Annotated in this window: 55 protein-coding genes and 5 pseudogenes (1 of these 60 only partly in view); 32 read left to right on the top strand and 28 right to left on the bottom strand. The window is 69.4% G+C overall.

Annotation, left to right across the window (positions count from 1 at the left end; translation table 11 throughout):
* The 7 genes from ACZ4MF_RS40290 to ACZ4MF_RS40260 form a co-directional block, all read right to left on the bottom strand.
* Window positions 1-416, bottom strand: partial view of a hypothetical protein gene (locus tag ACZ4MF_RS40290; RefSeq protein WP_467498164.1) — the 5' portion only. 46 nt of this gene lie to the left of the window's left edge; the window shows 416 of its 462 coding nt (coding positions 1-416); the start codon lies at window positions 414-416; its stop codon lies off the left edge, out of view.
* Window positions 417-554: 138 nt separating this feature from the next.
* Entirely contained in the window at window positions 555-989 is a 435-nt protein-coding gene (locus tag ACZ4MF_RS40285; protein ID WP_467498162.1) for a peptidase inhibitor family I36 protein, read from the bottom strand.
* 184 nt (window positions 990-1,173) lie between these two features.
* Window positions 1,174-1,575 carry a peptidase inhibitor family I36 protein gene (locus tag ACZ4MF_RS40280; RefSeq protein WP_467498160.1) on the bottom strand — a complete coding sequence of 134 codons (402 nt, stop codon included), beginning with the start codon at window positions 1,573-1,575 and terminating at the stop codon, window positions 1,174-1,176.
* Between the two features lie 309 nt (window positions 1,576-1,884).
* A complete protein-coding gene (locus ACZ4MF_RS40275) occupies window positions 1,885-2,259 on the bottom strand; it encodes a peptidase inhibitor family I36 protein (protein WP_467498158.1) in 375 nt (124 codons plus the stop codon).
* A 345-nt stretch (window positions 2,260-2,604) separates the two neighbouring features.
* Entirely contained in the window at window positions 2,605-3,072 is a 468-nt protein-coding gene (locus ACZ4MF_RS40270) for a hypothetical protein (RefSeq protein ID WP_467498157.1), read from the bottom strand.
* A gap of 359 nt (window positions 3,073-3,431) precedes the next feature.
* Window positions 3,432-3,746 (bottom strand): peptidase inhibitor family I36 protein, encoded by a 315-nt coding sequence (locus ACZ4MF_RS40265; protein ID WP_467498155.1) that lies wholly within the window; start codon window positions 3,744-3,746, stop codon window positions 3,432-3,434.
* A 70-nt stretch (window positions 3,747-3,816) separates the two neighbouring features.
* A complete protein-coding gene (locus tag ACZ4MF_RS40260; protein ID WP_467498154.1) occupies window positions 3,817-4,248 on the bottom strand; it encodes a hypothetical protein in 432 nt (143 codons plus the stop codon).
* Between the two features lie 437 nt (window positions 4,249-4,685).
* Here ACZ4MF_RS40260 and ACZ4MF_RS40255 point away from each other — a divergent pair, with 437 nt between their 5' ends.
* Window positions 4,686-7,097 carry a tetratricopeptide repeat protein gene (locus tag ACZ4MF_RS40255; RefSeq protein ID WP_467498152.1) on the top strand — a complete coding sequence of 804 codons (2,412 nt, stop codon included), beginning with the start codon at window positions 4,686-4,688 and terminating at the stop codon, window positions 7,095-7,097.
* A gap of 380 nt (window positions 7,098-7,477) precedes the next feature.
* Here ACZ4MF_RS40255 and ACZ4MF_RS40250 read toward each other — a convergent pair whose 3' ends face one another.
* Complete coding sequence (locus tag ACZ4MF_RS40250) at window positions 7,478-8,056, bottom strand: TetR/AcrR family transcriptional regulator (RefSeq protein WP_467498150.1); 579 nt, start codon at window positions 8,054-8,056, stop codon at window positions 7,478-7,480.
* Between the two features lie 92 nt (window positions 8,057-8,148).
* Between ACZ4MF_RS40250 and ACZ4MF_RS40245 the strand changes: the two genes are divergently transcribed.
* From ACZ4MF_RS40245 to ACZ4MF_RS40215, 7 genes and pseudogenes are all read left to right on the top strand, one after another.
* Entirely contained in the window at window positions 8,149-8,595 is a 447-nt protein-coding gene (locus ACZ4MF_RS40245) for an anthrone oxygenase family protein (protein ID WP_467498148.1), read from the top strand.
* Window positions 8,596-8,675: 80 nt separating this feature from the next.
* Window positions 8,676-9,026, top strand: a complete 351-nt coding sequence (locus tag ACZ4MF_RS40240; protein ID WP_467498146.1) for an antibiotic biosynthesis monooxygenase family protein — start codon at window positions 8,676-8,678, stop codon at window positions 9,024-9,026.
* A gap of 132 nt (window positions 9,027-9,158) precedes the next feature.
* Window positions 9,159-9,545: a VOC family protein gene (locus ACZ4MF_RS40235; protein ID WP_467498144.1), complete on the top strand. Its 387-nt coding sequence runs from the start codon at window positions 9,159-9,161 to the stop codon at window positions 9,543-9,545.
* 64 nt (window positions 9,546-9,609) lie between these two features.
* A pseudogene (locus tag ACZ4MF_RS40230) lies at window positions 9,610-9,848 on the top strand (transposase); the annotation flags it as partial.
* A 398-nt stretch (window positions 9,849-10,246) separates the two neighbouring features.
* Complete coding sequence (locus ACZ4MF_RS40225) at window positions 10,247-11,911, top strand: alkaline phosphatase family protein (RefSeq protein ID WP_467498142.1); 1,665 nt, start codon at window positions 10,247-10,249, stop codon at window positions 11,909-11,911.
* Between the two features lie 710 nt (window positions 11,912-12,621).
* Complete coding sequence (locus ACZ4MF_RS40220; protein WP_467498140.1) at window positions 12,622-13,857, top strand: hypothetical protein; 1,236 nt, start codon at window positions 12,622-12,624, stop codon at window positions 13,855-13,857.
* Window positions 13,858-13,876: 19 nt separating this feature from the next.
* Window positions 13,877-14,752, top strand: a pseudogene (locus ACZ4MF_RS40215) (IS5 family transposase).
* Window positions 14,753-14,833: 81 nt separating this feature from the next.
* Here ACZ4MF_RS40215 and ACZ4MF_RS40210 read toward each other — a convergent pair.
* Together ACZ4MF_RS40210 and ACZ4MF_RS40205 are read right to left on the bottom strand one after the other, a co-directional pair.
* Window positions 14,834-15,283: a MarR family winged helix-turn-helix transcriptional regulator gene (locus ACZ4MF_RS40210; protein WP_467498139.1), complete on the bottom strand. Its 450-nt coding sequence runs from the start codon at window positions 15,281-15,283 to the stop codon at window positions 14,834-14,836.
* A gap of 166 nt (window positions 15,284-15,449) precedes the next feature.
* A complete protein-coding gene (locus ACZ4MF_RS40205; RefSeq protein WP_467498137.1) occupies window positions 15,450-16,385 on the bottom strand; it encodes a helix-turn-helix transcriptional regulator in 936 nt (311 codons plus the stop codon).
* Between the two features lie 304 nt (window positions 16,386-16,689).
* Between ACZ4MF_RS40205 and ACZ4MF_RS40200 the strand changes: the two genes are divergently transcribed.
* On the top strand, window positions 16,690-17,115 hold the full coding sequence (locus tag ACZ4MF_RS40200; RefSeq protein ID WP_467498135.1) for an organic hydroperoxide resistance protein: 426 nt from the start codon (window positions 16,690-16,692) through the stop codon (window positions 17,113-17,115).
* A 442-nt stretch (window positions 17,116-17,557) separates the two neighbouring features.
* Here the strand turns inward: ACZ4MF_RS40200 and ACZ4MF_RS40195 are convergent, their stop codons facing one another.
* A complete protein-coding gene (locus tag ACZ4MF_RS40195; RefSeq protein ID WP_467498133.1) occupies window positions 17,558-19,903 on the bottom strand; it encodes an ABC transporter permease in 2,346 nt (781 codons plus the stop codon).
* A gap of 145 nt (window positions 19,904-20,048) precedes the next feature.
* Window positions 20,049-20,801, bottom strand: a complete 753-nt coding sequence (locus ACZ4MF_RS40190; RefSeq protein ID WP_467498172.1) for an ABC transporter ATP-binding protein — start codon at window positions 20,799-20,801, stop codon at window positions 20,049-20,051.
* Window positions 20,802-20,937: 136 nt separating this feature from the next.
* On the opposite strand from ACZ4MF_RS40190, the gene ACZ4MF_RS40185 reads away from it, so the two are divergent.
* Genes ACZ4MF_RS40185 through ACZ4MF_RS40175 form a run of 3 tightly spaced genes read left to right on the top strand, consistent with a single transcriptional unit; the run spans window position 20,938 to window position 22,809 of the window.
* On the top strand, window positions 20,938-21,435 hold the full coding sequence (locus ACZ4MF_RS40185; RefSeq protein ID WP_467498131.1) for a hypothetical protein: 498 nt from the start codon (window positions 20,938-20,940) through the stop codon (window positions 21,433-21,435).
* Window positions 21,416-22,129 (top strand): sensor histidine kinase, encoded by a 714-nt coding sequence (locus ACZ4MF_RS40180; protein WP_467498129.1) that lies wholly within the window; start codon window positions 21,416-21,418, stop codon window positions 22,127-22,129. The genes ACZ4MF_RS40185 and ACZ4MF_RS40180 overlap by 20 nt, the downstream gene beginning before the upstream one ends.
* Entirely contained in the window at window positions 22,126-22,809 is a 684-nt protein-coding gene (locus tag ACZ4MF_RS40175) for a response regulator (protein ID WP_467498127.1), read from the top strand. The genes ACZ4MF_RS40180 and ACZ4MF_RS40175 overlap by 4 nt, the downstream gene beginning before the upstream one ends.
* Before the next feature lie 178 nt (window positions 22,810-22,987).
* Here ACZ4MF_RS40175 and ACZ4MF_RS40170 read toward each other — a convergent pair whose 3' ends face one another.
* Entirely contained in the window at window positions 22,988-23,365 is a 378-nt protein-coding gene (locus ACZ4MF_RS40170; protein ID WP_467498125.1) for a winged helix-turn-helix transcriptional regulator, read from the bottom strand.
* 154 nt (window positions 23,366-23,519) lie between these two features.
* On the opposite strand from ACZ4MF_RS40170, the gene ACZ4MF_RS40165 reads away from it, so the two are divergent.
* Genes ACZ4MF_RS40165 through ACZ4MF_RS40155 form a run of 3 tightly spaced genes read left to right on the top strand, consistent with a single transcriptional unit; the run spans window position 23,520 to window position 25,341 of the window.
* Window positions 23,520-24,488, top strand: a complete 969-nt coding sequence (locus tag ACZ4MF_RS40165; protein ID WP_467498123.1) for an NADP-dependent oxidoreductase — start codon at window positions 23,520-23,522, stop codon at window positions 24,486-24,488.
* Window positions 24,489-24,518: 30 nt separating this feature from the next.
* Window positions 24,519-24,839 carry an NIPSNAP family protein gene (locus ACZ4MF_RS40160; RefSeq protein ID WP_467498121.1) on the top strand — a complete coding sequence of 107 codons (321 nt, stop codon included), beginning with the start codon at window positions 24,519-24,521 and terminating at the stop codon, window positions 24,837-24,839.
* 55 nt (window positions 24,840-24,894) lie between these two features.
* Window positions 24,895-25,341 carry a GlcG/HbpS family heme-binding protein gene (locus ACZ4MF_RS40155; protein ID WP_467498119.1) on the top strand — a complete coding sequence of 149 codons (447 nt, stop codon included), beginning with the start codon at window positions 24,895-24,897 and terminating at the stop codon, window positions 25,339-25,341.
* On the opposite strand, the gene ACZ4MF_RS40150 is transcribed toward ACZ4MF_RS40155, so the two are convergent.
* The 3 genes from ACZ4MF_RS40150 to ACZ4MF_RS40140 all read right to left on the bottom strand — a co-directional run bounded on the left by ACZ4MF_RS40150 (window position 25,272) and on the right by ACZ4MF_RS40140 (window position 30,800).
* Window positions 25,272-26,033, bottom strand: a complete 762-nt coding sequence (locus ACZ4MF_RS40150; RefSeq protein ID WP_467498117.1) for a COG4705 family protein — start codon at window positions 26,031-26,033, stop codon at window positions 25,272-25,274. The genes ACZ4MF_RS40155 and ACZ4MF_RS40150 overlap by 70 nt on opposite strands.
* 327 nt (window positions 26,034-26,360) lie before the next feature.
* On the bottom strand, window positions 26,361-29,330 hold the full coding sequence (locus ACZ4MF_RS40145) for an FG-GAP repeat domain-containing protein (RefSeq protein ID WP_467498115.1): 2,970 nt from the start codon (window positions 29,328-29,330) through the stop codon (window positions 26,361-26,363).
* Window positions 29,331-29,882: 552 nt separating this feature from the next.
* On the bottom strand, window positions 29,883-30,800 hold the full coding sequence (locus tag ACZ4MF_RS40140) for an NADP-dependent oxidoreductase (RefSeq protein ID WP_467498113.1): 918 nt from the start codon (window positions 30,798-30,800) through the stop codon (window positions 29,883-29,885).
* Between the two features lie 163 nt (window positions 30,801-30,963).
* Here ACZ4MF_RS40140 and ACZ4MF_RS40135 point away from each other — a divergent pair, with 163 nt between their 5' ends.
* Entirely contained in the window at window positions 30,964-31,563 is a 600-nt protein-coding gene (locus tag ACZ4MF_RS40135) for a TetR/AcrR family transcriptional regulator (RefSeq protein ID WP_467498111.1), read from the top strand.
* 198 nt (window positions 31,564-31,761) lie between these two features.
* Here ACZ4MF_RS40135 and ACZ4MF_RS40130 read toward each other — a convergent pair whose 3' ends face one another.
* Window positions 31,762-32,094: an IS3 family transposase gene (locus ACZ4MF_RS40130; RefSeq protein WP_467498109.1), complete on the bottom strand. Its 333-nt coding sequence runs from the start codon at window positions 32,092-32,094 to the stop codon at window positions 31,762-31,764.
* Window positions 32,095-32,214: 120 nt separating this feature from the next.
* Window positions 32,215-32,484, bottom strand: a complete 270-nt coding sequence (locus ACZ4MF_RS40125) for a transposase (protein ID WP_467498107.1) — start codon at window positions 32,482-32,484, stop codon at window positions 32,215-32,217.
* 550 nt (window positions 32,485-33,034) lie between these two features.
* Here ACZ4MF_RS40125 and ACZ4MF_RS40120 point away from each other — a divergent pair.
* From ACZ4MF_RS40120 to ACZ4MF_RS40095, 6 genes and pseudogenes are all read left to right on the top strand, one after another.
* A complete protein-coding gene (locus ACZ4MF_RS40120) occupies window positions 33,035-34,567 on the top strand; it encodes a hypothetical protein (protein WP_467498105.1) in 1,533 nt (510 codons plus the stop codon).
* 808 nt (window positions 34,568-35,375) lie between these two features.
* Window positions 35,376-35,984, top strand: a complete 609-nt coding sequence (locus tag ACZ4MF_RS40115; RefSeq protein WP_467498170.1) for a mycothiol-dependent nitroreductase Rv2466c family protein — start codon at window positions 35,376-35,378, stop codon at window positions 35,982-35,984.
* A gap of 109 nt (window positions 35,985-36,093) precedes the next feature.
* The gene (locus ACZ4MF_RS40110; protein WP_467498103.1) at window positions 36,094-36,459 is read left to right on the top strand and encodes a GNAT family N-acetyltransferase; all 366 of its coding nucleotides are present in this window, start codon (window positions 36,094-36,096) and stop codon (window positions 36,457-36,459) included.
* Window positions 36,460-36,700: 241 nt separating this feature from the next.
* Window positions 36,701-37,354 carry a quinone oxidoreductase family protein gene (locus ACZ4MF_RS40105; protein WP_467498102.1) on the top strand — a complete coding sequence of 218 codons (654 nt, stop codon included), beginning with the start codon at window positions 36,701-36,703 and terminating at the stop codon, window positions 37,352-37,354.
* Between the two features lie 264 nt (window positions 37,355-37,618).
* Entirely contained in the window at window positions 37,619-37,900 is a 282-nt protein-coding gene (locus ACZ4MF_RS40100) for a hypothetical protein (protein WP_467498101.1), read from the top strand.
* A 247-nt stretch (window positions 37,901-38,147) separates the two neighbouring features.
* Window positions 38,148-38,426 (top strand): annotated as a pseudogene (locus tag ACZ4MF_RS40095) (hypothetical protein); the annotation flags it as partial.
* On the opposite strand, the gene ACZ4MF_RS40090 reads toward ACZ4MF_RS40095, so the two are convergent.
* Complete coding sequence (locus ACZ4MF_RS40090) at window positions 38,383-39,174, bottom strand: IS5 family transposase (RefSeq protein WP_467498100.1); 792 nt, start codon at window positions 39,172-39,174, stop codon at window positions 38,383-38,385. The pseudogene ACZ4MF_RS40095 and the gene ACZ4MF_RS40090 overlap by 44 nt on opposite strands.
* Before the next feature lie 305 nt (window positions 39,175-39,479).
* The gene (locus ACZ4MF_RS40085) at window positions 39,480-40,772 is read right to left on the bottom strand and encodes an MFS transporter (protein WP_467498099.1); all 1,293 of its coding nucleotides are present in this window, start codon (window positions 40,770-40,772) and stop codon (window positions 39,480-39,482) included.
* A 68-nt stretch (window positions 40,773-40,840) separates the two neighbouring features.
* Here ACZ4MF_RS40085 and ACZ4MF_RS40080 point away from each other — a divergent pair, with 68 nt between their 5' ends.
* Window positions 40,841-41,380, top strand: coding sequence for a MarR family winged helix-turn-helix transcriptional regulator (locus ACZ4MF_RS40080; protein WP_467498098.1), 540 nt, complete (start codon window positions 40,841-40,843; stop codon window positions 41,378-41,380).
* 502 nt (window positions 41,381-41,882) lie between these two features.
* On the opposite strand, the gene ACZ4MF_RS40075 is transcribed toward ACZ4MF_RS40080, so the two are convergent.
* On the bottom strand, window positions 41,883-42,845 hold the full coding sequence (locus ACZ4MF_RS40075) for a GlxA family transcriptional regulator (RefSeq protein ID WP_467498097.1): 963 nt from the start codon (window positions 42,843-42,845) through the stop codon (window positions 41,883-41,885).
* A 71-nt stretch (window positions 42,846-42,916) separates the two neighbouring features.
* On the opposite strand from ACZ4MF_RS40075, the gene ACZ4MF_RS40070 reads away from it, so the two are divergent.
* The 3 genes from ACZ4MF_RS40070 to ACZ4MF_RS40060 all read left to right on the top strand — a co-directional run bounded on the left by ACZ4MF_RS40070 (window position 42,917) and on the right by ACZ4MF_RS40060 (window position 44,409).
* Entirely contained in the window at window positions 42,917-43,591 is a 675-nt protein-coding gene (locus tag ACZ4MF_RS40070; protein ID WP_467498095.1) for an HD domain-containing protein, read from the top strand.
* A 47-nt stretch (window positions 43,592-43,638) separates the two neighbouring features.
* Window positions 43,639-44,061 carry a Rid family hydrolase gene (locus ACZ4MF_RS40065; RefSeq protein ID WP_467498093.1) on the top strand — a complete coding sequence of 141 codons (423 nt, stop codon included), beginning with the start codon at window positions 43,639-43,641 and terminating at the stop codon, window positions 44,059-44,061.
* Window positions 44,062-44,178: 117 nt separating this feature from the next.
* Window positions 44,179-44,409 carry a DUF6233 domain-containing protein gene (locus ACZ4MF_RS40060; RefSeq protein ID WP_467498091.1) on the top strand — a complete coding sequence of 77 codons (231 nt, stop codon included), beginning with the start codon at window positions 44,179-44,181 and terminating at the stop codon, window positions 44,407-44,409.
* Between the two features lie 19 nt (window positions 44,410-44,428).
* Here ACZ4MF_RS40060 and ACZ4MF_RS40055 read toward each other — a convergent pair.
* Window positions 44,429-44,811 (bottom strand): annotated as a pseudogene (locus tag ACZ4MF_RS40055) (MFS transporter); the annotation flags it as partial.
* A gap of 547 nt (window positions 44,812-45,358) precedes the next feature.
* Here ACZ4MF_RS40055 and ACZ4MF_RS40050 point away from each other — a divergent pair.
* From ACZ4MF_RS40050 to ACZ4MF_RS40040, 3 genes are all read left to right on the top strand, one after another.
* On the top strand, window positions 45,359-46,570 hold the full coding sequence (locus ACZ4MF_RS40050; RefSeq protein ID WP_467498090.1) for a sensor histidine kinase: 1,212 nt from the start codon (window positions 45,359-45,361) through the stop codon (window positions 46,568-46,570).
* Entirely contained in the window at window positions 46,567-47,259 is a 693-nt protein-coding gene (locus ACZ4MF_RS40045; RefSeq protein ID WP_467498088.1) for a response regulator, read from the top strand. Before ACZ4MF_RS40050 ends, ACZ4MF_RS40045 begins: the two co-directional genes overlap by 4 nt.
* 487 nt (window positions 47,260-47,746) lie before the next feature.
* Window positions 47,747-49,354 (top strand): alpha/beta hydrolase, encoded by a 1,608-nt coding sequence (locus tag ACZ4MF_RS40040; RefSeq protein ID WP_467498086.1) that lies wholly within the window; start codon window positions 47,747-47,749, stop codon window positions 49,352-49,354.
* A 95-nt stretch (window positions 49,355-49,449) separates the two neighbouring features.
* On the opposite strand, the gene ACZ4MF_RS40035 is transcribed toward ACZ4MF_RS40040, so the two are convergent.
* The 3 genes from ACZ4MF_RS40035 to ACZ4MF_RS40025 form a co-directional block, all read right to left on the bottom strand.
* The gene (locus ACZ4MF_RS40035) at window positions 49,450-49,632 is read right to left on the bottom strand and encodes a hypothetical protein (RefSeq protein ID WP_467498084.1); all 183 of its coding nucleotides are present in this window, start codon (window positions 49,630-49,632) and stop codon (window positions 49,450-49,452) included.
* A gap of 279 nt (window positions 49,633-49,911) precedes the next feature.
* Window positions 49,912-50,079, bottom strand: a complete 168-nt coding sequence (locus tag ACZ4MF_RS40030) for a hypothetical protein (RefSeq protein ID WP_467498082.1) — start codon at window positions 50,077-50,079, stop codon at window positions 49,912-49,914.
* Between the two features lie 144 nt (window positions 50,080-50,223).
* Window positions 50,224-51,543, bottom strand: a complete 1,320-nt coding sequence (locus tag ACZ4MF_RS40025) for an MFS transporter (RefSeq protein ID WP_467498080.1) — start codon at window positions 51,541-51,543, stop codon at window positions 50,224-50,226.
* Between the two features lie 168 nt (window positions 51,544-51,711).
* Here ACZ4MF_RS40025 and ACZ4MF_RS40020 point away from each other — a divergent pair, with 168 nt between their 5' ends.
* Together ACZ4MF_RS40020 and ACZ4MF_RS40015 are read left to right on the top strand one after the other, a co-directional pair.
* On the top strand, window positions 51,712-52,254 hold the full coding sequence (locus ACZ4MF_RS40020; RefSeq protein WP_467498078.1) for a CGNR zinc finger domain-containing protein: 543 nt from the start codon (window positions 51,712-51,714) through the stop codon (window positions 52,252-52,254).
* 72 nt (window positions 52,255-52,326) lie between these two features.
* Window positions 52,327-52,701, top strand: a pseudogene (locus ACZ4MF_RS40015) (DUF6233 domain-containing protein); the annotation flags it as partial.
* Between the two features lie 303 nt (window positions 52,702-53,004).
* Here the strand turns inward: ACZ4MF_RS40015 and ACZ4MF_RS40010 are convergent.
* Window positions 53,005-53,403: a PIN domain-containing protein gene (locus tag ACZ4MF_RS40010; RefSeq protein WP_467498076.1), complete on the bottom strand. Its 399-nt coding sequence runs from the start codon at window positions 53,401-53,403 to the stop codon at window positions 53,005-53,007.
* Window positions 53,403-53,669, bottom strand: a complete 267-nt coding sequence (locus ACZ4MF_RS40005) for a hypothetical protein (RefSeq protein WP_467498074.1) — start codon at window positions 53,667-53,669, stop codon at window positions 53,403-53,405. Before ACZ4MF_RS40005 ends, ACZ4MF_RS40010 begins: the two co-directional genes overlap by 1 nt.
* A gap of 224 nt (window positions 53,670-53,893) precedes the next feature.
* Here ACZ4MF_RS40005 and ACZ4MF_RS40000 point away from each other — a divergent pair, with 224 nt between their 5' ends.
* Window positions 53,894-54,754, top strand: coding sequence for an AbiTii domain-containing protein (locus ACZ4MF_RS40000; RefSeq protein ID WP_467498072.1), 861 nt, complete (start codon window positions 53,894-53,896; stop codon window positions 54,752-54,754).
* A gap of 341 nt (window positions 54,755-55,095) precedes the next feature.
* On the opposite strand, the gene ACZ4MF_RS39995 is transcribed toward ACZ4MF_RS40000, so the two are convergent.
* On the bottom strand, window positions 55,096-55,404 hold a 309-nt coding region (locus tag ACZ4MF_RS39995), incomplete at its 5' end, for a winged helix-turn-helix transcriptional regulator (protein WP_467498070.1).

The following is a 55,404-nucleotide window of genomic DNA, read 5'->3' as shown; positions in this document are numbered from 1 at the left end:
TAGACGAGCGCGCAGATCTTGTGGCCCGGTCCGTCGTACCACCAGCCGGAGCCGGCGCCGTTGGAACGCCAGATCTCCGCGCCGTTGTCCGTCAGAATGAACGTGCACTGGCCGTTGTCGGTAGCAGTCGGGTTGAGCTCCTGCTCGTCATGCCACGCGCCATTCACGTACTGCAGTTGGATCTCCTGATCGGCGGCGCAGTTCGGCGTGTTGATCCAGTGGTCGCCCTCGTCGGCTGCGAAGGCGGGCGTGGACGGGAAGCTCAGAGCGATCGCGGCGCCGACGCCGAAGACGGCGAGAGCGGATCGCAGGGACGTGCGGCGAGTCATCATGAAGCGGACGCCTTTCGAAGCAGACGCATCCTGACGGCTGGCGTCGAGCGTGAGCTGGACCGCCGCCGTCAGCGGCGCGGTCACATCCGTCGGGATGAACGCCAGGGCATGGGGGATCGATAGCCCGTCACGAACAGAGCGGTCGAAATCGACACGTACTCGTCTACCCCCCCCGGGCGAGGTGGTGTGCCGATGCGGGGCGGGGTTCCGTGAGGGTTCCTGTTAGTTGATGAACATCGCGATGTCGTTGTTGTAGGCGGCGCTGGGCAGACTTCCGGCGTATCGCGGAGCAATGGGTATTCCGCAGTTCATGTTGTTGGGCGGAGCGGCGGGGACGCAGATGTTCCAGGAGTAGGAGGTGTTGTTCACCACCGAGGCCGCGTTCTTGTAGACGCTCTGGCCGTAACCCGAGCCGTTGCCCCAGTTGCTGAAGGTGAACTGGCTCAGGTCGCTGTACGAGCCGGGACTCCAGTGCTCGAACGACCCCCAGCCCGCGCCGGGTGAGTTGTAGTACAGGCAGAAGGAGCCACTGGGGCAGGTCTCGGCGCCGCCCGGGCCGGCGGCGTACGCGGGAGTGGTCGCGCCAAGCAGCGTGACGGCAGCCGCCGCGACTGCGAGGGCCGATGCAAACCTGGTGGTGCGACGGTTCGGCTTCATGCTGCGCATATCTCCTCCGGAGGTGTGGCAAATTGCGCTGGGTGGCTGGTGTCCAATTGGTCGTCAGCTGCTGATCCAATGGGCGATAAAACCGGCGGCGACTTCACCCCTGGCCGCGAAGTTGGTCGCGGCCAGGGCAGCACCCCGCCTCACTCACGCAACGGGCTCCGCGCGTGAAAGCGCGTCAGCCCCACAGGTAGGTATCGTGGTTCGCGACTCCGTCTCCGAGCGGTCCTGCATAGTTCGGGACGAAGCCGACCCACACGTTGGCATCCGTTTTGACCTCCACGTATTGGCCGGTGTTGTTGACGATCGAGGCGGCGTTATCGGCGACCACCAGGCCGTAGCCGGAACCATTGGCCCAGTGAGTGAACCTATTGCCGGACAGGTCGGCGCTCACAGGAAGAGTCCAGTTCTCAAACGAGCCCCAGTTGTTCCCCGGCGAGTTGTAGTACAGGCACACGCTTCCGCTCGGGCAGGTCTCGGCACCGCCCGGACCCGCGGCATAGGCGGAGCCGGTTATCCCGATGAGCGAGGTGGCCGCAGTCGCCACGGAGATCAGGCCATACACGAGCTTGCGTTTCATTGCTCCTCCTGAAACACATTCCATGTGACAAGGCTGCGTTGCCGCCGAGGCGGACACCGCGGCCGGAGCCGTTGCCCCAGCTGCTGAACATGAACCGGCTGAGGTAGGGTGGCCGTCCGGGCTCGGGTGTACGCAGTAACCCCGGGCGTTCTGCGGCGAGTTGTAGTAATGGCAGATGCCGCTTCTAGGGCAGGCTTCCCCCCTTGCGGACAGTGGTGCAGGCCGATTCGGTCATTCCGACGAGCGTGACCGGCGCCGTTGCCATGACAACCCGCATAGAGGCCCGTCCGGGGTGCCGCAGTCGACCTGTCAGTCGCCGCAGAACGACCACGCGCCGTTGTAGAGGCTGCCGGTCAGTTGGCCGGACGTATGGGGAGCGAAGTAGGTCACCGCGGGGTTCGGGTTGTGGGACTGCTCCGTGCTGCAGTTGGTGCCGCTGTAGACAGCGACGGTCTGACCGGTGTTGTTGACTGCAGCGGCGGCGTTACCACCGACGGTCTGTCCGTAGCCGGAGCCGTTCCCCCAGTTGCTGAAGGTGTCCTGGCTGAGATCGCGGTCCGTGGCGGGGCTCCAGTGCTCGAAAGAACCCCAGCCTGCGTTCGGCGAGTTGTAGTACAGACAGAAGCTGTTGCTGGGGCACGCCTCCGAACCCGTGGGGCCGGCGGCGTACGCCGATCCCGTCATCCCGGCAAGCGTGGCCACCAGGGCCACTGCGACAACACCGAGGGATGACGCCCGCTTCCCGGCCTTTCCATTCATGCGCAAGTTCATGTGATTCCCTTCGAGTTGTGCCGATGGTGGCGGTGCGAGTCAGCCCACGAAAGTAAGGACCTCATCGCGGGTGAAGACGGTGGAGGCAGGACTCCGGAATATCCCGGGCATCGGCCGCGTCGCGTGGTGCGTGGCGAGGCGGTAGACGATCACGCGGTTCTGTTCCGCTCGCTGTGGCGTGCCGTATGCTCCTGGCGGGCGCGCACTGCGTCCTTTCGGCAGGAGCAGCCCCGTCCCCCCGCTCCCGGTCGGTCTCTCTCAGCCCGTGGACTCCATCGCCCAGTCGGCATTGTGCAGGAAGTCGGGCAGAGCTCCGGCGAATCCAGGGCCGAACTTCTGACAGTCGTTCAGAGCCGTATCGGAACAGATTATCCAGTCCTGATCGGTATTGTTGACAATGGAGGCGGCATTTCCGCCGACCGTGACTCCGTAACCGGAGCCGTTTCCCCAGTTCTTGAACTGATAATTTCCGAGATTTCCGTAACGGCCGGGAGACCAATGCTCAAATGATCCCCAGCCGTACTGCGGCGAGTTGTAGTAGAGGCAGAGGCTTCCGCTGGGGCACGCCTCGGAACCTCCAGGTCCTGCGACGTACTGTGCGCCCGTCACGTAGTGGACATACTGCCGGTCGGTCATCGGGTTGGTCCCCGTATGGTCCGCCGCGCCGGCCGTCTGCGCCGTCGACAGGCCGACGACGGACGTGGCGATCGCCAGTCCTGCGGACATGAGGAGACTCGAACCCCTCCACCGTATGGACACTTTCGCATTCTCCCTTCGCTCAGGTTGAGTTCGGTCGGAGGACCGGTTGCAGCCGTGCGCAGCCGTTTGCGCGTCAGGCCGATGGCGGGGTTGCAGGGTGGCCATGGCGCTGGGTGGGCTGCCGGTCTGGTGTGAGGCGAAGCTAGCCTCACGAGTCCTGGGCTCGTCCTAGGGTCGTCCTAGGGTCTGTGTGATGTCGTGATCAACCGGCTGCTTGCACAGACGACGTTGTCGGCCAACGCTCCGCCGCAGGAGGCCCGTTGCCGTTCCAGTGCATCGTGCGGGCTCCCCTCGTGGCGTCTGCGATGCGGGCATGCCCTACTGGTTCATGAGCTGTCCATCGACCATTCGGCGTTCGCGATGCCGCCGGGGAAGGCACCCGCGTAGCCCGGAGGAACGGGGTACAGGGATGTTCCGTGGAAGTTGGTGCCGTTGTAGATCGTGACCTGGGTGGCGGTGTTGTTGACGACGGACGCCGCGTTGCGGCCGACCTGGATCCCGTACCCGGATCCATTGCCCCAGTTGCCGAAGGTGAACTGGCCCGGGTCGCTGTGGGAACCAGGTCTCCCGTGCTCAGAACTCGGCCCTGTCGGGTGCTCACGGCTGACGCATCGGGTATGGCCCCCGACACGTTCACCCATGCAGGCGGGAACGCCCCGCAGGTGCCTGTGGCCCCGGCAGAGCCCGCGAACAACGCGGCCGGGAGCCCGGTCAGTCGTAGACGTTGCCGCACTGGACCTGGGACCCGAGGGGCATGTCCTGGACGCAGACCTGGACTTCGAGCAGACCGCCGATGTCCGTCGGCCCATGCCACCACGTAGGGGAACTGGCGCCGGTGTTGGGGGCGTGGGCATCGGCATTGCTGTAGGACGAGCCGGCGCCCGGAGTCCCGTAGGCGTTCCACTGGATGATCGTGATGCGGCAGTCGTCGTAGGCGTGGTCCCAGACATGTCCCGTGACGTGGTTGGCGTCCCACGTTGTCCAGCCGTAGCAGTTCCCCGACCAGGCAGCCCAGTTGGAGCCGGCCGCGTGGGCGCTCGGCGCCACCGTCACCCCGGCGGCCAGCGCCGCCAGCGTGCACAGGGCGCCTGCGGCTACCCGGCGTCCGCCACGTGTCGAACGCCGACGCGGTTGGCGTTGCATGTATTCCTCCCATCAAGGTCTCGCCGCTTTCGGCGAGGGTGTCCTTCAACGAGCTCAACGGTTCGCTGATCACCGCCCAGCCGAACGCGCTGCTTTGACTCCCTTGCGTGGAGCGGCACGATCACAGTGCCCGGGGCACCTGGGTGGAGTCCCGTATCCCGCACGAATCCGCACGCCCCCTCATAGACTCTGGCTGTCAGGAACACGGCTGAATGTGCGCGAGGGGTGTTGTGGTCGAGCAGCGGGGGATGCCGGATCCGAGCGGCGCGACCGATCTGACCGAGTTCATCGGCCTGCTGGGCGAGTTGCGGGCATGGGCAGGGATGCCTTCATACCGGGTGCTGGCCAAGCGGGTCGGAGTGGTGGTACGGCCGGCACGGGTCGTGTCGCCTTCCACGATCGTGGACGCGTTCAAGGTCGGGCGCCGACGCCTCGACGTGGACCTGGTGGTGGCGCTTGTCCGGGCGTTGGGCCTGGACGATGCCGGAACGGCCCGCTGGCGTGAGACCTGCATCAAGGTGCACGGGTTGGCCAAGACCGGTGGACCGGCCGGGGTGTTCGGTCAGCTGCCCGCCGACCTCGCGACGTTCACCGGGCGCCAGGAGGAGCTCGCGCGTCTGATCGCCACAGCGACCCGTGATGACGACGGCGGTGGCGCGAAGACTGTCGTGATCTCCGCGATCGAGGGCATGGCCGGAGTGGGCAAGACCCAACTCGCGGTCCGCGCCGCCCACGAGCTCGTCCGGGCCGGCCATTTCACCGACGTCCAGCTGCACGTGAACCTGCGCGGCTTCGACCCTGAGCTCCCCGCGGCCGATCCGGCGGCGATCCTGGAGGCTTTCCTGCGACAGCTGGGGGTGCCCGCGAACGGGATCCCCGCGAGCCGGGATGAACGCGCGGCGATGTACCGCGACCGCATGCGGGAACGCAGCGCGTTGGTCCTGTTGGACAACGCGGCGGACGAGGATCAGGTCCGCGACCTGATCCCCGCCGGCCCCGATTGTCTGGTGCTGATCACCAGCCGGCGCAGCCTCGCCGGCTTGGACGGTGTCACCCCGTACCTGATCGACGTCTTCACCGAAGCCGAGTCCATCGGCCTCCTCGCCCAGATCGCCGGTCACGAACGCGTGGCAGCAGAACCGGAGGCTGCCGCCCTGATCGCCGAATACTGCGGTCACCTTCCGCTGGCCGTCTCCCTGGCGGCCGCCCGCCTGCGCTCCCGGCCCACCTGGACCCTGCAGCACCTCGCCGACAAACTGCGCGCCGGGCGCCTGACGGCCATCCGCGCCGGCAGCCGCGCCCTGCGCCCGGCGTTCCATCTCTCCTACCAGGAACTCGACGAGCCGCTACGCCGCATCTTCCGCCTCCTCGGTCACCACCCCGGCCCCGATACCACCCCCGGCCAAGTGGCGGCCCTGGCCGACGTCTCCGCCGAGGAGGCCGAGGACGCCCTGGAACAGCTCCAGGACGAGCACCTCGTCACCCAGCCGACCGCAGGCCGCTACGAACTCCACGACCTGCTGCGTCTGCTGGCCCTCGAGCTGGCCACCGCGGAACCCGAACCGGACCCCAGCGCCCCGCTTGCCCGGCTGCTCGGCTACTTCGAAGCCGCTGCGCGGAACGCCGACCAACTGCTGGCCCACCAGAAGCTGCCGTTCCCGGATGCCGCACCGCTGGCGGCGGTTGACATGCCGGACCGGGGCGCGGCCATGTCGTGGATGCGCGCAGAGCGTGAGAACATGCTCGCACTCGCTTCCCACGCTCGCGGTGTCCGGCCCCGACGGTGTTTGTCACTCGCTCTGGCCATGAACTCCTTCCTGCAGCAGGACGGCCCATGGCTGCGCGCCATAGCGCTCCAGCGCGACATGGTCTCACTGGCCCGCGAGCGAGGTGAGCCACTCACCACGGCCAACACTCTGTGGTGCCTGGGCCGCCTGTACTACGCCATCAATGAGTATCAGCAGGCGGTGGAACATTTTCGCGAGGCGGTTGACGTCTACCGGCAGATCGGCGAACGCCGAGGCGAGGCCAACACGCTCTGGGATCTCGGGCGCGCCACGCAGTTCACCACGGGACTGCGTCAATCAGGCGCTCTGTACGAGCAGGCCAAGCCCCTGTACCAGGAGTTGGGCGACCACAACAGCGAATCCAATGTGCTCCACGACTTGGCCCGGGTCCGCCACCTCAGCGGCGACAGGCAATCCGCGCTCGGTCTCCAGCAAGAAGCCCTCGAGGGCTACCGCAGGGCCGCGAATCCTCTCGGCGAGGCAAACGCTCTCGTCGGACTGGCCCGCATCCGTCAGGCCGACAACCAACTCCACACCGCCGCCGCATTATTCGAACAAGCACTCGACATCTATCGCGAAATCAGCAACCCTCTGGGACAGGCCAACGCCATGGCCGGAGTCGCCCGCGTACGCCACCGCCTGGGACAACTCGACAGCGCCACGGAGCTGTACGAGTCGGCACTGGCGCGGTACCGCGACATCAAAGCCCGCCAAGGAGAAGCCAACACCCTCCACGACCTCGGGCGCGTCCAGCAAGACCTCAGCCGTCCGGACGTCGCAGCAGACCTCTACCAGCAGGCCAGAGACCTCTTCGTTCAACTCGGCGACCCGCACGGCACCAGTCAAGTACTCAACAGCACCGGCACACTTCTCACCGACATCGGCAAACCGCACGAAGCCCTGCCCCTCCACCGACAAGCCCTCGACCTCGCACGCATGGCCAACACCCCAGCCGACATGGCCACGGCGCAAGAAGGCATCGCCCGCGCGCTCGACCTCGCCCGGGAGTGTCCAATCAACGGCGGATCTGATGATGAAGGAAGTTGCGTCATCTTGAAGTAGCTGGTCAGGGACCTGGTGTGACCCCGTTCAGGGCGCTCGGACTGGTCGTGGGCGGGTGTCCAACTTGTAGATCGTTTGGCAGCGGTGGCGTCGAGGGTCGTCAGGACGAGCAGGGCCCGCGCGAACCGCACGTGCCCCGGGAAGGAATCAGTGCCAGCGAGGCATCGTTCATGCCTGCATGACGACCTTCGTTGCAGCTAGGGCGCGCACCGAGGCGTGACCAATGAGCAGCGCAGCTTCCGGGGCGGGTGCCTGTCCGGGGTACGGGGCCCGGCGATCTGCGGCTGCGCCGCGCGGTCGTGCGTGACCGGAAGCGATGCCGCGGGCAGGCAGCGGCGGGGGCCCGAGGACCCCGGTTGCGTGCCCGCCGGGATGGTGTGTCAGAGCACGGTGAGGCGGTCCACCAGTAGTTCCACTCTCTGCTCGGTGTACTCCGGCGGGAGCCGTCCCGCCCGGGTCAGGGTGGCGATCCCGTGCAGGGACGCCCAGAACGTCTCGGTGAACAGCCCCTGGTGGACGCCGTCCCCGGCGGCCTGACCGAGGCTTTCCAGCAGGGCGGCGAAGGCGTCCTTCAGCGGCTCGGGGGTGTCCTCCTGCGCGTACGCGAGGCCGCCGTCGAGCTGGAACAGGGCGTCGTAGACCGCCGGGTTGTGTGCGGCGAAGTCGAGGTAGGCGCGGGCGAGGGCGGCGACCCGCTCGCGCGGGCTGTCCGCGGCGGAGGCAGCGGCCCGTACCGCGACGGCCAGCTCGGTGGCGCCTTCGAGGGCGACGGCCCCGATGATCTCGCGTTTGCCGCGGAAGTGGCTGTAGAGGACGGGCTGGCTGTATTCGATGCGCTCGGCGAGCCTGCGGGTGGTGACCGCGTCCCAGCCCTGCTGCTCGGCGAGTTCACGGGCCGTCGCCACGATGAGGCGTTCGCGTTCCACCCGTTCGCGTGCCTTGCGTTCCTGTACCGACATGAGTGCGATCCTAGCACCGCTAGACAATCGAGCGGCAGCAGTACTAGCGTTGCCTCATCATCTAGCAACGCTAGATCCCAGGAGGGGTCGTCATGCTCAATGCACTCGAGGTGTTCACCACCGTGGTCGTCGGCGTGATGGTGGGGGTGGAGTTCTGTGTCGCCGTCGTCATGAAGCGGATCCTCGACGCACTCCCCGGCGACGCCGGCCAGCTCGGCCACGCCCACGGAGGCAGGATGCTCGGCGCCGCGATGCCGGTCTGGTACATCACCTCGCTCGTCCTCGTCGGCATCTGTGCCGTCACCGGACGCCACCACCACGGCACCGGCCTCCTCGTCACCTCCGGCGCACTGCTGATCCTCAGCGTGGTCATGTCGCTCCTGCTGCTCGTCCCGATCAACAACCGGAACAAGACGTGGACCCCCGAGAACCGGCCCGACGACTGGCAGCAGCAGCTGAACCGCTGGCAACGCCTCCACTACGTCCGCGTCGCCGTCCTCGTCGCCGCCTTCGCCTCACTGGCCGCCGCCCTCGTCTGAGCCGGGACCCGGACACCGACACCCGGACACCCACACCCTCGAAGACACCCACTGACCGACAGCGAGAGGAAGTACCGAAAATGGCCAAGCTGCAGAGTCTCGACCCGAATACGTCGATGTTCGCGCAGTTCAAGGAGAAGACCGGGCCCATCGTCCTGGCCAACACCTTCGTCGTCCCGAAGGGGAGGACCGAAGCGTTCCTGGCCCTCTTTCACAGGCAGGCCGAGTTCATGAGGGCTCAGCCGGGATTCGTCTCCCTGCAGATGCACCAGGGAACGGCGGGCAGTCAGCTTCTGATGAACGTCGCGGTCTGGGAATCGACCGAGGCGCTCGCCGCGGCGTTCGCCAGCCCGGAGTTCCAGCGCATGGTGGCCGAATCCCCCGATGACATCGCGTCGTACCCGCACATCTTCGAGCACATCGACGTATGACACGGCAGCCGCAGCCGGGGGAGGACAGCCGGAGAAGCCCCGCCCTCCCCCGGGCGGTCACGCATCCACGCGCCATGCCGGGTCGCCAAGCCCGCCGAGCACCCGTAGCCCCGTCCCTGAAGAGGAGCCACCATGACCGTGGAACTGAATCACACCGTCGTCTCCGCCCGTGACCCGCAAGCCTCGGCGCAGTTCCCGGCCGACATCCTCGGCCCGAGTGTCGATCCGCCGGTGGCACACTTCACGCCGGTCACGCCGGCCAACCACGTCAGCCTGGGCTACGACCAGCGGGAGGACTTCGAGCCACACCACTACGCGTTCATGGTCAGCGAGCAGGAGTTCGACGCCGCCGTCGCCCGCATCCAGCACGGCGGAATCACCTACTACGGCGATCCCGCATGCCAGGAGATCGGGCGGATCTATCACAGCAAGCACACCGAAGGCCGCAGGGGCACCTACTTCCACGACCCTGACGGACACCTCATGGAGATCCCTACCCCAGGCGGCGCCGGGTCGTGAGGCCGATGGCGGCCCAGACGATCATGGCCTCGCTGGTGGCGGGATCGCGTTCGTAGTCGCGACCGACGCGGTGATGTGCGCGGATGGTCCGGCGACGTCACTGGTCGACCTGACGTCGCTGCCCGAACACCGTCGGGGGCACGGCGGGCCGTACGGCGAACTCGACCGAGGCCGCATCGACGTCGACCGACTGCGTGTGCCGCCGGCTGGGCTGCCACTGCCCCGCCATGCGGACGGCCGACTGGTCCTGGACATCAATGTGTCACCGTGGCTGCGCCCGACGCGCCGCGCTCGGCAGAGCGCGCCCGCCAACCACGTAGCAGATGATTTGGCAGCTCCGCCTACGGCGCGTCATGCCTTCTCCTAGATCACGGCGTCCGCCCCGGGCACGCGGTCCCACATCGTCGTCCGAGCGCGCCGACGGCACCGTTGCGCCTGTGCTGACAGGGGCGCCGCCCGCCCTGCTCAACGTCTTCTCAATGTCTTCTCAACGTCTTCGGCCACGTCCTCGTGCAGGCCGGCCGAGGCCAATGCCCGCTTGGCTTCCGTCGCTCCAGCGCCACGGACACACGGCCTTATGTGGAGGGGTAAATACGGCGGGTTTGTCAAATATTCATATTCCAGCCGCTGTTGGGACAGGACCGGCGGCTACTCATGTCCCGCATCGCCGCCCGCGTCATCAGTAGCAACTGGAGTTAGCTGTGACCCGCCGATCCATACGACTGGCCGCCGCCCTCGGTGTCGCCATGACCCTCGCCGGAGGTTCGCTCGCTGCCGCGTCGGAGCTCACCGGCTCCTCCGCCGCGCCGCGGAAGCCCGCAGCCGCCAAGCACGTCCTCCTGCTGTCCGTCGACGGTCTGCACCAGTCGGATCTGGCCTGGTACATCGCCCGCCACCCCGGCTCCGCGCTGGCCCGGCTGGTGAACAGCGGCGTGCACTACACCAACGCGCACACCACCACCCCCTCGGACTCCTTCCCCGGCATGACCGCCCAGGTCACCGGCGGCGGCCCGGGTACCACCGGCATCTACTACGACGACGTGTACAACCACGCCCTGCTCCCGGCCGGCACCACCCACTGCAAGGGCGTCAAGCCCGGCGCCGAGGTGGACATGACCGAGGACATGGACAAGAACAAGGCCGCCCTCGATGCCGGACAGGGCCTGAAGAACCTGCCCGGCAGCATCCTGCAGATGACCGGCCGGCCGCAGAGCCTGCTCGACCCGAGCAAGCTGCCCGTCGATCCCACGACCTGCAAGCCGGTCTACCCGCACTCGTACCTCCAGGTGAACACCGTCTTCAACGTGGCCCGCAAGGCCGGCCTTCGCACCGCTTGGTCGGACAAGCACATCGCCTACGACATCCTCAACGGCCCTTCGGGCACAGGCATCCAGGACCAGTTCTCCCCGGAGATCAACAGCGACGCAGGCGGCTACCCGGCCGGGAACGACTGGACCACCGACAACAAGGCGACCGAGCAGTACGACAGCTACAAGGCCAAGGCCGTCCTCAACGAGATCGACGGCTACGACCACAGCGGCAGTCACAAGGTCGGCGCCCCGGCGATCTTCGGCATGAACTTCCAGTCGGTCTCCACCGCGCAGAAGCTGCCCTCCTCCGACGGCCTCAAGGGCGGCTACGCCTCCAAGGGAGTCCCCGGCCCGCTGCTGCAGAAGAACCTCGACTACGTCAACACCGTGATCGGCGCGATGGTCAAGGAGATCCGGTCCAAGGGCCTGGCCTCCAGCACGGACATCGTTCTGTCCGCCAAGCACGGCCAGTCGCCCACCGACCCCACGGCCCTGACCCGCGTCGACGACGGTCCGCTGCTCGACGGGCTCAACGCCGCCTGGAAGAACAAGCACCCGGGCGCCGGCGACCTCGTCGCGCACTCCGTGGACGACGACGGCATGCTGCTGTGGCTCAACGACCGCTCCGCCGAGGCCACCTCGTTCGCCAAGCAGTACCTGCTGTCACAGAGCGGCAAGGGCACCGACATCAACGGCAAGCCCACCAGGTCCTTCACGAACGGCGGGCTCAGCAGGCTCTACGCGGGCAAGGAGGCAGCCGCCTACTTCGGCGTCAAGCCCGGTGACGCCCGGGTCCCGGACCTGTTCGGCATCGCCAAGTACGGCGTGGTCTACACGGGCGGCACCAAGAAGATCGCCGAACACGGCGGCGCCCACGCCGACGACCTGAACGTCCCGCTCGTCATCTCCGGCGCAGCCACCCCCGCGGGCGTGACCGAGTCCGCTCAGGTCGAGACCACCCAGATCGCCCCGACGATCCTGTCCCTCCTGGGCCTGAACCCCCACAACCTGCAGGCCGTTCAGAAGGACCACACCCAGGTCCTGCCGGTCCGCTGACCCTCGACCTGTGACCCCGGCACGGGTGAACCGCGCGCAGAACAACGCGCGGTCCACCCGTGCTCATTCGCGCCGTCAAGTGCTGGATGTGCCACGGCCTGCCAGCAAGCCGGAGCCCACCGGAAACCCTTCCCTCTGGTGGCACCGCAGGTGAGGGGCTGCTTCGGTACCACTTCCTTCTTCTTGCCCTGGCTACGCCGTGGCAGAGCAGCCTCTGCACCCTGGCGAGATCGGTGGTGGCCGGTACGTCCAGGGCCACCATGCCGAGTTGTTCCATCCCCTCGCCGTCAACGCCGAAGTCGCCGGAAATGCGTTGATCACGCTTTGCCGTGCAGACTCTCGCCGGCCACCTGTCCCTTCCACCCCGGCGACTGACTCGCTCTCCGCACCAACGGCCTGGTCGAAACCCGAACCGAGCCCCTCGACGCCCGCCCGGACAGCCTCCTCCACACGCTCGATGCCACACGTGGCCAGGTCCTGAGCGAGATCTGTGACCGTGTTCCGGAAGTCCTTCGGCTGCCTGGAGGCGAGGGTCAGGGGGCGATGGCAGGTGCTGCAGGTGCCGGTCCAGTCGGCCGGCGCGGAGCGTCCGGCGGCTCAGGTCACAGCAAATCCACACCAACCGATGGGAACCCGACCGGTCGGGAGGAACGTCCTCCCCTCGGGAGCGATCCGCACACAAGCGAACAGCTGAGGGGGAGGTGGGGAACGTGCCGTTGCGAGGCACCTGGCATCGGTGGGCGCTCGGGCTGTGGGCGCTGGTGTGGCTGCTCGCGTACATGCCGGGCGGCGGCTACTCGTGGCACTACTTCGCCCACGGCAGCGCGCTGCTGTTCGACGGTTCCGGCGCGCGCCCGGCGGGCGGCCTGCACCTCTACGCGAACTATCCGGGCCTCCAGATAGGTCCGGTCGCCTTCGTCGGCGCCCAGATGCTGCGCTCGATCGGGTCGGACAACGGGATGGTGGCGGGCCAGCTGGCGATGACAGCCGCCGGCCTGCTGGTGCTGCACACCCTGGAGCGCTGCGCGGTGCTCGCGCGCCCGGACCTGCTGCGACGGCCGACCGCCCTGCGGCGGACCGTGCTCCTGGGCGGGAGCGTGTTCCTCGTCGTGTGGGAGTCACTGGCCGTGCACTACGGCCACCTCGACGACGTGCTGGCGCTGCTCTTCGCCGTGCTCGCGGTCCGGGCCTTGATCGCGGACAGCCCGGCGCTGGCGGGTCTCTGCCTGGGCCTGGCCGCCGACTCCAAGCCCTGGGCACTGGCCTTCCTGCCGCTGGTCCTGGCCGCGCCCCGGATTCGGCGGCGGCACGTCGCCGTCTACGCGGCGGCCACCGTCCTGCTCGCCTGGCTGCCCTTCGTGATCGCCGACGCGGGCACGCTCACCGCCGCGCAGTACACCATCGTCAACGAGCCCTCCTCCGCCCTGCGCGCGCTCGGCGTCGCCACGGCCGGGACGCCTTCGTGGGACCGCATGGCGCAGCTCTGTCTGGGCTGCGGCCTGGGCGTGCTCGCGGTCGTGCGACGCCGCTGGCAGGCGGTGCTGCTGCTGGGGGTCGGCGCCCGGCTCGTGCTGGACCCGGGCGTCTACGACTACTACACCGCCGGCCTGCTCCTCGGCGCTCTGTGCTGGGAGCTCCTGGGCCTGCAGCGCCCCGTCCCGGTGTGGTCTCTGGCCGCCTTCACGGGCCTGCATCTGGCGCCGGGTGTCATCGGCGACGCGTCCCTGCTCGGGACCCTGCGACTGTGGACCGTGGCGCTGCTCACGGCCGGCGTCCTGCTCCTCCCGCGGCGCTGGTGCGCGGAGGAGGAACTGCCAGGGTCCACCGCCGACGCGATCGCCGATCCGGCAATGGTCTCCGGTGACGTCCATCGGCTCCCGAAGCGGTTCGAGACGGTGTCGGCCGGGCGCTCCGACCAGAGAGCGTGTGCCGGAAGTGGATCTTGAGGTGGGATGATCTGGTTCTGTGGCACGTGGAGATCTGACGGATGCGCAGTGGGCCCGCCTGGAGCCACTGTTGCCTCAGGGCAAGAAGCCGGGGCGCCCGCCGATATGGACCATGCGGCAGCTGATCGACGGCATACGGTTTCGCACCCGCACCGGCGTCCCCTGGCGGGACGTACCAGAGCGGCACGGCCCATGGGCCCGGTCGTACGGCCTGTTCCGGCGCCGGCAGCGGGACGGCACCTGGCAGCGGATCTTCGCCGCGTTGCAGGCCCAGACCGACGCCACGGAGCTCATCACCTGGGACCTCACCATCGACTCCACCGTGTGCCGGGCCCACCAGCACGCCGCCGGGGCGCGAAAGAGGCGGACCTGCAGAAGGAGCCGCCCGGTGGCGTCGCCGTCGAGCCGGACGGCCATGGGCTCGGACGCTCGCGCGGTGGCCTGACCACCAAGCTCCACCTGGCCGTCGAGCAGGGGCAGAAGCCCATGTCCATCGTGATCACGGCCGGGCAGCGAGGCGACTTTCCGCAGTTCGAGCCCGTCCTGAACAAGGTCCGCGTCGCCCGCCAGGGGCCGGCCGTCCGCGCACCCGGCCCCGTCGGGTCCGCGCCGACAAGACACCTCCTCCCGCAAGAACCGGGCCTACCTGCGACGTCGCGGTATCCGCTGCGCCATCCCGGACAAGGCTGACCAGGCCCGTAACCGCAAGAAGCTCCGCTCTCGGGGCGGGCGGCCGCCGAAGTTCGACGCGGAGGATTACAAGGCCCGGCACGCGGTTGAGTGCGGCATCAATCGCCTCAAAAGGCACCGTGCCGTGGCCGCGAGGTACGAACTCAAACTCGCGGTCCGCTACGAAGCAACCGTGCTCATCGCAGCGATCATCGAGTGGCTCTGACCGCGGTAAGCCCTTCGGCAGCATCACCTGGCGGGCCTTTCTTGCCCCTGCTCGGGTACGTCGACCTCTACGACGGCACCGTCAGGCGAGGTTGTCGGTGACGTGCTGGAGTACGGAGACCGCCGTCGCGTAGTCCTCCTCCGTGATGTCGCCGAGGAGCTCCGAGCGCACCCGGTCCATGTGTTCCTTCGCCGTCGCCAGGCCCTCGTGGCCCTGTTCCGTGAGGGTCAGCCGGCCGTCCGCGCCGACGCCGAGCCAGCCCCGGTGCACGAGGACGTCGGCGGCGTGGACCATCACCTGGGCGTCCATGCCGTAGGGCACGTCCAGGGCACGGATCTCTTCTTCGGTGAGGCCGTGCTCGGCCCGGACGATGTTGTTGAGCGCCCACCACTGGGGCTGGGTCATGTCGATGCGCGCCAGGGCAGCCTGCGAGTGCCGCAGGATCGCCTCGGTGGCGCCCCAGGCAACCAGGGCGATCGGCCGCTGGTCGAGCGCGGTGGTGTTGTTCCGCGGGGTGCTCATGGTCGTCATGATCGCGAGGCTAGGACCTCAAGCGCAGTTGAGGTCAAGGCCGGTTCAGACCAGCGGCCGTCGCGCAGCCGCCACGAGATGCGACGAACTCGCCGTGCGCCAAGAGGCAACCGCACTGGTCGCAGTCCTCAACAAGTGGCTGTGACCAGCACTTTCGCAGCAGACCCTAGCTCCGGCTGTCCGCCCCGTCCCGTGGGGATCCCGGAGTCTCGGTGCGTCCCGCCTGCCGCGCGGCCGGAAGGGCAGTCGGAACACCGGCCTGGGTGAGGAGGCACAGCGCTGCCGCTGACGTGGTCCCGGCGTCGGCGGTCGCCACGACTATGCGCTGGCCCTCCTCCTGCGGGACGTTCAGGGTCTGGAGGTTGAGCTGCATGCGGCCTACGAGCGGATGGTGCATGCGGTACGTCGCAAGATCCCACTTCCTGACCCGGTGTTCGGACCACATCGTGGTGAACTCCGCGCTCTTCATGGCCAGTTCACCGATCAGCGCGGCCAGCCGCGGGTCGTCCGGATGCTGTCCGACGGCGAGCCGCAGCTTTCCCACCACGTCCCTGGCCTTCTTCGGCCAGTCCACGTCGTAGAGGTCCCGGGTGTGTGCGTCCAGGAAGACCAGCCGGGCCGTGTTCGGGCGCCGGTCGGGTTGATCGGGGATGTGCGGGTCCAGATGCCCGGCGAACAGGGCGTGTCCCGTGCGGTTCCAGGCCAGTACGTCGCTGCGGCGCCCGAGCACGACCGCGGGTGCGTCGCCGAACGCGCCGAGCAGCTGCTGGGTCGTGTCGCCCGCCCGCTCCGGCGCGGGCCTGCGCCGGGTACCGGTGCGGCGCGAGGCGCGGGCCAGGTCGTGCAGATGAGCCCGCTCCACCTCGTCCAGCCCGAGGGCACGAGCCAGCGCGTCCAGCACCTCCGGTGAGGCGTTGAGCGAGAGCCCCTGCTCCAGCCGCGTGTAGTAGGACAGGCCCACCCCGGCGAGCTGTGCCAGCTCGTCGCGGCGCAGACCCGGCACGCGACGGCGTTCTCCGAAATCCGGGAGTCCTACGTCTGCCGGCTGCAACTGCGACCGGCGGGTCTTGAGGAACTCCCCCAACCGCGGCTTCTTGTCCATGCGCCGAGTATCGATCACCAGGACGTCAGCCAGCCTGCCCCTGGCAGGGGCAGGCTGCGAGCAGCCGGCGCCAGCACACTCGGAGCCACGAGCAGGACGCAGGTCCGCCCCGCAACGGAACACGGGCGGGGGGGGGTGGGTGACCGGCGTCACCGGCCCGGAACCCGGTACGGCGACCTCGTCGTCGGCGGGGCCCCGGCTTCGGCTCGGCCCGACTCACTTGGCCACGGCATCCCCGCCCACCACGTCCCGGACGCGATGCCCGGCGTACCGGCCGGAACGCGTCTCACGAAAGGGAAACAACATGTCTACGCTGTACACCACCGAGGCCCTGTCGACCGGTGACGGTCGCAACGGCGAAGTCCGGTCCCTCGACGGCGTCCTGGACGAAGTGCTGGCGGTCCCGAAGGAGATGGGCGGCCCCGGCGGCGACAAGACCAACCCGGAGCAGCTCTTCGCCGCCGGATACGCCGCCTGCTTCCACAACGGACTGCGCCTGCTCGCGCGCGGGCAAGGGGTCGAGCTGTCGGCCTCGACCGTGCAGTCGAAGGTGAGCCTGCTGGCGCGGGAGGCCGGCGGTTTCACCCTGGCCGTTTCGCTGACCGCGCACCTGCCGGGCCTGGAGCAGTCCACCGCCGACCAGTTGATGAAGGCCACCCATGAAGTGTGCCCGTACTCCAACGCCACCCGGGGCAACATCGAGGTGACCCTCACGGCCACGGTCCAGTAAGGGACTTCGGGCGGCTGATGCCCCGAAGAGACTCAGTGGCTGTCGCCACCGCGTGGTGGCGACAGCCGTGCCCACCATGCCCGTTGGCCACAACAGCCGGGGAGCTGTTCGGCCGGTGGGACTCTCCCCGTCGGGCCGCCCGGCACCCCCGGTTACACACTCCTTGCTGTGCTCCTGGCGCCTGCAGCCTGCCTGATCGACGAGGACACGTCGGCGCCGAACAGTCTCACTTCCGCCGGCGAAGCCCTGAACCGCCGCCCCCACTTCCCAGACACCGCGTGCCCGGTGACCAATATCGGACATACCGCGGACGGCGGTACGAACGCGTGAAGTCCAGGATCGATCCGCTGTCCATGGCGGCGATGGCGGCATTGGCGTTCTTGGCGCGCCGTGCAGTGCCCAGCACCGCTTTTGCTGCGGCGACCGGCGGCTCGGCTCGGTCCTACTCGGTCCGCAGCGCGGTGGCGGTCCGGGTCCGTGCCGCCCAGCCGGCCGGGAGCAGTGCCCCGAGCAGGGCGATCACGATCCCGCCGGCCAGCAGGGGGATGAGCAGAGCGGCGGTGTAGGTGTGGGACACGCTCGGCGGCAGGTGCCGGCCGATCGCGTTCCCCATCGGGGTCAGCGTCGCCTTCTCCACCGCGACCCCGAGCGGGACCCCGATCAGCCCGGCGATCAGGCCGGTGAGGGACACCGAGGTCAGAACCATCGCGATGGTCTGCTTGGGTGTCATCCCGAGGGCCTTGAAGATCCCCAGATCATGAACCCGCTCCCGGGTGTCCTGCACCACCATGCTCAGCACCCCGAGCGCGGCGACCGCCACCATCATCAGCGTGAGCGTGGCCACCAGGGTGCCCATGATGATCACCACGATGTTCTTGCCCCCGTCCGAGTTCGGCTGGACCGAGGCGTTCAGCGGGGTCAGCGCGGCGGCGGCTGAGGTGGACCAGTCCGGTCCGCTGACGTTCGGGGCCAGCTCGACGTTGAACTGCTCGATGTGCGGGGCCAGACCGGCGGCGGTGAAGGTGGCCGCATCCGTCATGACCGTGTAGTCGCCCACGTTGGTGTCGAAGTTGATGCCGACGACCTTCAGCGGCAGTTGCTTGTTCTGCTGCACCACGGTGACGTTGTCACCGACGTGGATCCCCACCGTCGTGGCCAGCTTGTCGCCGACCACGGCCTCGCCGGGCGCTGAGAACCAGCGGCCGGACAGCAGCTCCATGTTCGTCCAGGAGAAGTCGCCGGTGACCGTGAACACCTTCGGCGGTTCGCCGCCGGGCGGGGCGCCGACGATGGTCGCGCCGCTCTCGCCCCAGCCGAACGCGGCCCTCGTGCCCGGGGTCTCGGCGAGCGCGGCGGCCACCTCGGCGGCATCCAGGTGCGGCCTGCGCGGGTCGTTGGGGCCGTACAAACCCCAGGTCACGCCTACGTCGGCTGTGGGTTCCACGAACTTCGACGCGACGTTGAAGCCTGCGGTGCTGGTGTCCAGGTACTTGTTGAACCCGGTCTCCAGCCCCACCGCGAACGTGGCACTCACCACGCCGAACAGCACCGCCGCACCGACCAGTACGGCCCGGGCCGGCCGGGCGAACGGCTGGGCCAGCCCCAACGACATGGCCCGGGGCAGCGGCAGCCGCGCGGCCAGACGCTGCGCCGTCTGGCTGCCCCCGGCCTTGGGGGCGCGGCCGACCACCAGAGCGCGCACCGTCGGCATCCGGCCGGCCCGCAGCGCCGGGATCAAAGCCGTGACGCCGACGATCAGCAGGGTGCCCAGCGGCACCACGGCGCTGACCCACAACGGAATCGTGGCACTGGCCGCGCCGAGTTGCTTGGTGGCCCCGCCCAGGATCGGCACAGCCAGGAGGTCGCCGAAAACCGCGCCGAGCACCACGCCGAGTGTCGCCGGGATCATGGCCTGCGCGGTGTAGGCGCGGGCCACCTGTGAGGGGGTGAAGCCCAACGACTTCAGAATCCCGATACGCCGGATTCCCGAGGCCACAGCCCCGCTGACCACGATCGAGATGATCAGCACCGACATGAACAGCCCGAGGATCCCGAAGCCGATCAGGAACGGCACGTAGGCCCTGGCGTTGCCGCCGGCCTGCTGCTTCGCGGTCAGGTACGACTGTCCGCTCTCGACCGCGCCGGCCGGCGCGGCGGCGGCCACCGCCCGCTTGTCGGTGGCGATGTCGGCGTCGGTCCCGGCCTTGGCGAACCGGTAGAGCATCTGCTCGTCGGACTTGGCACCGGCAGCGGTGAGCCGCGCGAAACCGTCGGCGGTGGCGAAGGCGGTCGCGCTGTTGGTCACCGAGTCGGCGAAGCCGACGACCTTGAACGACGGCTTGCCCGGCAGGGAGGAGAACACCACCGAACTGCCGAAGCAGGCGGTGGCATAGTGCTGCCACGGCAGGGCGATCTCGCCCGGGCTGGTCGGCCAGCGCCCCTGGGTCAGCGCCAACTGGTCCATCCCGGAGGTGCTCCCCAGGTCGGGCCGGGTGGTTACGGTGATCGGATGGTTGTCGTGACCGGCGAAATCCTTCTTGGGGCAGTCCGTGCCGACGGTCGTGTCCAGGGCGGCGGCGATCGGGTACGGTCCGGCCGCCTCGGTGACGCCGGCGGCGTGCGCGGTGGCGGTGGCCTGCGCGGCCGTGACCTTCGAACCGTCGAACTGGACCGCCAGGTGCGCCCCGTTCCGAGCACTGAAAGCGTGCTCGAACGGGGCCTGCACGACAGTCAGCAGGCCGAGGGAGAGTACTGAGGACGTCACCGCGGCGAACGTTGTCAGGGTCATGACGAGAGACTGGACCCGACGCCGGCCCACGCCGGAGCGTACGACCTTGCCCAGGGCGCTCACCGGCTCACCGCCAGCAGCAGGCGGGCCATGGCATGGAATCCGACCTCGAAGAGGCGCCGGGGCATCGGCGGCTTGCGCAGTGTCATCCGACCGCTCCCGACCGACGGGTCAGCGGCGTGCGGGCGGCCGGGCCGGCACCGCTGCCGTCGTGGGTGACGTCCCGCTCGACCGCGCCGTCCACCAACTCGATCGTGCGACGCGCGGTGCTCGCGGCCAGCCGCACATCGTGGGTCACCAACAAGATGGTCTGACCCTCGCTGTTCAGGTCCAGCAGCAGCCGGCGCACGTCCTCGGCCGAGTTCGAGTCCAGCGCGCCGGTGGGCTCGTCGGCCAGCAGCAGCGCCGGCTTGTTCATCAGGGACCGGGCCACCGCGACCCGCTGCCGCTGACCGCCGGACAGCCGCTGCGGGTAGGCCTTGGCATGCCGGTCGATGCCCAGCGAGCCGAGCAGCTCGATGGCCCGGCGCTTCGCTTCGCCCTTGCCCATCCCGGCCAGCTGCGCCGGAACCATGACGTTGTCCAGAACTGTCAGATCGTCGAGCAGGTTGAAGAACTGGAAGATCATGCCGATCGAGGCCCGGCGGTACTTCGCCGAATCGGCCTCACCGAGCTGGTCGACGCGGGTGCCGTCGACGGTGACACTGCCGCTGGAAGGCTTGTCCAGACCCGCGACCAGGTTCAGCAGCGTCGACTTGCCACTGCCGGAGTGCCCGAGGATCGCCACGCACTCACCAGCCGCCACGGACAAGGTCACACCGGCCAGCGCGGGCGGGCCGTCATCATATTTCTTTGTCGCGTCTTGGAGATCGATCATCGGTGCATTCGTCATGGCCATGAACCTAGGAACGGATCGTGATCCCTCGCGTCGGCCGGCGGATGTCACCTCCCCCGCGGGCCATCGGCCCGGAGGTGTACCCGCGTACATCCCCGGGGCGACGCGCAGAGCCGACGCCACTGAATACGATCTCCGTGTGGAAGAGCTTCTCCAGCGTCTCTCGACATCGAAGCGCGTGACCTGGCTGATGTCACACGCCGTGGTGCTGGCCATCGCCGGCTTCTACGCGCTGATGCTCGCCCTGACGACGCCGAGCCCTGACGACGGCCTGTTCCGGTTCCCCGACCTCGGGCGCTACCAGACGACGGGTCTCTGCGTCGTGCTCGCCCTTCCGATCCTGCTGGTGCGCCGTCTGCCGGCGGCCGTCTTCGCGGCGGTCCTGGGCGAATCAGCCCTCGGCGACATTTTCGGCGCGCGGCCCTTGGTCGTGTTCATCCTGCTCGTCGCCTTGAGCGGGTACATCGCCGCCCGGCGGCCGAAGGCTGCCGCCGTCGGCTCCGTCGCGGGCGTCGCGGCCGCGTTCGTCAACGACATCCACGTCAGTGTCGGCGACGCGGTCCAGTGGGCCGGGTGGCTCGCGTTGTGGTTCGCGGTCGCGTGGGTCTTCGGGGGGGGTGTATCGCAAACGCCGTGAATACCTCGAATCCCTGCACGAGCAGACCGAGGCCCGCGTCGTCATGGCCGAGCGGCTGCGGATCGCCCGTGAACTGCACGACAGCGTCGCGCACAGCATCGGGATCATCACGGTGCTGTCGGGAGCGGCGGCGCGGGTCGTGGAGACCAAGCCCGAGCAGACGCGGCGGGCGCTGACCGGCATCGAGACCACCAGCCGGGAGACGCTCCTCGGGCTGCAGCGCATGCTCGGGGCGCTACGCCGCGCCGAGATGGACGACGCCATGCCGCGGGCCGCTCCGCTGGCGCCGGCCGGCAGCCTGGCCGACATCCCGCTCCTCGCCGAACGCACGGCCGACGCCGGAGTGCGGGTCCACGTGACCTGGCGGGGCGAGCAGCGTCCACTGCCGCCGGAGATCGAACTGTCGGCGTTCCGGATCATCCAGGAGTCGGTGACGAACGTGGTGCGGCATTCCGGGGCGCGAACGTGCCGGGTCGCGGTCGATTACGAGCCGGAAGGAGTGAGCATCGAGGTGGTGGACGAGGGGGACGACGGTCTCGGCGGGCCGGGCCGACCGAGGTCCTCGGCGGCGACCGGCGGGAGCGGCTTCGGCCTGGTCGGCATGCGCGAGCGGGTGACGTTGCTGTCCGGCCAGTTCAGCGCGGGCCGGCGTCCGGAGGGCGGATTCCGGGTGGCGGCGAGGCTTCCGGCATGAGCGTGCGGGTGCTGCTGGTCGATGACCAGCCACTGATGCTGGTCGGGCTCGGAATCCTGATCGGCGACACCGACGACCTGGAGGTGGCCGGGGAGGCCGGCGACGGCCGCGAGGCGGTGCGCCTGGCGCGTGAGCTGCGGCCGGACGTCGTGGTGATGGACATCCGGATGCCGGGCATGGACGGGATCGCGGCGACCCGGCAGGCGACCGCCGAGCCGGACCCGCCCAAGGTGCTGGTCCTGACGACCTTCGACGACGACGAGTACGTCTACGGCGCACTGCGCGCCGGGGCCAGCGGATTCCTGCTCAAGAGCATGGCCCTGAACGCGATCCTGGACGCGATCCGCGTGGTGGCGGCCGGTGACGCGTTGATCGCGCCGAGCGTGACCCGGCGGCTGATCGCGGACTTCGCCGGAACGTCCGGCCCCGCGGCCCCCGAACCGGACGCCGAGCCCGCCGCGGACTCAAGTCTCATCGCGGGGATCACCGACCGGGAGCGCGAGGTGCTGGCGCTGGTCGGACAGGGACTGTCGAACGCTGAGATAGCCGAGCGGTTGGTGATCAGCGCGGCGACGGCGAAGACGCATGTCGCGCGTCTGTTCGCCAAGCTCGAAGCTCGAGACCGCGTCCACCTGGCGATCACCGCCTTCGAGGCCGGACTCGTGCCGCGTAGACGGTAGGACTCGACATGCCGGTCGCGGTCGGCGATCGCCGGGCTCACCGGCCTCTTCTGCCTCGGTAAGCGTCACGGACCGTTGGCAGTACCGGCCGCATTGCGGTTCATGGTCATCTCGCGGGCGTCTCCGCCCGCCGGGTCAGGCGTTGATGATGCCCTCGCAGGTGCGCATCGCGCCCCGGTTACCGTACGGCCGGCTCAGGGGTGAGGGCGTTGTCGATGTTGTCCTCGACCCAGGCGCGGAGCGCGTTGAGCGGGATGGCGGCGCTCTGGCCGAGCGGGGTGAGGGCGTACTCGACGTGCAGGGGGACGGCAGGGTAGATCGTGCGGTCGAGGATGCCGAAGTCCTCCAGGCGGCGCAGCGTCTGGGTGAGCACTTTGGGGCTGACGCCCTGGAGTGTGCGCTGGAGTTCGCCGAACCGCTTGGGGCCCTCTTCGAGGGCGCCGATGGCCAGCGCGGACCATTTGTTGGCGAGAAGGTCGAGCAGGGCGCGGCAGGGGCACTGGGCGGCGTAGACGTCGTGGTGCGCATGCTGGCCGCTGGGGCAGGTGGTCGTCATGATCACTCTCCTCACCAGGTCACTTCCCAATGGGAAGTACTAGACCTTGTAGGTAACTATATCCATGGGGATAGCGTCATCGACGTCAGCGGGAGGGCCGCCAACGGCCCCCCGCAGGACGCCCTTTTCAGGATGCTTTCTCAGGAGATGACGCATGTCCGCAGACATGATGCGCGCGGTGGTCCAGGACGGTTTCGGCGGTCCGGAGGTGCTGCGGGTCCAGCAGGTGCCGCGCCCGGTGCCGCTGCCCACCGAGGTGCTGGTGCGGGTGCACGCCGCCGGGATCAACCCGGTGGACTGGAAGACCCGCGGTGGCACCGGCATGGCCGGGCTGCTGGGTGAGCCGCCGTTCACCCTCGGCTGGGACGTGTCCGGTGTGGTGGAGGAGGTCGGCTTCGGTGTGACCACGCTGAAGGTGGGCGACGAGGTGTACGGCATGCCGTGGTTCCCGCGCGTCGCGAACGGCTACGCCGAGTATGTGACCGCCCCGGCACGGCAGTTCGCCCGCAAGCCCGCCGCCCTCGACCACGTGCACGCCGCCGCCGTACCGCTGGCCGCGCTGACTGCCTGGCAGGCCGTGGTCGACACCGCCCACGTCCAGGCCGGCCAGCGTGTTCTGGTCACCGCCGCCGCCGGCGGGGTCGGCCACTTCGCGGTCCAGTTCGCCCGGCACCTGGGCGCCCACGTGATCGCCACCGCCAGCGCCGCCCGCCACCCCTGGCTCAAGGAACTCGGCGCCCACGAGACCATCGACTACACCACCGCCCGCTTCGAGGACGCCACCGCCGACGTCGACGTCGTCATCGACCTGGTGGGCGACGCCCACGACCAGACCAGCACCCGCTCGCTGAAGGTCCTGCGCCCCGGTGGCCTGCTGGTCGCGATCCCGGCCGGCGTCTCCCCGGAGCTGGCCCAGGCCGCCGAGGCGGCCGGTGTGCGGGTGACCCCGTTCCTGGTCGAGCCGGACGGCGCGGCCCTGACGACGATCGCCGACCTGATCGACGCCGGCCACGTCGCCGTCGAGGTGGAGGAGACCTTCCCGCTGGAGCAGGCCGACGTGGCCCACGCCCGCGGCGAGGCCGGCCGCACTCGCGGAAAGCTCGTCCTCACCGTCGCCAACTGACCATCCGCACAAGCCGTTTGGAGTACCGCCGTGTACTACGAGATCCGCCGCTACCAGGCCCAGCCCGGACGCCGCGATGAGTGGGTCCGCTACATGGAGGACACCGTCATCCCGTTCCAGACCTCGCTGGGCATGGACGTGACCGCCTCCTTCGTCGACGACCAGGACCAGGACGGCTACGTCTGGATCCGCCGGTTCGAGGACGAGGCCCAGAGCGAGGCCCTGTACAAGGCGGTCTACGACCACGACCGCTGGAAGAACGAGATCGGACCGGCCGTCTACGCCCTGCTGATCCCGGAGAAGACCGTCGTCACCCGCGTGGTCCCCACCCCCGCCTCACCGCTGCGCTGACCCGGCCCCGGCTGCTTCACGCCCCACCGCACAGCGCAGCAACAAAGGAACGTTCATGACTACCGACACGCTCCAGAAGTCGTCCCCCGCCTCCTCGATCACCCAGGCCGCCGCCCACGCCCTCGTCGGGGCAGTGCACACCGCCGCCGCCCGGATCGGCTTCACGGCCGCCGTCGCCGTCACCGACCAGGGCGGACACCTGAAGGCGTTCGACCGGGCCGACGACGCCCCCTTCCTCACCGCCGAGGTCGCCCTCGACAAGGCGTGGACCGCAGCCTCCTTCCACATCCCCACCCACACGTGGAACGACTACCTCGCCGACGCGCGCGTCGCGCCGCTGGCCGGCCACCCGCGTCTGATGGCCGTCGGCGGCGGCTACCCGATCATCGACGACGGTCGATGCGTCGGCGGCCTCGGCATCTCCGGCGGCAGCTACGAACAGGACCAACAGGCCGCCGAGGAGGCCCTGGCCGCCCTCGGGTTCGAGGTACCCGCCCACTGACCGCTGCTCCGCGTCCATCGACCATCAGACTTGCCTTCACCGCCTTGGAGCCGCCTCCGGCCGGCGATCGGCTTGGCCCCCACCTCGGGAAAGAGGATCCATCGTGCGCGTTTGCTCGTGATGAGTGAGCTGCTGGTAACCCACCAGGACAGCCAGCACAGCGAGCAGGGCGCCGGAGGTGAGGGTGGTTCCGACGCCGAGGCCGCCCTGCGCCACGGGCTTTTCCACGGCGTTCTCCGCAACCGCGCCGAGGGGCGGGTCAGCACGTAGGCGGCCCAGAACAGCACGGTGCCCGAGACCGGTGACAAGTAGTGGGCGGCGAGGATCAGCGGCATCGCACCGCCGAGTACCAGGGCACTGTCGCGGAAACCGGTGCCCAGACCGTCGGAGAGGAAGTCACCGCTGGAGGTGCCCAGCGTGTTGGACACGAGAGTCGCGGTCCAGTACAGGATCTCGCCCTTGGTGGTGGCGATCCGCTCCACGTCCATGGTCTGGCCGGTCGCCCGCCACCCGCTCAGTACGAGCACCAGCTGGGTCGTCAGCACGGTGGCGCCGCCGGCACAGCCCAGGCCGGCGGCGCGGTTCATGAAGTCCGACATCGCGGTGCCCACGATGCTGGTCGTCAGGATCACCGACCAGAACACCGCCGGCCGGAACCGGCTGACCCTCAACTGCACGGCCGGCGTTGGCACGAAGGCCGCCGCGATGCGTGAGCGGACTGTCCGGCACGAGGCGACACGCGGGGAATTGACTACGCCGCTCGCATGTTGCTGACCAGGGAAAACAGCATCAGATAGCAGCGTCGGGCACTCCCCGGCAAGGATTCGATCCCACTCCTGAAGAGGGTGTCGCAGGTTCGAATCCTGCCGGTGACACAGGGGGAAAGGCCCCGGACCAATCTTGGTCCGGGGCCTGTGACATGCAGTTATCGGCAAGCGCGAGGTCAGCCGACGGCGTAGGCCTGGTTGGAGTAGTTCTGGGGCCGGAGGGCTGTCCTCCGACCCCGCGCCGTGTGGCCGTCAGTAGAGATTTTGGTAGTTCTGCCAGCCGGCGCCAGCCTTGATTCGTGCGCCGAACGTGCCGTCTCCGCGGCCGGGATTGACCCAGACATCGCCGGCGGAGTCGCGTTCCAGCAGGTCCGCCTTGCCGTCACCGGTCACGTCGCCCACTCCGGTGATCGTGTTGTATGCCTGCCCCCAGTCGGCGAAGACCTCCTTGCGCGCTGCGTAGTTGCTTTTGCCGTTGCCGGCCATGAGCCACAGGTTCCGCTTGGAGTCGTACGCCAGCAGGTCCCCCACCCCGTCACCGGTGACGTCCCCGACCGCGATCAGCTTGGTGTACGCCAGGCCGGTGCGCAGCAGCGTCCGCGCCCCGAACCGGCCCTGGGCGTTGCCCGGGTACAGGTACAGGTTGCCGTTCGACGCGCTCCACGCCAGCAGGTCCGGGTACCCGTCCCCGTTGCCGTCCCCGGCGTAGCCGAGCCACTTGAACTGGTTCCAGCCGGTGCCCAGGTCGGTGTAGGCGCTGTCGTTGGACAGGGTCGAGTACACGCGCAGATCACCGGACGGCGTGCGTACGAGCACGTCGTTGGTCTTTCGGTCGCGCAGAGGACCGAACGGCACCACCGTGGTGCCGGCGGGCCAGGTCGACTTGTCTGTGAGTGGGATGAAGGAGCCGTTTCCGGTGCTGTCCTTGTAGGAGAAGGTGGTCGCCGAGGTGCGGACCAGGATGTCGCCGAAGGTGTCCGGCAGGCCGTTCGCCGACTGGAAGTCGTGGAACGCCGGTGCGCCGCCGGGCAGCAGGGTCGTACCTGTGGCGGTGGCGTCCGGTCCCCGGCCGTCGGCCGGCCGTGCGGTGATCTTCCACGTGTAGGGCCCGATCGAGGGCCGGGTGATGCCCGGCTCGGTGCCGTCCCATTGTGCGGTGAACTGCGCGCGGGCTGGACCGCCAGTGACGGTGTTGACGACCCTGCCGGTGGCCAAGCTCGTTACGGTCAGCGTCCAGGAGGCGATCGGCCGGGAGACCTGCCACGTGCCCCGCCACCCCGTGCTGTCGCTCCTGACGCCGGTCGTCTGGCCGTACAGGGCCACGTGGGACGGCGACACCCCGCTGGGCACCACGTGCACCGTGCCGTCGCTGCCCGCGTACGCGATCCCTCCGCCGTACGGGTCGACGGTCCAGCCTTGTCCCAGCACGGGGTCGGCCAGGTCGGCGACCTTGCGGGTCTGCGCCGCACCACTGGTGACGTCGGTGACGCTGAGCGTGCTGCCGGAGGCGGTCGCCACGAACCCGTCGCCGAGCGCGGTGTCCCCGTCGGCGGTCCACGGCACGGGCACCGACATGCGGGTCACCGTGTTGTAGACCCCGGCGCCTCCGTCGGCCGTGGCACAGGCCCAGTAGAGCCACGGGCCGTTCGCCCGCAGTACCGACAGCGGGCAGCCCGCGACGGTGAACGTGCCGGGCGCGGGGGCGGTGGTGGGCAGGGTGTCCAGGTTGACGCCGGTGACCGTGCCCGGCGCGGTCTGGGTCCACAGGGTGGTCGCGGACAGCGCGAACGTGCTGAACGGCCACTTTTTCGCCTCGACGCCCGTACCGACCTGGATGATCCGGGTCCCTGCCGGTGTCAGGCCGCTGAACGCCTCGGTCGAACCGGCCACCTGGACATCGCGCAGGTCGGACAGGCCGGTGGAGAACTTGGACCCGGCGCCCGAAATGATGTCGCCGTTCGCCGTGTCCACCTCGACCGGTGAGCCATCGACGGACGCGAACAGCGCGTCACCCTGCGGCAGTGGAGTCAGTGAGGTGGTCGCACCCGTGCTCCCCGCGGCATCGACGGGCAGCTCTGTGTGCTCCATCCGGGAACTGTCCGGGGTGTACGGGCTGGTGTAGGCGGCGTCCAGTTCCCCGTTCGCCAGGGCGAGGGCGTCCGGCCGCCAGGTGGCCACTGGGAAGTCCGCGATCGCGGTCGAGACCACGGAGCCGTCGGAGGCGGCGGTCAGCACACGCAGGGTCGTGCCGGACGCCGATGTCTGCGCGACCACGACCTTGCCGTCCGGGGACTCCGGATCGGTGAGCGGCACGGTGGCCGGGTATCCGGTGCCCAGGGACTGGCCGGGCCCCCCGTTCAGCGGGAGCGCCGACAACGTGAGGCCTGAATCCCCCGCCGACGTGACCACGATGAGGTTGTCCCCCACCACGCCGACCGGGCGGGACGGGCCGGGCAGACTCAGGGTGACGGACACCGGGGGCGCCGTGACGTCGCTTGCGTCGAAGACCCGGACGTCGCCGGCGGCGTTCAGAAAAGCGAGCTTGCCGTCACCGACAGCGAACCGTCCCGTCCCCGGCAGCGAGGACGCGTCGATCACGGAGTTGCTGCCGTCGGCGTTGATCCACAGGTAGTACTGGGCGCCATTCTGCTCATAGGGGATCAGCATGTGATCGTTGTCCCCGCCGCCCGAGACCGAGCTGCTGAACACGGCGCCGGTCGGCGCGGCGACCGGGGTGAGGGTGCCGTCCGGCGAGGCGAGTGCCAGCCCCCTGCCCTGGTTGGACACCAGGGCCTTTCCGGCGAAGGCGCCGTACACGTAGCAGTCGCAGGCCGTCTGGCGGCTGCCGTCGGAAAGACTTTGGAACACCAGCGGAGTGCCGCTGGCGCCGTTGGCGTAGAACGCCACCAGCCCGTTGCCGGCGTACCGGGCTTCCCGGGTGCGGGCCGGGAGCGCCAGTTGCGTGGTCGTCCCGGAGGCGAAGTCCGTCCAGGCGTAGCTGTTCCCGTAACTGCCGTGCAGGACGCCGGACGAGGAGACGCCGACGACCCCGCCCGGGTCGACCGAGGCCGGAACGGTCTCGGCCGGCAGAGTGGTCGGCGCGGTGACCGGTCCTGGTGTGGCGGTGTCCGCCCAGGCGACGGGACCAGCGAAGGTTGCCGCGAGCACGGTCGCGGTAGCCGCGGCCAGCAGACGGCCGCGTCTGTGAGGGTGTTGAGCCACCCGTTCCTCCCCATGAAGGGAGCGCACCGGGCGCTCAACGCCGACGGTGGTGGGGGGAGGGGGATGCACGCCGGCGGCCGGTACCCAGTCCGCTCAAGTTACGACAGTGTACGCACCTTCCCCCGCACCACAGCAGGGCCCCCACCCCGCGCCCACACATGATGTCGCGGGCCTGAAGTGCAGGTACGCCCAAGGGTGTTGGCGCGGGCGTTGGACCGGGCGCCATGCGCGGTCTCCCCAGGCAGCGTCTCCATGTGGTTCCACGATCACGGGGAAGCCCCACCAGCTCCAGACCTCAGTGGACGATCGGCCGAGACGCAGGCCCAGTTGGCCAGCGTCCTGCCTGGCGACCGGCTCATCCGGTCGACCATCAAGGATTTGAGTGCTTTCGGGGTTGGCCGGGGGGCCGCAAGGCTCGGTGTCGCCTGCTGTGGTTCAAGCCCTGGGTCCCTGCGGGTTCTGGCAGGGCGTTGAGGGTGCCCATCGGCGCTTCGGCTGCTCGTGGCCTGCGAGGCGCCGATGGGACGTCCTTCGTGCCGACGGGATGCACGGTTACATCGTGACGACGAGCTTGCCCGTGGTGTGCACGCGGAGGAAGTCGGCGCATGCCTGCGGGCCGCGGTCGAGCCGGTACCGGTGTCCGATCGTGGCACGCAGTTCTCCACGCACGGCTGCGTCGCCGACTTCACGCATGCCGCCGAGGTCGCCGTCCATGTCGAGGACAAAGTGCACCTCGACATCGTCACGGCCGATCAGCTCCGGCGTCGGCACCGGATAGGTGATAGTGAGCAGGCGGCCACCGGGACGCAGCGCCGCGGCCAGGCCGGTCAGGCGGTCGCCCTGCAAGACCACGTTGACAGCGACGTCGATGCCGGCGGGGTAGTCCGCCTGCCGATAGCCGATGATCTCGGCTGCACCGAGCTCGCGCAGTACGTCGGCGTCGGTGTCGGTCGCTGTGGCGGTCACGTGGGCATTCGCCGCGGCCAGCAGCGGAATCAAAGCGGTGCCGACGCCGCCGGTCGCCCCGACAACCAGCACGTGCTCGCCCGGTTGGATGTTCGCGGTCGTCGCGATCGCCCGCGCGGTCAGGCCCGCGGTGGCCAGCGCCGCCGCGTCCTCGGCCGGCAACTCGGCCGGGCGGTGCGCGACAAGCGGGGTGTCCGCCTCGACGACGGCGTACTCGGCCAGCGTGCCGGTGCCCACCGACGGGCGCTTGCCGGCCATCGCGCGCAACGCCCGAGGCACGGCCAGGCCGAACACCTCATCACCGACTCGGTAGGCGGTGACGTCGTCGCCGACTTCGGTGACGGTTCCGGCGAAGTCGTTGCCGGGGATGTGCGGGAACTCCAACCGCACGGCGTCGCCGAACTCGCCGCTGGGCAGTCGGACGTCGGCCGGATTGATCGCCGCGGCGGAGATCCGTACCTGGATCTGTCCTGGGCCGGGTCGCGGAACGGGGACCTCGGCCACCGTGTACTGCTCCGGCGGTCCGAAGGCGGTCGCGACGACGGCTTTCATCAATCGGTGCTTGTTCAAAGCCCCTCCAGAAAAACGGACCGGTCGGTCATCTTCTGCCCCGGCGGAAGACGCTAGCGACAACCGGACCGAGCGGTCAACTTGTTAGGCTGCGACCATGACCACGTCCCGCCCGCTACGCGCCGACGCCGCCCGCAACCGCGCACTGCTCCTGGCAGCGGCGGCCGACGAGTTCGCCGAGCACGGACTGGACGCCTCGGTCGCCGATATCGCCCGCCGGGCCGGGATCGGGAAAGGCACCGTCTTCCGCCACTTCCCGACCAAAGACGACCTGATCGCCGCCATCGTCCTGGACCGCATCCAGGCCCTCACCGCCATCGGCGAACGCCTGCTGGACTCCGACGACCCCGGCGCCGCGTTGCTGGAGTTCCTCGCCACCGCCGCACACCAGCGGCAACAACGCGACCTGTCGTTCCTGCAGGAGGCCGGCGACACCCGCCCCGAAGTCGGCAACGCGCGCACGGCCATGTTCCAGACCATCGACACCCTGGTCGACCGGGCCCGTGCAGACGGCGCCATCCGGCCCGACGTCACCGGCACCGACGTCATCCTGCTGATGTGCGCGCCGAACTACGTGACCAGCTCCGTCCCGGACGCCTCACCAGACCTGTGGCAGCGATACCTCGCGATCATCTTCGACGGCCTGCGCCCCGAAGGAGCCCACCCACTGCCTCAACCTCCGCCGGACACACTCTGACGCGAACAGCAGTGTGTCAATCACCGGGTTTCGTAGAGACGTCGGTCATGCGGCCCGGCCTTACTGATCGGTCCGGGCTCATGGCGCCCGCGAGCCCGTCGCGCTGCGCCCCGACCATCCCGAACACTTCGAGGCCGTGCCGCCCCCGACCCCAGGAGCCTGCGCAGCGGCGTGAACCACGACCTCGGCCAACTGCTCCTACTCCTGCTCCTGGCCTGCGTGTGCCTGGTCATCGGCGTGATGTCGCCGCACCACTTCTCGTTCAGCTGCCCGGCGGTGAAGTCGCGTTGGCCGAGGTCCGGGGCGGGCGGTGCGAGCCGTTCGGCGCACGGTAGTGCGCTTGCGCCGACGCAGGTGGCGGCCCTCGATCCGGTGCAGGCGCGTCAACCGCTCGACACGCTTGCGGTTGACGGTGTACCCAAAGCCCCGCAGTTGGGCATGGACGCGCCTCACTCCGTAGGTGCCCTTGTGCGTGGTGTGGACCTCGCGGAACTCCGCGCCCAGGGTGTCGTCGGCGACCTGCCGCTCCATTCGGGCCTTCGCACCGGCGATCCACCGGTAGGAGCCGGAGCGCGAGACATGAAGAACCCGGCATCCGCTGAACACCGAAGGTCTCGGCACGGGCGGAGACGAAGTCCCAGCGGCGGGTCTTCACTTCCTCTCCTGCGCGAAACAGGCCGCCGCCCGCCGCAGGATCTCCCGCTCGAAATCCCATTCCTTCTCGGCCTTGCGCAGCCGGCCGTTCTCCGCCCGCAGCCGGGCCAGTTCCTCATCCCGGCTCTCCCCGGCCTGGTCACTGCGGCTGTGACCGCGGCCCACCTGCTCGTCGGCCTGGCGCACCCAACTGCGCAGGGTCTCCCCGACATCCGCCGCGACCGCCGCGTACGTACGCTTCCCGCCCGCCGCGCGGCACAAGGCCACCGCGTCACTCCTGAACCCCTCCGGATACGGAGACCTACGTCCCACCAGGACACACCTTCCCTTGGATCTGCAAGATCCATTGTCAGAGTGTCCACACCGCCGGGGTCACCCCACTCCAGGCCTGGCCCCGGCCGCCCACCAGGCTCGAAGAACCGCCACCCCGCCGAACGCTACGACGTGGGCCTACTCCTGGTCACCGGCGAACTCCGCCGCCGACCCAACCCACCACAAGACCGGCACCAAACCCCGCCGCACCGGACAAACGACAAGGTGAGAGCTTGTGTTCGATCCAGCCGCTATATTCATCCATCACTTGGTCACGATCCGCACCAACGGTGATGTCGGGCCGGGTACCGGATGGCCCCCTGAGCTGGGGCCATGTGATCCTGTGGGGGGATACACCGTGCGACGCGCTGCTCTGCTTTCGACCGCCACTGCCACAGCGCTGGCGACCTCGATGTTCACCGGCCCTGCCCTGGCCCGTGCCGATGCCGCTCCAGGGACTGGTCCCGTCCTGGATAACGCGAACGCCTGGTACGACCATCCCGGAATGGTCTTCATCACTGCGCACTCGGACAATGCGATCACCCATATCACCGCCCACTTCACCCCCGTCGGCAGCCCGAACGGCGCGCCCGAGGCCGGATCCACTGACGACTTCACCCAGCAGTCCGGCACGGACGGCCGGTCCGGAGTCTGGCGGGCCCCGGTGCACCTCGCGGACCTCGGCGAGTACCGGATCACCGTCGATATGGAGGACTCCTCCGGCGCCACGGTCACCGGCGTCGCCTCACGCTCGACACTGCAGTACCAGACCATTCTCACTGTCCCGGACCTTACGGTGACGCCGACCAAGCCGGACTACTTCCATCAAAAAGTGACCGTCAGCGGTACCGAAGTTGCCGAGGACCCACGGACGCCCGGCACACGGGTTCCGGTCGCCAACGCGCCGGTCGTCATCACCTGCCAGGGCACCTCCCCATACAACAGGTTCAACACGCAGACCGACGCCGACGGGCGCCTCACCTTCTCGTTCGTCCCCGCCGTGTACTGGGCCGACATGACGGTGTGGCCGCAAGACTCCAGCGCCTACCCCGGGGCGATCCTCCTGCGCTCGCCCCAGCAGCCCATGAACCCCGTGCAGGCACCGACCCGGTTCACGGCGAGCACACATGCCCTCAACCTGCGCCAGGGAACGACGGGCACGGTCACCGGCCACGCGGAGATCCAGACGGCCGACGGCTGGCAGCCGCTGCCGCACACGTCACTCAGCCTCATAGGCACAGGCTCTTCGCAGGGGTTCGGGGGGACGACCACCACGGACGACAACGGGTTCTACAGCCTGCGCGTCCCCTCGGACAATCCGTTGCCGACCGGCCAACTCGTCCTCGGCGACACGCCGTTCTTGCAGCCTGCCACTGAGCCTTTCAGCCTCCACGTGGCATACACGACTGACCTCACCATGGACGCCACGCTCGACGAGAACTCCCGACTACACGTCTCGGGAGACATCGAGTACAGCGATCCCCGTGCCCACTGGCCGTCCAACACCGCCGTCACCATCGAATACTCCAAGGACGGCAAGACCGGCTGGAAGTCCGCCTCCACCATCCCGGTGAAGATCCGTTACAACAAGCCCAACTTCCAGGAAGTCTTCGGCGCGTCATTCACCGCGCAGCACAACGCCTACTGGCGTGCCCGCTTCAACGGCAACCCCGACCTCGCGAGCAGCACCACCAAGCCCGTCCACCTACGCCGCTACCCCACACGGATCACCGGGTTCGACGTCACCCCCGAACCGATCAGCAGGAACGGCCTCATCCACCTCAATGGCACACTCCAGTACTACACGGGTACCACCTGGAAGCCGCTCGCCGGCGCCAACCCCGCCCTGTACTTCCGGCCTCGCGGAGCCTCCGCCTACCGCTACATCAGTGACCTGAGCACCGACTCCAAGGGCCGGATCCGCAACATCACCCAAAACGACACCCAGGACGGCACCTGGGCAGTTGCCCTGAACCGCAACATAGGCGACCAATACCTCAAGAGCCCCCTGGTCACGGACTACGTCGACGTGCGATGACCATGCCAGCGCAGCCCGGCACCCGGGACTGCGACTGGACCCCGCCGGCAGACGTGGCGGCTGTCATCCGCCATGGCCCCGTCACGGCGGTTGTTGCGGACGATCGCCCTCGGCCGCACTCCGGCCTCCGAGGCTCACAACTGACCTGCATCTCCGAAAATCCCCTCGTCCTCGTCGGCCGACGGTTCACGCAGCGACCTGCGCCCGGCCCGATGTGGGCAGCGAGCTGGACGCGGCGGGGCTGACGGGCGCGGCCGCCACGCGGGATCCGGTACAGCGATTTCGAGACAACAAGGTGCGCGGCAGCGGATGGAGACGGCCGCCGCGCCGGGTCGGCACCCCCGACGCGAGCCACTCCGCCGCCCACCGCTGTGTTGGCCCATCCGGCCTGCCCCGGCCCCGGCCACTACGGCGCTGCTCTCTGCGCGGTAGGGAGCGGCCGCAAGGCCCGGCCGCCGAACGGCCGCACGAGACGACCGGCGACGGCCGCGGCCCCGCCCCGGGCGGCTGTCTCAGTGTCCTGAGCCCACCGGAAGAACTCGGCAGAGCCGAGGACTTGATGGAACGACCCGCGGCGATCGAGGTCGCGAAGGCGGCGATCGCACCGCGCACGCCGCCGGGTCAGCATCCGGCCCCGGTGCCGGCGCCAAGTCTCCAGCAGAGCGTGGGAAAGCATCGGCAGCGCACCTGGCCGGGTGGAAAGCGATGCCCCGGGTAGCCGAAGTGGACCAAGATTTTATCACAGCATTGGATCTAAATCATGCCCCAATAGGCACGTAACGTCGCTGTCGTGACAGCTGAATCATCCATGCCACAGACCCGGGTTGACTTCTACTTCGACCCCGCCTGCCCCTTCGCCTGGATCACCTCACGGTGGATCCTTGAGGTGGAGGCCCTGCGCGACCTCGACGTCCGGTTCCACGTCATGAGTCTGTATCTCCACAACGAGGGCAACGAACTGCCCGACTGGTACCGCGACCTCGTGGACCGCTCCCTCGGCTTGGTCCGCGTCGCCGTGGCCGCGGCCGAGCACGACTCCGAGGAGGTGCTCCGCGACCTCTACACCGCCTTCGGCACCCGCATTCACAACAAGAAGATGGAGGACTTCGACGCGGTCGCCGTCGAGTCCCTGCTCGACCTCGGGCTCCCCGGGGGCCTCGCGGAGGCAGCGCGTTCGACCGAGTACGACGCTGCCCTCCAGCGCAGCCACGACGCGGGCAAGGATCCTGCGGCGGGCGGTTACGTGGGCACGCCCACGATGCACATCGACGGAATGGCCTTCTTCGGCCCGGTGATGAACAGCATCCCGCGGGGCGAGGAGGCGGCGCGGCTCTTCGACGCGGTGCGGACCCTCTCGGCGCACCCGGACTTCTTCGAGCTGAAGCGGGAACGTACGGGCAGCCTGCGCTTCGAGTGAGTGGCCGGGGAGAGCGGGCCGGAGGGCCGACGGAAGTCCGCCCCCGGCCGGCCAGTTGGTGTCTGTTCACGCCGGGACCGGATGGCTCGGCCGAGGTGGGGATCGAACAGTGGGTGACTATTCCTGGGTGCACCGCGCCGATGACGTGGACTTCGATGAGCTGGCGCATCTGTACCGGATGGCGCCGTTGGGCGACAAGCCTCCCGAGGCGCTGGCAACGGTGTTCGGCAACAGCATGTTCGCCTGCTTCGTCTACGCCGACGGTGCGCTCGTGGGTGCGGGCCGGGCCCTCGCGGACGGCGTGGACTGCGCCTACATCGGCGATGTGGCGGTGCATCCCGACCACCAGGGACGGGGCTTGGGCTCCCGCATCATGCGCAAGCTGGTAGAACTCGCCAGGGCCACAAGAAGATCATTCTCTACGCCAGCCCGGGTACCGAGGCCTTCTACAGCGGGCTCGGTTTCCTGCCCATGAAAACCGCGATGGGGATCTGGCGCGATCCGGCCCGTGCCATCGAGATCGGCCTGCTCAATGGGGAGCACAGCCAGTCGTGATCCGCGTGAAGCGCGCCGCGGAAACCACACACCAGCGGGTTCCGCCGCAGGTCAGAACCAGATGCGGCCCTGCGCGGATCTCAGTCCCTGGCCTGCCCCAGGGCTGGTCACGCAACGCCTGGCCGCAGTTGAGATGAGTCGGCGTCGCCTGCCTCCACGACGTGCTCCTCGCGGATGCGGACGGCGCCGCGGCCCGCACCCGGGTCCTCAACGCCGACGCCTTCCCCACCGCCGCCGCCATCGCCGCCCACGTACAGCGCGGGCAGACCGTCCTGATCTCCGGCGCCACCGGCGGCGTGGGCGGCACGCTGGTGCAGACCGGCAAGGCGCTCGGCGCCGACCCCATCGCCGTGGTCTCCACCCCGCACAAGGTACAGCGCGCAGCCGAGGCACGGGCCGACGCGATCACCGACCTGTCCACGCGCGATCTGCACCAGGCCGTCGCCGAGGCCACCGGCAGGCACGGGACGGATGCCGCCCTGCCCGTGGGCGGTGTACGGCCGGGTGAACTGCTTCGCTCCGTACGAAACGGCGGCACCGTGGTCTCTCTCGGCTTCACCGGCGGCGAGCAGGCCGAACTCGACGTCGTCGACCTGCTCATCGGCGAAGAACACCTCACCGGCTACGCCATCCACAACGAACCCGAGGAAGCCATCGGCCCCGGTCTGAAGACGATCGCTGCGCTGGCCGCGCAGGGCGCCCTCCGCCCCGTGACCGACAGCCGGTTCGCCCTCGACGATTTCGAGGACGCCTTCGCCCGCCCCGGTCCCGGTCACCTATCCCTCTGGGCCCGGTTCCGATCAGGCCGGACGTGAGGAAGTGCCACGTACGTGAGACTGCCGACGGTGCCACCGACCTGAGACGGTGGAACAACCGCTGGTCAGCAACCACGGCTTGTGCCACAGCCCGTGAGTCCCCACATCAGCCCATGAGCGGAACCGGCGCCCCGCACGCGTGCAGCCACCGCGGCACACAACCGGCGCGCCATTGTCCGATTTATGACATTTCACATTAATGTCTCGTACGCGAAAGAAGTCGATCCACCAGAGATCGCACCCATTCACTTTCACGGAGACCACATGCACAAGCTTCGCAAGGCTGCCGTCCTGGTCGCCACCCTCGGCAGCGTCGGACTGATGACCGCTGGCACCGCCCACGCCGGCGGCGAGGGCGGCCACGGCGACCACCTCAACATCCAGCAGAGCTCCACATGCAGGTCGCACGACCTGAACCTCGACGTCCTCGGCGAGGTCGGACTCCTCAACGGATTGTTGGGCAACGGCCTCAACGGCGAGGGCAACCCGGGCGCGCAGCAGACCAGCATCGGCTCGACCATGGGCTGCAACAACAGCGCCCTCTAAAGGCAGGCGCGCCTCTCACGCGGACCGAGGGGCGCGCCGGGCTCCACATCCGGGTGCCGCAAGCCCGAGATGCTGAACGCCGACCGCCCCGCCTCAACCGTGGAGGGCGGGGCGGAAGGCGGTGCGTCAGGTAGCCGGTCGGGTGCGCTGCACCAGACGACGCTCCGTGGGTGCTGTGCTGCCGTTGGCCGTCCGTCGTTGGCCAACGGGTTCTCCGATGCCCGGGTTTCCCACGAGCGGACGGACCTCCGTGGTGCCGATGTGGCATGCGGGGCTGTCCTGGGCAGCGTTGTCCGTGGACTACCAGCGCATCCTGCAGGCCCTCGCGGACCGGAACCGGCTCGGGCAGGGTCCGCTGACGTGCCAGGAGATGGCCGCCTGCTTCGGTCTGGACCCGGTGCCGGGGAAGGTGGAGGCGCTGCGGTCGAAGGCGAAGCGGCTGGTGGCCCGGGGCAGGTTGGTCGAGTCAGCGCCGGGCCGGTTCACGCTCGCCAAGGACGTGGCCGGGCAAGGCGGCGCGTCATGAGCATCGTCATCGACCAGTGGATCACCGCCTCCGCGCTGCTGGTGGAGCGCTCGAAGTCGCGCACGAGGCGGCGGCTTCGCATCAGATGGGCGAAGAACCGCTCCACGATCCACCGCTTCGGCAGCACGACGAAGCCGCGCGTGTCGTCGCTGCGCTTGACGAGGGCAAGGACCACGGTGAGAACGGCGAGGCTGTACTCGACGAGGCTGCCGGTGTGGCCGCCGTCGGCCCGGACGAGGGCCAGCAGGTGGTGCGCGGCGGCGACCTGAGCGAGCAGCACCTGGGCGGCGGCACGGTCGCCCGCGTCCGCCGCGGTGACCATCACCGCGACCAGCAGGCCGAGCGTGTCGACCACGACGTGCCGCTTGCGACCGTTGATCAGCTTGCCCCCGTCGAAGCCCCGGCTGTCGGATCCGACCACTGCGTCCGCCTTGACCGACTGGGAGTCGATGACGCCCGCACTCGGCTCCGGATCCCGCCCCGCCTGCTCGCGCACTCGGCGGCGGAGCCGGTCGTGGAACTCCCGGACCAGACCGTGATCGCGCCGGCGTCGGAAGAACGCACAGACCCGGTCCCACGGCGGGAGGTCGATCGGGATCGCCCGCCACTTCGTGCCGTTGTCGACGAGGTAGCGGATCGCGTCCGGTACCGCTCGGTGGCAGTATGCCTCCGGCTGGCCGCCCCGGCCCCGCAGCCGGCCCGGCACCGGCAGCAGCGGCCTGACCACCGCCCACTCGGCGTCCGACATGTCGGTCGGGTAGCGGCGTCGGCGCGCCCCGTGGTCGCCGGCGTTCCCGAACCTGTGCGCCAGGCAGTCACACGCGCGAGTGACCGATGTGGACTCCGCTCCCACCATGCCGTAGAACTCCGGCAACAGGGCCTCCTGGACGGCTTGTTGGCGTGGACACCCTTCGAGCCGCCAAGACGCCCTGTTCTTATGCACGGCAGTTGCCACGATCACCCCATCGGGACCCCATCGTGGCCCTCAAGATGGGCACGACGACAGCCGGTCAGGCAACGGCACGGGCGGACACCGGGTCTGCATTCCTCCGGCTACCTGCCGTCCGCTGCCCCGGCGCCAGCCTCCGGCTGACCCTGGCCCGCCGCGGCCACAGGTTCGCGCCCGGCGTCGCCCCGTGCCGTGACCGGCTCCGGGTGCTCCCATACCTCGGGCAGCAGCAGCACGGCCAGGTTCGCCGCTGCCACGAGCACCGCACCTGCCAGCAGTGGTGCCGAGGTGCCGAGGAGGGTGGCAACCGGAACGGCCACGGCCAGGCCCAACGGGCGGGCGGCAAACGAGATCAGCGCGTCGAAGGAGCCTACCCGCCCGAGCACCTCCTGCGGGATGCGGCGCTGGATGGCGGTCTCCCACAGCGGGCTGAGCACTCCTATACCGAACATCGCCAGGAAGTACGCGGACGCCGCCCAGGGCAGCGCCAGTCCCAGCCCGAAGGCCGCCAGCGGGAGCGCGAGGACGGCCGCACCCACGGCCACGCCGACCAGCGGGCGGCGCATCGGCAGCCGACCTGCGGCAAAAGCACCGACCAGCATGCCGACGGTCCCCAGCTGGGCCACCAGGACCCACGCGCCGTCACCGCCCATGCTCCGGACAGCGATCAGCGGTCCCAGGGTGAGCAGGAAGCCAGCCGCCAGATGCCATACTCCATGGCCCAGCACATTGGTGAGGAACCAGCGGTGGCGCCGGGTCTCGGTCCAGCCTTCGCGCAACTGCGCCCGGAACCCCGCGTGGCCGCCGTCGGCCGGCCTGGTGGCCCGGCGGGTGTGCAGGCCGCCCAGGGTGGTCGCCGAGCCGATGAAGAGCGCGCCGGTCAGCAGCGAGGACCAGCCGGCGCCGAGCATCAGCATCATGCCGCCCGCCGTAGCAGGGCCGGCGGTCTGGGCCAGGCCGGTGGCGACGTCCAGCCGCGAGTTCAGCCGCAGCCGCTGGTCGGCGTCGACGGTCGCCGCGACCAGGGTGCGGACCGCCGGCGTGCCGAAGGCGACCGCGGCGCCGGTGACCGCGGCGAGCACGGCGAGGTCGGGCACCCGGACCAGGCCGCAGAGCAGCTCCGCGCCGATCGCGGTCTGCGCCGCGCCCCTGAGCAGATCGGCGGCGAGCACGACCCGCTGTGGCGGGAAGCGGTCCGCCAGCACGCCGGCGACCGGCAGCAGCACCAGCATGGGCAGCAGTTCGCATGCCAGCACCAGGCCCAGATCCCCTGCCGAACCCGTCGAGCCTGCGGCGTGTCCTCGAAGCAGCGCGAGCGTGAGCGTGGTGGGTATCAGCGCGGTGGCCAGCGCCGCGCAGGTACGGCCGACCAGCAGTCGGCGCATGGGTTGCGTCATGCACGCATAGTATTTCGCCAGCTAATCATTTGACAACGAAATATAAGCTGGCGTAGCATACTGGAGACATGAACACCGAGAGTCAGGGCCGGGAGCGGCCCGCAGAAGGGGACGACTCCGTCGACGTGCACCTTGCACGCTGGCGCGGCAAGGCTCCGTTCGACGCGCGGGTGGAGGGGATCATCACCCGCATTCAGCTCCTGGCCAAACATGTCGGCCAAGCCAAAGACCGCGCCCTGGCCGAGGTTGGCCTGCAGGAGTTCGAGTTCGCCACGCTGCACCGGCTCGGCGCGCGCGAGGCCCCGGGGCGGGCCACCCCCTCCGAGCTGGCGGCCGAACTCATGCTCTCCCCTGCCGGCATGACAGGCCGCCTGGACACCCTGGAACAGTCAGGGCTGGTACGGCGTGTGCGCAGCAGTGAGGACCGACGCCGGGTGGACGTGGAGCTCACCGAGGCGGGGCGCACCCGCTGGCTGGCCGCGATGGAGCTGCGCGGGCAGGCGGAGGACTCGATGGTCGCCCCGCTCGACCCGGCAGAGCAGGACGCGCTCAGCGCCCTGCTCAAGCGGATGCTGAGCCAGGCGGAGGCGGACAGCCGCAACCGGTGAACCCCGAGTCGATGGTGTTGCTTCTCGCCGTCAGGTCTCAGTATCTCGGGCCGCCGCCGCAGCTACCCAAGGGCACTCACGTTCGACCGGCACCCCGCAAGATCGGATTGAGAACTCCCGCCGCAGTAGCAACCCGACCGAACCGCAACCGGCCGCCCTCTGAACGCCCGGCCTGCTGTACCCGGGCCCCTCGAACGCCTGCACACACGACAACAAACCCTGACTGGCGAACGACAACAACCTTCACCAGCAAAGCGACACCCCCCACGCCCCCGTCCACTCCCCCGACCGGCACAAACACCCCACACTCCCGGCGCAGACAGCTGACGCACTCCACTGCAACTCACACGTCGCCCATCGCGTCACGGGCGTGCGCGAGCAGGGTGGGTGGGTCGCAGGGATCTCCGGCCTGGTCCGGGCCCGCAGCGGGCAGTAGCCGGCCAGGTCGAGCTTGGCGGCAGCGACCCGCCTCCGAAACCCTTCGGTGTCGTGGTGCCCATTCTCAGTCCGAGCGCGGGGCTGCCGGCGACGTCGAGCGTGTGAAGGTACGGCGGTAGGCAGTGGGGGTGGTGCCCAGTGCGCGACGGAAGTGCAGCCGCAGGTTGGCTGCCGTGCCCAGCCCGCAGTCCCGCGCCACCTGTTCCACTGAGCGGTCCGTGGTTTCCAGCAGTTCCCGCGCCCTGCCGAGCCGGGCGTTGAGCAGCCACTGCAACGGGGTCGTGCCCGTCTCCTCGCTGAACCGGCGCATGAAGGTGCGCTGCGAGAGGCCCGCGTGCCGGGCAAGCACGCGCAGGGTGAGTGGCTCGCCGAGCCGGTGCAGGGCCCATCCACGGGTACCGGACAGCGACGCCTGACCGGCCACCGCGACGGGAGCCGGCACGTACTGGGCCTGCCCACCGTCTCGGTGGGGGGCGGCGACCAGACCGCGGGCGATCTGGTTGGCCACCTCGGCTCCCAGGTCGCGGCGCACGATATGCAGGCACAGGTCGATGCCGCAGCACACCCCGGCCGAGGTGAGCACGTCGCCCTCGTCGACGTAGAGCACGTCGCGGTCGACCGTGACAGCCGGGAAGCCCCGCTCGAACTCGTCGATGTGCTTCCAGTGGGTCGTGGCGTGCAGCCCGTCCAGTACGCCTGCCGCGGCCAGCGCGAACGCGCCCGTGCAGATCGACACCACACGCTTGCCTCGGTCGCGAGCTTCGCTCAGTGCATCGAGCACGGCGTCCGGCAACGGGAGGATCGGTTCGAATCCCGGCACGATCAGAGTGTCGGCGGTGCGCACCTGTTCCAGGCCCCCGTCGGCGACCAATGCGAAGCCCGCAGTGGTCGCCACCTTCGCCTCCAGCGCGCACAGGGTCATCTCGTAGCGGCTTTCCGGCCGGGTGGTGAAGATCTGCGTCGGGATCGCCAGGTCGAGTGGGGTGACCCCGTCCAGCGCCAGGACCGCGACTCGATGCACTGCCATGGCAAGATTCTAACGAAGTGAGGAAATTTTGCCTCTCACCAGGTCAGGGCGGTCGCGGCCAGGCTGAAGACATGACCGGACGTACTCACGAGGCGACCGCCGACCCGATCACGCTGCCCGGCACACCGCTTGCCGACGCCGTCATGAACCTGATCCGACCGGTGGAAACGCCGTCCCTCTTCAACCACAGCATCCGCAGCTACCTGTTCGCCCGGCTGGTTGCCGGCCGCCTCGGCCTGACCGTCGGCCACGACTACCACGACGACCTGCTGTTCGCCGCGTGCGCGATGCACGACCTCGGCGTGGCCTCGGACGGCCCGCACAGCCAGCGGTTCGAGGTCGAAGGCGCCGACCGGGCCGCCGCATTCCTGATTGACCACGGGGTGCCCGCAGCCGACGCCGACCAGGTCTGGCAAGCCATTGCCCTGCACACCTCCCCGGGCATCGCGGAACGCCGCGGCACGCTGTGCGTACTCGTCCGCGAAGGCGTCGCCCTCGACTTCGGCGGCCCACTGGGCGCCGACCACGTCGACGCCGTCACCGACGAGCAGGCCGACGCCGTGCACGCCGCCTATCCACGGCTGGACATGGTCCGCTCACTCACCGACGCGATCGTCGCGCAGGCCGCGAGAAACCCGAAGAACGCACCCCGGTACGCGATCCCCGGCGAATTCCTCCGCGAACGCGAGACCTTCGGCCGGACCCGACTGGAACACGCCTGCCGTTCGTCCCGCTGGGGCAACTGACTCCACGGACTCCACGACCCCGCCAACAAGGAAAAGGAAGCACCACAATGACCGTCCACACCGTCGAGGTCCCTGAGGACAACCCGGTCTTCGGGCGAACCACCAGCGCCTTCGCAAGCTTCGGCTATTCCGCCGCGGTCCGCGCGCACGGCCTGTTGTTCATCGCCGGAACGATCGGTCGCCGCGCCGACGGAACCATCCCGAACACCATCGAAGAGCAGACCGAGACCGCCATCTTGAAGATCGAGGAGATCCTTCGACTGGAGAACCTCGACACCTCCGCCCTCGTCGACGTCACCAGCTACCACGTCGACATCCGCCAGCACCTGCCCGGCTTCATCGAGGCCAAACAGCGCCTCGTCAAAGCGCCCTACCCGACCTGGACGATCATCGGGGTCAGCGGCCTCGCCAGCCCCGGACTCCTCGTCGAGATCCGCGCGACCGCCGCGTATCCCGACGCACCTCGGTAAACCGCCGCTCCCAGGCCCAAGAGCCCGCCCGTACGCCCCAGAACCCCCAGACGAAGACTCCCGCGGCGTGCTGGTGGGCCGGCAGGTGGTGAGGCCCGACCGGAACCTCCGGATTGGATGATCGAGTACGGGCTCAACCGGGACTCCCCGCCGACCGCAGTGCACACAGGCGAGTGCACGATGGCAGGCAAACGATCGAAGCCCGCAGACTCGGACACAATCCGGCGCGCCCTCGCGGCCGGCGTGAACCTTGTAGCTTCTGCCGACCGGACACCGAGCTGGGTGTCCTGGACCAGGGCCCCGCGTTCCTCGGTCAGGCGACGTTGGTGTCCCGTTCGATGGCCTTGAGGCGGTTCTTGAGTCGGTAGCCGGGGCCGCGCACCGCGCCGATCAGCGCGACCAGGGCCGGCAGGAACGGAAAGGACAGCAGGCCCAGGGCGTGGAACAGAGGAACCGCAGCGGCAGCGGTTGCACTGGCCAGATCCGTGGTCCAGGACACGGCTCGCGGGCCGATCCGGTCCACCAACGGCCCGCTGAACGCTTTGACCACCACGCAGGGAGCCGTCTCGCAGAAGGTCACCAGTCCGGTCCGGGTGGCGCTGCCGGCCGTGGCGAGAACGAACCAGGGCAGCGCGACGGACGAGATCCGAGTACCGGTCAGCGACACGGGCATGGCCGCCGGCACCCGCCCAGCGGCCGTTCGGAGCGCTTGCCGGGTCTACCGTCGGCCTCCAGGACATCCTCCGTCACGGCGTCTCCGTTCCTTCCGCTTGTCGAGACCTGGAACGGGTGCTCGACCGGGCGGGCACACCCAGCTCGGGTAGGAGGTGCGTGACCACGGCGACCCGCTCGGCCCGTTCGGGGCGCTCGCCGCCGCCTGACACGGCTTCCTCCTCATGACCTGCTCCCGGTGGGTGGTCTGCGCCTTCGATGCCGGAAAGCAACGGGCCGCGCCTCCTGAGCGTCGTCACCGACGGGTGGGCACTCGCCGTCTCCGCGGATCCCCCGAGCGAGCTACCCGGCTGTCCTCTCCCGGGGGACGCAGCCCCCCGCCGCAGGACGCTAGGCTCACCGTGCAAGACCGTCCGGCCCGCGGTGCCGTGTGGTGCGGATACCGAACAGGTCGTACCGAAAGAGCAGGCGGGCCGCGGACCACGGCCCGGTCCTGGTGCCGCTCAGGGCGGGACCTACAGGATCGCGGATGTTGATGACAGAAGACCCAGCAGCGCGTGAACCATCGGGCTCGGCATCCCCTGCGTCAACGGCGCATGGGCAGGACAGGGGCCCATCCGCAGGCGTGAACCCGGTGGCCGCCGCGGCCGCCCGGCTCCGCGTGCTGTCGCGGTGGTGGGGATCGCGCTCTGCCGCCACCAGGGACTGTGGGGTCGCGCTCGCCTTCACCGTGCTGTCGCTCGCGGCGCCGCTGTCGCGGTTCGGGGTGCAGTTCGGCGACCTTCCCAACCATGACGCCTCGGTCGCGAGTGTGCTGCTGCCCCTGGGGCAGGCCCTGCCGCTTGCGGTGCGCACCCGCCGGCCGGCCGCCTGCCTCGCGGTGGTGGGGGCTTCATTCGCGGTGTACGAGTGCCTGGGCTGCCCGCCGAGCTTCGGCAGTCTGGGCCTGTACGTCGCGCTGTACTCCGCGGGTGCCCACCAGGACCGCCTCCGGCGGGTCGTACCGTTGGCGGCGACCGGCGGGTACGTGGTCTTCGGCGTCGTCCTGCACGTGCTGGGCTCGCCCGAGGGTCTGACCGACTACCTGCTCTACTACATGGTCCTGGCGGTGGTGTGGGGCCTGGGTGCCCAGGTACGCGGGCGGCGGGCGCAGGAGGCCGAGCGCCGACGCCTGTCCGCGCGGATGGCCATCGCGGCGGAACGCAGCCGTCTGGCCGGGGAGTTGCACGACGTGGTGACCCACCATGTGACCGCGATGGTGGTGCAGGCAGGTGCAGCGCGGTACCTCACCGAGTCGCCGGACCGCCTCCACGAGTCCCTCGACGCCATCAGCGGCACCGGCCGCCGCGCCCTGGCCGAACTCCGGTTCCTGCTCGGGGTGCTGGAGGCGACCGGTGATGCGTCGCCCCGGGAGAGGGCGCCGGTGCCGGGCCGGGTGCCCGACCTGGTGGAGCAGACACGAGCGGGCGGCCAGCCGATCGAGCTGGTCGAGGACGGAGAGCAGCCGGCCATGGCCGTAGGCGCCCAGCTCACGGCGTATCGCGTCGTGCAGGAATCCCTGACGAACGCCGTGAAGTACGCCGCGGGCCGGCAGACGCTGGTACGGCTCGCACACAGCCCGGACTGGACGGACGTCGAGGTCACCACCGCGGGGCCCGCCGACGGCGCACCCGCTTCCGCGGCCCTCCTGGGCGGCGGCCCGCACGTCTCGGGCGGCCGGGGCCTGTCCGGGCTGCGGGAACGGGTGGAGATGCTGGGGGGCGAGTTCGCGGCGGGGCCCTGCCCGGAGGGCGGGTTCCGGGTGTGCGCACGCATCCCCTCGGGAGGTGCAGCGTGAGTGTTCCGCCCCCTGTGATCCGGGTGCTGGTGTGCGAGGACCAGGCCCTGGTTCGTGCCGGGTTCGTCACGATCCTCTCCGCCCAGCCCGACATGGAGGTCGTGGGCGAGGCCGTCGACGGCCGAGCGGCGGTCCGGAGCACGCAGGAACTGAAGCCGGACGTCGTCGTCATGGACATCCGCATGCCCCTGCTCGACGGAATCGAGGCCACCCGCCGCCTGGCGGGGCCCGACTCCGCCAGCCCCGCCAAGATCCTCGTCGTGACGACCTTCAACGTCGACGAGTACGTGTACGAGGCCCTGCGCGCCGGCGCCAGCGGCTTCCTGCTGAAGGACGCCCCACCGCCCGAGCTGATCAACGCGATACGCGTCGTCGCCCGCGGCGAGTCCCTCCTGGCCCCTGCCGTCACCCGCACCCTGATCGGCCGCTTCGCCGAACGCGTCCGCCCCTCCGCCGCCCCCGCCTCCCCCGAGCGCGAGCGCCTCAAAGTCCTCACCCCCCGCGAGCACGAGGTCCTGCTCCTCATCAGCGAGGGCCTGTCGAACGCCGAGATCGCCACTGAACTGGTCATCAGCCACGAGACCGTGAAGACCTACGTCTCCCGCATCCTCACCAAACTGGACCTCCGCGACCGCGTCCAGGCGGTGGTCCTGGCGTACCGGGCGGGGTTGGCGGCGGGCGGCGACTGAGCCTGACGGCCCTGTGCCCCCGGCCGGGGCCGGAAAACGCGGCCACGGCCGCGCTCCTTCCTGGCCGGCCACCCCGCCGAGGCGGTATCCGGATCATGGACCGGCTCGCCCGATCGGCATGCTCCCCGCCCTGCGCGGCTCTCTGGTCCACCACGACCGGGCCACCCGCGTCGTGCCGGACACCCATGGAATGCCGGCACGAAGCAGGATGCCCGACAGCACTGTCCGGTTGTTCGGACGCTGGCGCCTCGGGTGATCCGTGCGGCGCGGCAAGCTGGCAGCAGCGGCTCGGTCCGCGTCCACATCTGATCCGATACGCCCACGGTGGCCGCCCCGTTCTCGGGGTCGCCCAGGACCCCCCGAGCGAGCTACCTGATTTGTCCTCTCTGCCGTGACGCGCGCCACCGGCCGTCTCTTGTTGACTCGAATCGTCAACACAACGGCCGCACCAGGCAGGCCGACCAGCGGAGTAGCTAAGGACAGCGCCATGACCACGACACACAGTTACGCGAAGCACGGTTTCCCCAGAGGCCCTCGACTCGCCGCGGCTGTGCTCGCTTCCACGCTGGCAGGCACCGCACTGATCGCGTGTGGTGCCGACGCCAAGGGCGCGCAACCGGCCGAGGTCTCCGCCAAGAACGCCCGCGGGACTGTCACCGACACCGCGATCACCTGGGGCAAGTGCCCGGCACCGGCCGAGGGACAAACCCATGACCCCCACCTGACCTGCGGGACGCTGAAGGTGCCCTTGGACTACCAGAACCCGAACGGCACGAAGATCGACGTGGCCGTATCCCGGCTGTCCACCGCCGAACCCGGGAAGCGACATGGCGTCCTGCTGCTGAACCCCGGCGGGCCCGCCCTGGGCGGTCTCGACATGCCCGAAACCATGGCGTCCACACTGCCGAAGTCCGTGCTGGACCGCTACGACCTGATCGGTTTCGACCCGCGCGGCGTCGAACACAGCACCCCACAGAGCTGCGGTCTGAAGGACCCCAGCGTGTCCGGGATCTTCCCCTATCCCGCCGCGGACGGCTCGATCACCAAGAACGTGGCCCTCGCCAAAGCCGACGCCAAGCAGTGCGCCGACACCGTGGGCAAGAACCTGCGGTACTACACCACCGCCGACACCGCCCGCGACATGGACCGCATCCGACAGGCGCTCGGTGAGAAGAAGATCTCCTACTGGGGCCAGTCCTACGGCACGTACCTCGGCGCGGTCTACCGCTCCCTCTTCCAGGACCACACCGACCGAATGATCCTGGAAGGCAACGTCGACCCGACCAAGGTATGGGCCAACCAGGTCGCCGACACCTGGGGCAAGGGCATGGCCGACCGGTTCCCCGACGCCGCACGCGTCGCCGCGGCCCAGGACAGCACCCTCAAGCTGGGCACCAACGTCGCGCAGGTGACCAATACCTACCTCGCCCTCGCCGACCGGCTCGACCGCACGCCCGCAGCGATTCCCGGCGCATCGGCGTCGCTGGACGGAGCGCTGCTGCGGAACATCACCTACGCCCTGCTTCTGCACAACAACACGCTTCCCGTGCTCGCCGACTTCTGGAAGGCCGCCGACGACCTGACCCATGGCAGCACCACGGCCGCCGACGTCTCCGTTCTCAAGGAGGTGTTCGCCGACACACCGACGTCCCCGGGCATCCCCGCGGACAACCAGGCCACCATGTTCATGGCTCTCACCTGCGGCGACGCCGAATGGCCGCACGACGTCGACGGCTACGCCACCCGCACCGCCGCCGACCGCAAGATGTGGCCGCTCACCGCGGGCATGCCCGCCAACATCTGGGCATGCGCCTATTGGGACAAGCCGGCCGAGGCGGCGGTCAAGGTAGTGCCCGGCGGCCCGCGCAACACCCTGATCCTCCAGAACCGCCGGGACAACGCCACGCCGTGGGAAAGCGGCGTCGGCCTGCACAAGGCCCTCGGAGACGGCTCCGCCTTCGTCGGCGTCGACAACGGCGGGCACTACGTCTACAACGAAGGCTCCGCCTGCGCCGACAAGGCCGCCGTCGGCCTGCTGACCACCGGCCACCTGCCGGACAAGGACGTCTACTGCACCGACGTCACCCAGAAGTAACCCGCCGGAACGCGGTGTTTCCCTGTCCGGCTGACGGCCAGAGGCGATGCCTCGAGCCGAGGCCTGCCGCCGACCGAGTCGGCGACCCGGGACCTTCAGCCGTGGAGGAAGGCCATCGCGGCGCGGAGTTCGTCGAAGGCGCGGCGAGCGAGGTCGGTGAGAGACCGCTCGTTGGCCGGGACGACCCATTGGTCGAAGGCGTTGTCGACGGCGCGCATGCCGCGGCCGGCGGCGGCCATCGCGGTGTCGTCCAGGACGATGTGCATGGCGTCGCTCACCGGGCAGCCGCCCGGGCGAGCCGGCGGTCCGGCTCGCTGTCGAGATCCTGCCCCTCGGCGGGGCTGGGTGCGTAACCGAGTGCTTCACCCGGGACGGCGCGCAGGGCGGGACGCGCGCTGGTAGCTGTCTCCTGGCGCGGCGCTCGTTGTCTCCCGGGGCCTCCTGCGCGGTTGACCTCCCCGACCCGGGAACCGCCGTGCGGAAGGGTCTGGCGGACCCCGCCTCGTCCCGTGCTCGGTGTCGGCTGAACCCCCGACCGAGGTGGCGCGGTTATCGGCCTAGACACTCCAACCGTCGGTGTTGCTCCAGTGAAGGCACTGGCTGGTCGCGTCGTCCTGCCAGGTCACGTTGTTGCCGTCGGCGCAGGCGTTGCCGGTGGTGGCCAGCATGAGTATGGGGATGGCGGCGGAGATGCCGACGAGTTGGGCTACGCGAGCCTTCTTCAAGGCTGTTCTCCTCTTTCATCTCTCGGCCGCCGAGCGGGAACGCGCGGCGGGGGATCGTCTGCCGGTTCAGCGGGTTGCAGGTGCTCGACGGCCGGACCGGGTCTGTGCCTGGCTGCGCGGTGGGACGTGTGTGCGGAGGCGGGGTCAGCCTTCGTCGGTGGTCCGCTGCGGCAGCTTCCGCAGCCTGCTGACCGGGGAGAGCAGGACCGGGACCACCATCGCCGCCGAGGCAACGGCCAGCACGGTGATGCCGGTGCGCAGGCCCAGTGCGCCGGCGATCAGCCCGCCGCCGAGGCCGCCCAGGGAGCCGCCGCCGAACAGTACGGTCCGGAAGGCGGCGTTCATCCGGCCCATGAGAGCGGTCGGGGTCAGCGCCTGTCGCAGGCTCACCATGACCACATTGGCCACCCCGAGGCCCAGGTAGCTGATGAAGAACGACAGGACGAAGAACCCGATCACCGTGGCCTTGGACCCCGTGGCGAGCGGGATCAGCAGCGGGCCGGTGAAGATCGCCGACATGGCGACGGCGTAGAGGATCCCGAGGCGGAAGCGGGCGATCAGCCAACGGGACAGTGCCGCCCCGAGCAGCCCTCCCAGGCTGGAGGCGGAGAAGACCACGCCGACCTGAGTGGCCGTCAGCCCCTGCACCCGTACTGCGTAGAGCAGGAACATGGTCCAGATGGTGACCATCGAGAAGTTGCAGAACGGTGCGATGAACGCAAGGGGCCGCAGCACCTTGTCGCCGAAGACCCAGCGCAGTCCCTCGCGCATCTCCCTGCCGAGGTGCCGCCTGCCCTGCGCCCGGGTCGGATCGGGACGCTCGGGCCGCGGCTCGGGCGTGCGGATCCACAGCAGGGTGGCCAGGGACACCAGGTACGAGGCGGCGTCCGCAATCAGGGCGATCGGCGCGGTCAGGGCGCCGACCAGTGCGCCGGCGAGTCCGGGACCGGCGACCTCGGCGGCCGAGGAGGTCGTGCCCAGCTTTTGGTTTGCCTCCAGGTAGCGGTCGCGATGGCGGACCAGCGTGGGCACGAAGGACATCCAGCTCACGTCGAAGAGCACCGAGAAGACGCCGATCGCGCAGGCCAGCGCGAGCAGGGCCGGGAGGGTCAGGAGGTGCGCGGTGGACAGCAGCGGGATCAGCCCGATCAGCACCATTCGCGCGCCGTTGGCCAGGAGCATCACCCGCTTGCGGCGGGCCCGGTCGACCCAGACGCCGAAGACCATGGCGAGCCCGAGGTAGGGCACCAACTGCAGGAAGCGCAGCAGACCGACCTCGGTGGAGGTGGCATGGAAGACCAGTACCGCGGTGAGCGGCAGGGCCAGGTTGGTCACCTGGCTCCCGAACAGCGAGAGGGTCTCCCCCGACCAGAACTTCAAGAAGTCCGCGTTGCGCCAGAGCGTTCGCGGGGCTGTGGTCGTCGCGTCCGCACTCCGGTGGGGTGCGAGGTGTGTGGCTGACATGCGGGTCCCCCGAGGATTCTAATGGCTAGTGTGCACTGCTTCCGTTAGGAACTGTTCCGATCATGACAGTCGGATCTAATGGATGCAAGTACGAGCTACCATTAGTCAATGACGACTACAGGACGTCCGGCGTCGACTGCTGGTGCCGAACCGGACGAGCCGCTGGCCGTGGAGTTCGCGAACACCCTCTTCCGCTCGCGCGGCCGACTGCGGGACGACATCGCCGCGACCGATCAGCTGGCCGCGTGGCTGCAAGGCCACGCAACGGCGCTCGGCCTCGCCAACGGCGGACCGCTGGCCGACGTGGAACTGACGGATACCCAGACCGCCGACTTCTTGGCGCTGCGTGACGCCATACGCAACCTGATCAGGGCGGCGACAGAGAACGACCAGGCGCGCGAGGAAGACCTCGCCCACCTGAACGCCTGCGCGGCCGCGGCGCCCTACTGGGTGCAGCTGAGCTTCGGAAAGGACGGCTTCACGACCACCGTTGCGACGGACCGCCCGCCCGTCCCAGCTGCGCTCGCGGCACTGGCCGGCAGCGCCGCCGCCTTGCTGTCAGGCCCGGAGCGCCACGACGTGCGGGCCTGTCACGCACCGGGCTGCATGGTGTTCTTCCTCAAGGACCATCCGCGCCGCGAGTGGTGCTCCGCTGGATGCGGCAACCGCGCCCGCGCCGCACGGCACTACCTGCGCCACCGCGAGCGCTGAGCTCCCGGCTGTGCCGGCCGGTGTGGTCTGGCTCCGCCACGCGCCTGTCTCCGGCAGAACACGGAAAACGGGGGCGTGGAGCCGGCCTGGTACACGGTGTGGGTGCAGGCTCCCGACCACGTCCGGCCGATCGACGGCGTCTCGTACGACGACGTCCCCACCACCCGCCTTCCGCCCCCGCCGGTCGAACGGGAGATCCTCGGTCCGCGCCGGCCGTCCGGCTGGGTGCTGGCGAAGACCGGCGGCCGCGGCCCCGACCGGGGTGTCGTGCACGCCGTCGACTGCGCAGAGGCACCGGCCGGCGCACCGGTCCTCAACTGGGAGCGAGCACCGGATGCGGCCGGGCAGCCCGGCGTACGGCTGTGCTCACTGTTCGGTGCCGGCGCCGAACTCGACCCCCTCCTCAGGGGCTTCGACCACGACGACCGCGACCTGGATGAGGCATAGCGGCCCGGGGATTCCCCGGCGGTGAACGCCACCTCCGCACCCTGGGCCGCCGTGTCGCGGATCCAGGCGCGGAGCGCAGGTTCGAGGGATGCGGGCACCCCCTCCACCAGGGCGGGTACGGGAGCCTCGCCCGCGCGAACGGACAGTCGCTGCCGAACAGTTGGTCTCATGGGCCGACGACGGCCCCCCGAACCGACACGCCGCCCTCGCATTTCCCTCACGGACCCCCCTGCCGAAGGGGAGCGCGGTCACTCATGCCGGGGCTCATCACCGCGGCCGCCGCCTCAGCCGCTCCCGGGCGGCCTACTCGTCGGGGTGGACGGCCTGAACGCCGGTTCCTTCGTACAGCTCAGGAGTCACGGTGAGCAGGAAGCGGCCGACGGGAAAGGCTGCGGAGGGGCGGGCGGCGTGGATGGCGTGGACGACCGCCCAGGAGCGCCCGGCGCGCAGCAGCCCGGTGGCGGTGACCGCCGCCTCCGTATCGAAGGGCTCGACCGTAACGAACCGCAGCCCGTCGATGTAGGCAAGGAGACCGGGCCGCTCGACGTCGCCGGCAGTGAGGGAGAGCACGGGGGCGTACAGGGTGCCGAGCCCGCCGGAGGCCTGGACGTAGAACGCGGCCACGGCCTCGTTGTACGGGTCTGTGGGGTTGTGCAGGGCGGTGGCGGTTGTGTGGTCCAGGACGACCGCGATCTGCCCCACTACGCGGCGGCCGGGTCCTGGCCGGCGCCAAGACGCCGTAGCAGGCCGCGGGCCTTCGCCTCGGCCTGCTCGCTGGGCGCCGTGCCCAGGACAGAGGCGAGCTCGGCGCGTGCCTGCTCGGCGCGCTCCGCGTACTCGGCCGCGGTCGGCCGGCTCTCGGCGAGCTCCTCGACGAGCTGCCGGATCGTCGTGCCTTGCTCACTCGCCAGCGCGGCCAGCCGGTCGCGGGTGGCCGCGCTCACCTTGATGCTCGTCTCGTCAGCCATAGCTACCACTCTACTGCTAGTAGAGGATCTGTGCGCGGGTCCTGAAGCCCTGGGGTGACTCAACGCCCGACCTGGCCCATGAGTGCTTTCACCCGGCCACTCCGAGCGCTTTCGTCGGTCCTGACCAGGCGATTGGTCTTCCGCCGAGACTTGCTCCGTACTCTTTGGCCCGGGCCTCGTGTACGACGGCCGGCCACCTCTTCTCATGGGGTCGGAGATCACACATGGCGGACGGCCGACAAACAGGCCTTCTTCTGGAACTACAGAGCGAGGTCCGGGACGATTCCAAGCCGATTTCCACGGCGCTGCGCACCTGTCTGCTCCTTGCCGCAGAGGCAAACTCTTCCGGATTGCGCGCCTGGGCGTTGAAGGAGCTGGAGGGGTACAGCACCGGAGATCAGGTTCCCACGTACCGCACGGTGGCTGCTGACCTCCAGGCGAACGTCCGGCGTCCCTCCGGGTTTCTGCAACACGACCAGTCCATCGGCATGTTCGACATTCCCGTCGAGTTGCGGAAGCCCCACGTGAAGAACGAACTGGTCCTCGGGGAAGGCGTCTTCCGCCTCGAGGAGATGCTCGCCGAGGCGGATGACAGGGGGCGTGTCCGCGTCATGCTGCCCCTGAGTCGAGAGACCGCGCAGCTCATGACCCACTACAGGTCCAAGACCCTCGCGGGAGCCCGCTACGAGGATATGTACTGGAACGTCTCACAGGCCTCCGTTCGATACGTACTCGACCAGATACGCAACAAGCCGACCGCACTCGCGGGAGAGCTGATGGCCAACCTCCCCGCAGACCGGAAAGCACCTGGCCAGACGGCCACCGAGAATGCCTACCAGGTTGTCGTTCTGGGCGACGCCGACGGCGCCGTGTTCAACAACGCCCAGGCCACCCATGGAGCCACCGGCACGGCCACCACGAGCACCCCTCCGGTCTCCGAGGCGGGCTCCAAGCCCGCCAAGAAGGAGAAGAAGGCAATACGCATCTGGAAATGGACCGTTGACCTGTCCGTAGTCGTCGCCGGCGCCTGTGCACCTCCAGCGCTGCTCATCGCCTGGCTCGGCTGCAAGCATGCCGCCCACTAAGCCGAACTCGCATGCCATGAAAACACATCTCTACGGGTAGTCCAGGGTGTTCTCGGGGTCGATGATGCCGGCGCCTTGCGAAACCTCCGCCACGCGAGCCCACCCGCGGATCCCGGAGGGAGAGCTTCCCGGACCCCGCCAGGTCGAGGCATCCAGCAGAGGGCCGAACCCGGGTTCCACCCCTTCTCCGGGGTGTCAACCTGATGCTGTGGCAAGGCCGGGTGCGTTGGTGCAGCTCATCGGCGGTCGACCGCCCAACGCGTCGAGAACCTGCGGACCGAGCACAGCCGGGCTGATTCCGAGTAGCGGCCGAGAGGATGCCCAGTGCCCTGGCGGGGTCCTCAGCCGCTATGGGCGACCGGTTCGGGATCGGCGTCGAGCGCATCGAGCACGGCGTCGCCGTTCGCCCTCGCCCACTCGGTCAGTGTGTGGATCGGATCGATCAGGGTCGCCCCGAGCGGGGTGAGCTCGTACTCGACGCGGGGTGGCACCTCGGCGTAGGCGTGGCGGCGGATGAGTCCGTGCGCCTGGAGCCGTCGGAGCGTCTGGGTGAGCATCTTGCGGGAGATGCCGCCGATCAGCTCGACCAGCTCGCCATGGCGCACCGGGCCCTTGCTCAGGCCGTAGAGCACGACCACCGTCCACTTGTC

Source organism: Streptomyces sp. NPDC025793 (assembly GCF_055558375.1).
Note: the sequence above shows the minus strand (reverse complement) of the source record. Positions and strands in the feature narration are given on the sequence as shown.

Bases quoted from the DNA above. Each gene is read 5' to 3' on its own strand.
- ACZ4MF_RS40285 (WP_467498162.1), bottom strand. From the start codon at position 989: ATGAAGCCGAACCGTCGCACCACCAGGTTTGCATCGGCCCTCGCAGTC.
- ACZ4MF_RS40280 (WP_467498160.1), bottom strand. From the start codon at position 1,575: ATGAAACGCAAGCTCGTGTATGGCCTGATCTCCGTGGCGACTGCGGCC.
- ACZ4MF_RS40275 (WP_467498158.1), bottom strand. From the start codon at position 2,259: ATGACGGGATCGGCGTACGCCGCCGGCCCCACGGGTTCGGAGGCGTGC.
- ACZ4MF_RS40270 (WP_467498157.1), bottom strand. From the start codon at position 3,072: ATGTCCGCAGGACTGGCGATCGCCACGTCCGTCGTCGGCCTGTCGACG.
- ACZ4MF_RS40265 (WP_467498155.1), bottom strand. From the start codon at position 3,746: ATGGGTGAACGTGTCGGGGGCCATACCCGATGCGTCAGCCGTGAGCAC.
- ACZ4MF_RS40260 (WP_467498154.1), bottom strand. From the start codon at position 4,248: ATGCAACGCCAACCGCGTCGGCGTTCGACACGTGGCGGACGCCGGGTA.
- ACZ4MF_RS40250 (WP_467498150.1), bottom strand. From the start codon at position 8,056: ATGTCGGTACAGGAACGCAAGGCACGCGAACGGGTGGAACGCGAACGC.
- ACZ4MF_RS40245 (WP_467498148.1), top strand. From the start codon at position 8,149: ATGCTCAATGCACTCGAGGTGTTCACCACCGTGGTCGTCGGCGTGATG.
- ACZ4MF_RS40240 (WP_467498146.1), top strand. From the start codon at position 8,676: ATGGCCAAGCTGCAGAGTCTCGACCCGAATACGTCGATGTTCGCGCAG.
- ACZ4MF_RS40235 (WP_467498144.1), top strand. From the start codon at position 9,159: ATGACCGTGGAACTGAATCACACCGTCGTCTCCGCCCGTGACCCGCAA.
- ACZ4MF_RS40210 (WP_467498139.1), bottom strand. From the start codon at position 15,283: ATGACGACCATGAGCACCCCGCGGAACAACACCACCGCGCTCGACCAG.
- ACZ4MF_RS40205 (WP_467498137.1), bottom strand. From the start codon at position 16,385: ATGGACAAGAAGCCGCGGTTGGGGGAGTTCCTCAAGACCCGCCGGTCG.
- ACZ4MF_RS40200 (WP_467498135.1), top strand. From the start codon at position 16,690: ATGTCTACGCTGTACACCACCGAGGCCCTGTCGACCGGTGACGGTCGC.
- ACZ4MF_RS40195 (WP_467498133.1), bottom strand. From the start codon at position 19,903: ATGACCCTGACAACGTTCGCCGCGGTGACGTCCTCAGTACTCTCCCTC.
- ACZ4MF_RS40190 (WP_467498172.1), bottom strand. From the start codon at position 20,801: ATGGCCATGACGAATGCACCGATGATCGATCTCCAAGACGCGACAAAG.
- ACZ4MF_RS40175 (WP_467498127.1), top strand. From the start codon at position 22,126: ATGAGCGTGCGGGTGCTGCTGGTCGATGACCAGCCACTGATGCTGGTC.
- ACZ4MF_RS40170 (WP_467498125.1), bottom strand. From the start codon at position 23,365: ATGACGACCACCTGCCCCAGCGGCCAGCATGCGCACCACGACGTCTAC.
- ACZ4MF_RS40165 (WP_467498123.1), top strand. From the start codon at position 23,520: ATGTCCGCAGACATGATGCGCGCGGTGGTCCAGGACGGTTTCGGCGGT.
- ACZ4MF_RS40155 (WP_467498119.1), top strand. From the start codon at position 24,895: ATGACTACCGACACGCTCCAGAAGTCGTCCCCCGCCTCCTCGATCACC.
- ACZ4MF_RS40135 (WP_467498111.1), top strand. From the start codon at position 30,964: ATGACCACGTCCCGCCCGCTACGCGCCGACGCCGCCCGCAACCGCGCA.
- ACZ4MF_RS40130 (WP_467498109.1), bottom strand. From the start codon at position 32,094: ATGGAGCGGCAGGTCGCCGACGACACCCTGGGCGCGGAGTTCCGCGAG.
- ACZ4MF_RS40120 (WP_467498105.1), top strand. From the start codon at position 33,035: ATGGTCTTCATCACTGCGCACTCGGACAATGCGATCACCCATATCACC.
- ACZ4MF_RS40115 (WP_467498170.1), top strand. From the start codon at position 35,376: ATGCCACAGACCCGGGTTGACTTCTACTTCGACCCCGCCTGCCCCTTC.
- ACZ4MF_RS40100 (WP_467498101.1), top strand. From the start codon at position 37,619: ATGCACAAGCTTCGCAAGGCTGCCGTCCTGGTCGCCACCCTCGGCAGC.
- ACZ4MF_RS40090 (WP_467498100.1), bottom strand. From the start codon at position 39,174: ATGTCGGACGCCGAGTGGGCGGTGGTCAGGCCGCTGCTGCCGGTGCCG.
- ACZ4MF_RS40085 (WP_467498099.1), bottom strand. From the start codon at position 40,772: ATGACGCAACCCATGCGCCGACTGCTGGTCGGCCGTACCTGCGCGGCG.
- ACZ4MF_RS40080 (WP_467498098.1), top strand. From the start codon at position 40,841: ATGAACACCGAGAGTCAGGGCCGGGAGCGGCCCGCAGAAGGGGACGAC.
- ACZ4MF_RS40075 (WP_467498097.1), bottom strand. From the start codon at position 42,845: ATGGCAGTGCATCGAGTCGCGGTCCTGGCGCTGGACGGGGTCACCCCA.
- ACZ4MF_RS40070 (WP_467498095.1), top strand. From the start codon at position 42,917: ATGACCGGACGTACTCACGAGGCGACCGCCGACCCGATCACGCTGCCC.
- ACZ4MF_RS40065 (WP_467498093.1), top strand. From the start codon at position 43,639: ATGACCGTCCACACCGTCGAGGTCCCTGAGGACAACCCGGTCTTCGGG.
- ACZ4MF_RS40060 (WP_467498091.1), top strand. From the start codon at position 44,179: ATGATCGAGTACGGGCTCAACCGGGACTCCCCGCCGACCGCAGTGCAC.
- ACZ4MF_RS40040 (WP_467498086.1), top strand. From the start codon at position 47,747: ATGACCACGACACACAGTTACGCGAAGCACGGTTTCCCCAGAGGCCCT.
- ACZ4MF_RS40025 (WP_467498080.1), bottom strand. From the start codon at position 51,543: ATGTCAGCCACACACCTCGCACCCCACCGGAGTGCGGACGCGACGACC.
- ACZ4MF_RS40005 (WP_467498074.1), bottom strand. From the start codon at position 53,669: ATGGCTGACGAGACGAGCATCAAGGTGAGCGCGGCCACCCGCGACCGG.
- ACZ4MF_RS40000 (WP_467498072.1), top strand. From the start codon at position 53,894: ATGGCGGACGGCCGACAAACAGGCCTTCTTCTGGAACTACAGAGCGAG.